The following is a 57671-nucleotide window of genomic DNA, read 5'->3' as shown; positions in this document are numbered from 1 at the left end:
CCCGATCCGGTCTCGATGACGGGGACGGTGGACTGCTCGACGACGGTGCGGATGAGCCCGGCCCCTCCCCGCGGCACCAGGGCGTCGACCAGGCCGTGGGCGCGCATGAGGGCGCGGGCCCCGTCCCGACCGGCGGCATCGATGCTGGTGACGAGATCTGCGGGCAGCCCCTGCGCCTCCAGGGCGCTGCGCAAGGCCGCGACGATGGCGGCGTTGGAGTCCTGGGCGGCACTGCCCCCGCGCAGGATGATGGCGTTGCCGGACTTGACGGCCAGGGCGGCGGTGTCGACGGTGACGTTGGGGCGGGCCTCGTAGATCATGCCGACGACGCCCAGTGGCACCCGGACCCGGCGCACACGCAGCCCGTTGGGCATGACCGAGCCGTCAACGACCTGGCCCACGGGGTCGGGTAGGGCGGCCACCTCGCGCAGGGAGTCGGCGATGGCCGACAGCCGCCCACGGTCCAGGGCCAGACGGTCGAGCAGGCCGGCCTTCATCCCGCCTTGGCGTCCGCGCTCCAGGTCGGCGGCGTTGGCCGCGAGGATCGCTTCGCCGTGCTCGGTGAGGCTGTGGGCCATGGCCTCCAGGGCGGCGTCCTTAACGGCGCGTGGGACCCTGGCCAGGCTCCGTTGCGCCACGCGGGCGGAGCGGGCGGTTGCGGTGACGAGCTCGTGGGCCTCAACGTCGTTCATGGGGACACCTTAGAAGACGAAGCCGATGGTGTCCTCAGACACCAGCGATGCGGGGCAGCTCAGCCAGATCGTCGCGGTGGATCACGGGAGCCACGTGGTCGGGGGCGGGGGCGCCCTCGGCCCGGGCCGCCAGGACCTCGCGCAGCTCGGCTGCGGCGTAGCGGCATATCCCCCGGGCCAGGACGCCCTCGGGGCCGACGACGTCGACGACGGAGCCCGACTCGAAGTCGCCGTCGAGGCCGGTCAGGCCCGGCAGCAGGAGCGACTTCTTCCCCACGGTCAGGGCCCGGGCCGCCCCGGCGTCGATGAGAACGCGCCCGTCGGGCTGGGAGGCGTGGGCCATCCACAGCCGGCGGCTGGGGCGGTGGGGACCGGTGGGCTCGAACCAGGTGCCCAGGTCGGTGGGAACCTGTTCCTGGCCCAGGAGCCCTGCGGCGTCGTCGGCCCGGGCGATGAGGGTGGTGGTGCCCGAGGCGCAGGCGATGGTGGCGGCCTGGAGCTTGGTGGTCATGCCGCCGGTTCCCACGAAGGAACCGCGCCCGGAGACACTGACCCCCGCCAGGTCCGCCGAGGAGCGCACGTGGCGGATGGGAGTGGCGCCGGGGGTTCCGGGGCGCGCGGTCCACAGGCCGTCGACGTCGGTGAGCAGCACCAGGACGTCGGCGGTCACCAGGTGGGCCACGAGGGCGGCGAGGCGGTCGTTGTCACCGAGGCTGAACTCGCTGGTGGCCACCGCGTCATTCTCGTTGATGATGGGGACGGCTCCCAGTGAGAGCAGGGAGTCGAAGGTGGCGCGCACCGTGCGGTAGTGGCTGCGGATGGCGACGTCGTGGGCGGTCAGGAGAACCTGGGCGGTCACCAGTCCGTAGGCGCTCATCGCGGTCTCCCAGCGGGCGGCGAGCCGCCCCTGTCCCACGGAGGCGGCCGCCTGCAGGAGGCTGAGCTCGTCGGGGCGCCGGCTCAGCCCCAGGGGCACCAGCCCTGAGGCGACGGCCCCGGAGGAGACCAGGACGACGTCGTGGCCGCGACTGCGCATTCCGGCGATGAGGCCGGCGAGGATATCGATGCGGTTGAGATCGAGCCCGCCGTCGGCGCGCGTCAGGGAGGAGGAGCCGACCTTGACCACGACGCGGGCCCCCTCAGGCAGGCGTTCCGGGCGCTCCTGTCCGTGGTCTAAGTCGGCACCGGTTGCTGCTGGAGTCATGGGTTCGCGCCTCAGTCCTCGTCGTCCCCGTGCCAGGAGGCGGCATCGGTCCACAGGCCCTCGGCGGCCTCGTCGCGCAGCTGCTGGCGCGCGGCCTCCTTGGCATCCATCATCTCGTGGTACTGGCTGCGCCGCTCCACGTTGGTCCGACGCCGACTGGTCTCCAGGCGCAGGTCGGTGCCTCGGGCGCCCAGCAGCTCGGGGCCGGTGGTCATCGTGGGCTCCCAGGTGAAGAGCACTCCCCCGTCGACCTCGCCGATGAGGACGGTGTCGCCGGCGTGGGCGCCGGCCTTGACAAGCTCGTCCTCGACCCCGGCCGCGGCCAGGCGGTCGGCGAGGTAGCCGACGGCCTCGTCATTGGTGAAGTCGGTCTGACGCACCCAGCGCTCGGGACGCTGCCCGCGGACCTGGTAGACCTGCCCCTCGCTGGGATGGGCCAGCAGACGCACCTGGGCGACGCTCTCCTTCTCCCGCCGCCCGACCGCCGCGGGCCGGATGACGGGGCGCGACTCACCCGAACCGTCAGTCGCACCGGGCTCGCCGTCACGCTGGGACGTGGCCGGAGCGGCCTTCCGGGCCCGCTCGACCTCCCCGGCCAGGGCGAAGGACAGGGGGCGCAGCCCCGTGTGCGCGACCGCGGAGATGATGTGGACAGGCAGTCCCCGGGCCTCGATGTCGGCGCGCACGAACTCGGCGAGCTCGGCGGCGTCGGGGACATCGACCTTGTTGAGCACCACGATGCGGGGGCGCTCCATGAGGGGGACCCGGCCGGTGAGGGAGGGGTCGTCCTCCTGCTCGCCGAGGCGCTCGGAGTAGGCCGCGAGCTCGGCCTCAATGGTGTCCAGGTCGGAGAGGGGGTCGCGGCCCGGCTCGAGGGTGGCGCAGTCCAGGACGTGGACGATGACGGCGCAGCGCTCGATGTGCCGCAGGAAGTCAAGTCCCAGACCTTTGCCCTGGGAGGCGCCGGGGATGAGTCCGGGGACGTCGGCGATGGTGTAGCGCACGTCGCCGGCCTCGACGACCCCGAGGTTGGGGACGAGGGTCGTGAAGGGGTAGTCGGCGATCTTGGGGCGGGCGGCGCTCATGGCGGCGATGAGGGAGGACTTGCCGGCGCTGGGGTAGCCCACCAGGGCGACGTCGGCAATGGTCTTGAGCTCCAAGGTGATGTCCTGGGCCTGACCGGGCTCTCCCAGGAGGTGGAAGCCGGGGGCCTTGCGCTTGGAGGAGGCCAGGGAGAAGTTGCCGCGTCCGCCGGTGCCACCCTGGGCGACGACGACGCTGGTGCCCTCCCCCACGAGGTCGGCGATGACCTGACCGCGCGAGTCCTTGACGACGGTGCCCTCGGGAACGGGCAGGACGAGGTTCTTGCCGTCGGTACCGCGGCGCCAGTCCCCCATGCCGGGGGTGCCGTTGCCGGCCCGCTGGTGCGGGGAGCGGTGGTAGCTCAGCAGGGTCGTCACCCGGGGGTCGACCGTCAGGACGACGTCACCGCCATGACCGCCGTCGCCGCCGTCGGGCCCGGCCAGGGGCTTGAACTTCTCACGGTGCACGGAGGTGCAACCGTTGCCGCCGTCGCCGCCGGCCACGTGGAGGACCACTCGGTCAATGAAGCTGGGCATGGGGTCTCCTGTGAGTCCGGGATAGCGCGAGAGGGCGGACGGCAGGTGCCGTCCGCCCTCTCGCGACGTGGTGATGTGCTCGGGGCTCAGGCCTCGGGGAGCACGACGTTGACGACCCGGCGACCGCGGAAGGTGCCGAACTCGACGTTACCGGCGGCGGTGGCGAACAGGGTGTCGTCGTTGCCGCGGCCGACGTTACGGCCCGGGTGGAAGTGGGTACCGCGCTGGCGGACGATGATCTCGCCGGCCTTGACGAACTGGCCGCCGAAGCGCTTGACGCCGAGGCGCTGCGCGTTGGAGTCGCGGCCGTTACGGGAGGAACCAAGACCCTTCTTGTGTGCCATGGTTGAAGGCTTCTTTCTTCTCGAGCGTGTGCGTTCAGGATGCCCGCGTACTGGCTGACGCCGGGGCGGTCACTTGATGGCGGTGACCTTGACGGCCGTCAGCTGAGCGCGGTGGCCCTGGCGCTTGCGGAAGCCGGTCTTGTTCTTGAACTTGAGGATGTTGATCTTGGGGCCCTTCTCGTCGCCGATGATCTCGGCGGTGACGGAGGACTTGGCCAGATCGGCGGCAGAGGTGGTCACCTTGTCGCCGTCCACCAGCATGACGGGGGCGAGGGTGACCTCGTCGCCGATCTCACCAGCAAGCTTGTCGACAACCACGACGTCGCCGACGGAGACCTTCTCCTGACGGCCGCCGGCCTTGACGATCGCGTAGACCACTTGAATGCTCATCTCTGTAGATTCTTCGAAAGGCTCTCACTCGCTGCAAGACCGGGATCGGCCTCGCCGGGAGGGCCCTGTCTGGGCAATGGCGCAAGAAGCACCGGCAGATAACTCTAGGCGATCATGTCGCCAGCACCAACCTCCGATCCGCCCCGCCCCCTGTGTTCTTGGGCACGGAGACGTCGTCAGGCCGACTCCTCCGAGGTGTCTGAAGAATTCTCCGGTGAGGGCGCGGCGCTCTTGGCCGTGGCCCGCCGTCGTGTCCTCCTCGCCGGCTTGTCCTCAGCCGGCTCCGACGGCGCCTCGCCGGGCTGCGGCTCAGCGGGGTCCTCGGATGTCGCGGCAGCCTTCTTCTCGGCCTTCTTGCCGGTCTTCCTCCCCGACTTCTTGTCCGCCTTGTCGCCCTTCTTCTCACTGGACTTCTTCGCCGGCTTCTTGTCAGCCGCCTTCCTCGACCGGCTCTTGACCGGCTTGTCCTCGACCGGGGCATCCGACGCATCCTGGCCATCGGCGGGCTGCCTGTTCTCCGCGGTCTGCGTTGCAGCGTCGGCGGTGTCACTCACGCCGGCCTCCGGGGCCTCAACGGCCCCCTGATCCTCATGAGACTCCTGCCCCTCCTGCTGGCTGTCCTTGTGAGCCTGCTCGGCGGCGGCCGCGATCTGAGCCAGGGCTCCGCGCACTGCCGCCCGGGCCTCATCGTCGGCTCCGGGTTCTGGCGATGCGGCGACGTCGCGCCCTGCCGATGCCTTGCCGCGACCGGAGCCCTTGGAACTCTTGGAGCCCTTGGTCTCCTGAGAGTCCTGCTTAGTCTCCTTCTTACCCCCGCCGGCAGCCTGCTCCTCACGGTTCTTACGTCCGCGCGAGCGCCCGCCCCCGCGCGAGGCTGAGGCCGACATGTCGACCTGCTGGTTCTCCACGGGCTCGTCGTGAACGATGAAGCCCCGGCCCTTGCAGTGCTCGCAGGTGGTGGAGAAGGCCTCGACCAGGCCCTGCCCCACCCGTTTGCGGGTCATCTGGACCAGTCCCAGCGAGGTGACCTCGGTGACCTGGTGGCGTGTCCGGTCGCGCCCCAGGCACTCCACGAGCCGGCGCAGCACGAGGTCCCGGTTGGACTCCAGGACCATGTCGACGAAGTCGATGACGACCATGCCGCCGATGTCGCGCAGGCGCAGCTGGCGGACGATCTCCTCGGCGGCCTCCAGGTTGTTGCGGGTGACGGTCTCCTCCAGCGTGCCCCCCGCGCCGGTGAAGCGCCCGGTGTTGACGTCGATGACGGTCATCGCCTCGGTGCGGTCGATGACCAGGGTGCCGCCGCTGGGAAGCCAGACCTTGCGGTCGAAGCCCTTGGCGAGCTGCTCGTCGACGCGGTGGGCGGCGAAGACGTCCTCGGGCCCGACCCAGTGCTCGAGGCGCTCGGACAGATCCGGGCTGACCTCGTCGATGTACTGCGAGATCGTGGACCAGGTGTTGTCCCCGGAGACGACGAGCTTGCGGAAGTCCTCGTTGAAGACGTCGCGGATGACCCTCACGGCGAGCTCGGGCTCACCCTTGAGCAGGACGGGGGCCTTGCCGCTGCCCTTCATGACGGAGGACGCCTTCTTGTCGATGGCCTCCCACTGGGCCACGAGGCGCTCGACGTCGGCGGTCAGCTGCTCCTGGGTGGCCCCCTCCGCGGCGGTACGCACGATGACTCCGGCCGAGTCGGGCACGATCCGCTTGAGGATCTTCTTCAGGCGGCTGCGCTCGGTATCCGGCAGCTTGCGCGAGATACCTGTCATGGTGCCGCCGGGGACCAGGACCAGGTATCGGCCCGCCAGGGTGATCTGGCTGGTGAGCCGGGCGCCCTTGTGGCCGATGGGGTCCTTGGTGACCTGGACCAGGACGGTGTCGCCGCTGGAGAGGGCGTCCTCGATACGGCGGGGCCTGCCCTCCAAGCCGGCTGCGTCCCAGTTGACCTCGCCGGCGTAGAGGACGGCGTTACGCCCCTTGCCCAGATCCACGAAGGCGGCCTCCATGGAGGGCAGGACGTTCTGAACCCGGCCGACGTAGACATTGCCGACCATGGAGGTCTGGGTGTGCCGGGAGACGTAGTGCTCCACGAGGAGCCCGTCCTCCAGGACGGCGATCTGGTTCAGACCGTCGGACTCGCGCACGATCATCTGCCGGTCCACGGACTCGCGACGGGCCAGGAACTCGGCCTCGGTGACGATGGGACGACGGCGCCCGGCCGCCCTGCCCTCGCGGCGGCGCTGACGTTTGGCCTCCAGGCGGGTGGACCCCTTGAGGGCGGTCACCTCGTCACGCAGGTCACCACTGTCCGAGCGGGTACGGGAGCGACGTCGCCGGCGGCGCGATCCGGACACGGTACTCGTGGCGGCCTCCGCGACGGCATCGGAGGAGGTCTCACGCGAGGTAGCCTCATCGGCGCTGTCATCCTCCGCGGCCTGCGACTCATCATCGGCGTCGGCGCGCGTCGGGTCCTCACCCCGCGAGCGCGAGCGCCGACCGCGCCCACCACGGCGCCGCTTGCGGCGGGCCCCGCCCTCGCGGGCATCCTCCGAAGAATCGGCCCGGGCCTCATCGGTCCCGTCAGCACTGTCAGTGCCATCGGCCTCTGAGACCTCAGCGGACTCGGCGTCGGCCTCGTCGTGGGAGGAGTCCTCGCGGCGCTCCTGCGGGGTCCCGGTACCGGCGGCAGCCCGCCGACGCCGACGGCCGCGACCACCACTGCGGTCGGCACGGGAGGACTCGGACCCAGCATCCTCGTCATGTCCCTGGGCACCGGTCCGCGCGTCGGCGCCCCCCTCATCCGCCTCGTCCTTGGCTCCCTGGTGACGCGAGGCAGTCGGCGCCTCCTGGGGAGCGGCGCTTGCCGCGGTGACCCGACGACGCCGACGGGCCCGGCTGGGGTCGGGGGCCTGGAACAGGAGCGAGGCGGCAGGAAGCCGGGGGACCTGGAGGTCCTCCTCCTCATCGAGGTCCGCGCCGGCGGGCTCGTCGCCCTCGTGGGGCTGATCGGCTTCCTCGTCGTCGGTCTCGTCGATCTCAGCCGCCCCCTCGACCTGGTCCTCGAGATCCTCCTGCGCGGCTTCGCCGCTCGATGCATCCTCGGTCACGCCCGGCTCGTCAGGCTCGTCGGTCTCGACGGCGACACGGGCCTCGGCGGCGGGAGCCTCCTCGGGAGCGGCGGAGGCCGCGACAACCTTCCGGCGCCGACGCGGCGGGACCGGCTCAGCCACAGGAGCTGCCGGGGCCTGCTGCACACCGGGTTCCTCAAGGCCGGAGGTGGTGACGGTCTCCGAACTCCCCGCCGAACCGGGCTGCTCGGCAACGGGGGCCTGTGCGGGGGCGGCCGCCGCCGCGGTGACCCTGCGGCGGCGGCGCGGAGCCGGGGAGCTCACCGCCTCACCGTCGCCGTGCTCGAAGGATTCTGTTGATTCTGATGTGGTGCGACGTGCCATGGGGCTTGCACTCTCCGGGGCCGACGCCGTCGCCGTACCCTCGACGCGTCAGCGCGGTTGTGCCCCCTAGCGGGAGCAGCGAAAAAGTCTTGAGCGCACCCGCGAGGGCGCACGCCTCACCTGACGTCCACTCAGACCGGGCTCGCAGCGGCGCATCTCAGGCGGCGCAAGGTCCTCGGACAGGGACGGTCGTAAGGCGCGGCTTCAGGTACTGGTACGAGGCACCCGACGCCGACTCGAAGTATCCCACACAAACGCCGAGATGCGCTTGTGCGACTCATGGCGCCCTCGATCTGCGTTCACGTTGCCCTCATCACGCCCCCAGCAGGCACCCACGAGAAAAGAACCGGTCGGACCGCATACTGCGACACCTTCACACGCCACACGTTTCACGACATGACGTCATGGTTGCCTTATAATACTCCTATTGACCTGTAGGACGATCTACAGAGCAACCTATCGATCTCATCACCATCTCCGAAAGGTGGCGCGGATGGCCATCTCTCCTATGGCGCTGGACTCTCTGGATCTGGCGCGCTGGCAGTTCGGTATCACCACTGTCTACCACTTCATCCTGGTTCCGCTGACCATCGGGCTGTCCCCTCTGGTGGCTCTCATGGAGACGCTGTGGCGCAGGACCGGTAACAAGCAGTGGCTCGTGGCTACCAAGTTCTTCGGCAAGATCCTGCTGATTAACTTCGCGCTCGGCGTGGCCACCGGCATCGTTCAGGAGTTCCAGTTCGGCATGAACTGGTCGGAGTACTCCAGGTTCGTCGGCAACATCTTCGGTGCCCCCCTCGCCTTCGAGGCCCTGCTGGCCTTCTTCATGGAGTCCGTCTTCCTGGGCCTGTGGATCTTCGGATGGGACCGTCTGTCTCCCAGGCTGCACAACTTGTGCATGTGGGCTGTGGCCGCCGGTACGAACTTCTCCGCCTTCTTCATCCTCACCGCCAACTCCTGGATGCAGCACCCGGTGGGCGCCGTCGTCAATCCCAAGACGGGGCGCGCCGAGCTCGATGGCGTGAGCGGCTTCCTCAAGCTCCTGTCCAACGAGCTGGTGTGGGCCACCGTGCTGCACGTCATCTCCTCGGCTCTGCTGGTGGCCGCGGCCGTCGTCATGGGCGTGTCCGTGTGGTGGATGGTCAAGGCCGCCCAGGCCAAGCAGGACTTCGAGGCGCGTGAGCTGTGGCGGCGGGTCGCCCGTTTCGGGGCCATCACCATGGTGGCCGCGGGTCTGGTCACCGCCGGCACGGGCCACATGCAGGGTCAGCTGGTCGCCGAGTACCAGCCGGCCAAGATGGCCGCTGCCGAGGGTCTGTGCCACACCGAGGCCGGAGCCCCCTTCACCGTGGCCGCCTTCGGGGACTGCAAGAACGAGGACGGCATGGTCCGGTTCATCTCGGTTCCCGGTGTCTACTCCTTTATGGCCACCAACAACTTCAACGCCAAGCTCACTGGACTCAAGGAGGCCGGCGACACCTACGCCAAGCAGTACGGCACCACCGATGCGCGCGGCAACGCAGTCGACTACAGCCCCAACATCATGGTCAACTTCTGGTCCTTCCGCCTCATGATCGGGCTGGGCATGGCCTCCATGGGCCTGGGGGCCCTGGCACTGTGGCTGACCCGCTCCAACAGGCTCATCTCCCGCCCGGTTCTGGGCAAGGCGGCACTGGCAACCATGTGGCTGCCCTTCATCGCCTGCTCCTTCGGGTGGATCTTCCGTGAGATGGGCCGTCAGCCCTGGGTCATCGTCCCCAACCTGTCCGATCCGGTCTCCCAGGTCTACATGCTCACCGCCGACGGCGTCTCCTCCGTGGTCTCCTCGGGCACGGTGCTGGCCTCCATGGTCATCTTCACCCTGCTGTATGCCGCACTCGGAGTGGTCTGGTTCGTGCTGCTGCGCCGCTACATCCGTGAAGGGGTGCGCACCCCGGTGCCGGACAAGACCGGCACGTCTGAGCAGACCGATCAGGACGGCAAGGAGACGGACTCCAGCGACGACTCCAATGACTCCTCCGAGGCCGCCCCGGCCCTGTCCTTCGCCTACTGAGCCGAGGAAGGTAGAAAACCCATGACACTGAGCATCCTCTGGTTCATCCTCATCGCCGTCCTGTGGATCGGCTACCTCACCCTGGAGGGCTTCGACTTCGGCGTCGGCATGATTCTGAAGATCCTGGGCCGCGACGAGCGCGAGCGGCGCGCGACACTGGCCACGATCGGCCCCCACTGGGACGGCAACGAGGTATGGCTGCTGACTGCCGGCGGCGCAACCTTCGCCGCCTTCCCCGAGTGGTACTCCACCCTGTTCTCCGGGGCCTACATCGTCCTGTTCATCATTCTGCTGTGCCTCATCGTGCGCGTGTGCGCCATCGAGTGGCGCCCCAAGGTCAACTCCCAGACCTGGCGCGACCGCTGGGACTGGGTCCACACGATCAGCGCCTGGCTGCCCTCCATCCTGTGGGGCGTGGCCTTCGCGAACCTGGTTCAGGGCATGCACATCGAGGTCGTCCAGATCTCCAACGGCGCCGTCGTCCCGGCCGCCCAGGTGCCGGCCGACTCCCTGGTGCCCGGTGCCGCCCACCAGATCACCGGGGGCCTGCTCACCATGGTGACTCCCTTCACTCTGCTGGGCGGTACCGTCACCTGCCTGCTCTTCCTCAACCACGGTGCGCTCTTCGTGGCGCTCAAGACCACCGGGGATCTGTCGCACCGCGCGCTGCGGATGTCGCGCCGGCTCGCCCCGGCGGCCACCGCGGTCACCGCCGCCTGGGCTCTGTGGGCGCAGCTGGCCTACTCGGGCAGCGCCCTGTCCTGGATTCCGCTGGTCATCGCCGCCGCCGGACTGATCGGCTCCCTGCTCATGGGACGCTCCGGGAACGAGGGACGGGCCTTCGCCCTGCACTTCGTTGGGATCGCCTTCGCCGTCGTCTTCATCTTCGCCGCGATGGCCCCCAACGTCATGCGCTCCTCGGTGGACCCGGCCTACTCGCTGACGATCCAGCAGGCCGCGAGCGCCGACACGACACTGCTCATCATGAGCGTCGCCGCGGCGGTGTTCGTCCCCGGGGTCCTGGCCTACACGATCTGGAGCTACAAGGTCTTCGCCTCGCGCATCAACGTTGAGAGCATCAATCCCGACGAGGGCGGGCTGCACCCCACGCTGGTGCGCGACTCGACGCAGCCCGAGGCGCACTTCGGGTACTGACGGACAGCGCGACGCATCGGCCGGGGGTCTCCGGGCCCTTGGACCTACTCCCCTATCCTTGAGCAGGTGAAGCCCCTCGATCCCCGGCTGATGCGTTACGCACGCTCCGCCCGCCGATACATCGCCGCCACCGCCGTCACCGGAATGGTGACCGCCGTGCTGGTGGTGGTTCAGGCCTTCCTCATCTCCGGTGCGGTCTCCTCGGTCATCTCCGAGGGGGCCGCACCGTCTGCCGTCAGGGCACTGGCGGTGGCTCTGGGCGGGGTGCTGGCGGCCAGGGCCCTGGTGGTCCTGCTCCAGGAGGTTCATGCCCACCGGTCCGCCACGGAAACCATCGTTGAGCTGCGTCGTCTGGTTCTGGAGCACGCTGCCCGACTAGGCCCCCGCTGGCAGGCGATTCACGGGACGCAGACGGCCACTCTTCTGACTCGCGCGCTGGACGACCTCGAGCCCTACTTCACCCGCTACCTTCCCCAGCTGGTGCTGGCCTCGACGGTGACACCGGCCACGGTGCTGGTGCTCCTCACCCAGGACTGGTCGGCCGCGGTGGCCGTGGTGTGCACCTTGCCCCTCATTCCGATCTTCATGATCCTCATCGGCAGGATGACTCAGTCCGTCTCCCAGGAGCGTCTCAAGACCATGCAGGTCCTGGGCGATCAGGTGCTCGATCTCATCTCGGGCCTGCCCACGCTCAAGGCCTTCGGGCGCGAGCGGGGACCGGTCGAGCAGGTGCGCTCCTTGAGCCGCTCCTACCGGCGCACCACCATGTCGACCTTGCGGGTCGCCTTCCTGTCGGGGGCGGTCCTGGAGTTCATCACGACGCTGTCGGTGGCGATCATCGCCGTCCAGATCGGGTTCCGGCTCGTGGCCGGACGCATGGACCTGTTCACCGGTCTGCTCGTCCTCATGGTCGCCCCTGAGGTCTATCAGCCGCTGCGGCAGGTGGGTTTCCAGTTCCACGCCTCGGCCAACGGGGTGGCGGCGGCGAACGCCGTCTTCGAGGTTCTTCAGACCCCGGTGCCCGAGCACGGCGACCTGCCGGCCCCCGACCTGCGCTCGTCGACGATCGAGCTCGATGAGGTGTCCGTCGCCTCCCGGGGCGCGTGGGCCCCCGCCGGGCTCAGTGCCTCGATCCGGCCGGGCAGCCTGGTGGCGTTGACCGGCCCGTCAGGTGCGGGCAAGACGACGACGACGCAGGTCCTCCTCGGCCTGCTGCCTCCCGACCGGGGGCGGGTGAGGATCGTGCCGGACGGCGGCGCCCCCAGCGGCGTCGTCGACCTCGCCCAGATCGATCCGGCCACCTGGTGGGAGCAGATCGCCTGGGTGCCCCAGCGCCCCACCATCACCCCGGGCACGGTGCTGGACAACGTCCTGGGTCATGCCGAGCCGGGAGCCGCGGCGGCAGAGGACGTGCCCGACGTACTGGTCGAGGCGGCCCGGGCCACGGGCTTCGATAAGGTCGTCGACGGCCTGCCGCAGGGCTGGTGGACCCCGGTGGGCAGTGCAGGTGTGGGACTGTCCGTGGGACAGCGCCAGCGTCTGACCCTGACCCGTGCCCTGTGCTCGACGGCGCCCCTGGTGGTCATGGATGAGCCGACCGCACACCTGGACGCGGCCAGTGAGGCCCACGTCCTGGACGCAGTCCGTGCGCTGCACGCCTCGGGGCGCACGGTGGTGGTCATTGCGCACCGTCCTGCGCTCATGGCCCTGGCCGAGCAGACCATCGCCGTGACGAGCCAACCGGTACCGCCGGCGGACCTCGCACCTGACCGGGTACCTGACCGGGCATCTGCCCATGAGGCGGCGACGGCGCAGGAGGAGGCCCTGTGAGCACGGCAAGCACATTGATCCCTGAGCCCCCTGAGACCCACGTGAACCCCGCACATCCGACTGCCTCCGCCCTCTCCCCCGCGCTGTCCGCTGATGAGCGACGCTCCCTGCGCCGGGCGGTGGGCCTGCTGAACCTGGACCGCTCACGCTTCATCCTGGCCGTAGTCGCCGGGACGGCGGGTATGGCCTCGGCAGTGTCCCTGTCCGGGGTGGCGGCCTGGCTCATTGCGCGGGCCTCACAGATGCCCGACGTCGTCGCGCTGGGGGTTGCGCCGGTGGCGGTGCGGCTCTTCGGCATCTCACGCTCCGTGCTGCGCTACTGCGAGCGGCTCGTCTCCCATGACACCGCCCTGAGAGGCATGGGCGCTCTGCGCACCCGCCTCTACGAGTCCCTGGCCTCAGCCCGCACCGACACGGTTGCGGGCCTGCGCCGCGGCGACGTCCTGGCGCGAGTGGGCAGCGACATCGACGCGGTCGGGGATCTCGTGGTGCGCGCCTATCTGCCGGCGGCTGTCGCCGCCGTCCTGGGCGCAGCCACATGTCTCGGCGTCGGCGTGGTCTACTGGCCGGCGGGCCTCATCCTGCTGGCCTGTCTGCTGCTGTCGGGACTGGTGGGCCCCTTGGCCACCATCCGTTCGGCGAGAATCGCCGAGCAGGCCCGTCAGAGGCAGGCCACTGAGCTGTCCGCGGAGGTGCTGGCGGTCCTGGAGGGGGCCCCCGAGCTGTCCGTCTCCGGGCGGCTGGCCGGCTCGATGCGCCAGGTCGTCTCCCGGGAGGAGAGCCTGACCCGTCTGCGGGACCGGGCCGCGGTACCGGCCGCGATCGCGGCGGCCGTGGACGTGGCCGCCATGGGCCTGGCGGTCCTGGGAAACCTGGTGGTGGGGGTGAGCGCCGTGTCCTCCGGGCAGCTGGCCCCGGTCTGGCTGGCAGTGATCGTCCTGGTTCCACTGGCCGCCTTCGAGGCCACCTCAGCGCTCGGCCCGGCCAGCGTGCAGCTGGTCAGATCGGCCGGCGCCGCCTGCCGCATCGTGGAGCTCATCGAGGCCGCTGAAGCCAGTGCCGCCAGCGGCTCCGCGACGTCCTCCGCGCCTCTGGAGCTGCCCGAGCCCTCTGCCCAGGGCCCGTACCTCAAGGCACGGGGTCTGGCGGTGGGCTGGCCGGGCGGCCCGGTGGTGGCCGAGGACATCGACCTGGATCTGCGGGTCGGTCACCGAGTGGCGATCGTGGGGCCGTCGGGGATCGGCAAGTCGACACTGCTGGCCACGCTGGCGGGGCTGCTGGAGCCTCGGGGCGGCACGCTGACGCTCGACGGCGTCCCCCCGTGGCAGGCGGACCACTCAGAGGTGGCGGCCCGGGTGTGCCTGACCGCGGAGGACGCGCACGTCTTCCACACCAGCGTCCTGGAGAACCTGCGCGTGGCGCGCGGGGACGTCACCCCCGCCGAGGCCGGCGAGCTGCTGAGGCGGGCCGGCCTGGGGAGGTGGCTCGAGGCTCTTCCCGAGGGAGTTGAGACCATCATCGGCACCGATGCCACCACACTGTCAGGTGGGGAGCGGCGTCGGCTCCTGCTCGCCCGGGCCCTGGCGGCTCCGGCTCCCCTGATGCTGCTGGACGAGCCCGGTGAGCATCTCGATGCCCTCACCGCGGACCGGCTCGTGACCGACCTGCTGACAGCGGGCGACCAGGGCCGCGGCACTCTCCTGGTCACCCATCGTCTCAGCGCCCTGGAGCACGCCGATGAGGTCCTCGTCATGGGACGCCGGCCGCAGGCCATCGGCGAGCAGGCCCCGGCGACTATCCTGCACCGAGGCAGCCACCGCGAGCTCCAGGACGTCTCCGAGACCTACCGGTGGTCGCTCTCCCAGGAGGATCAGGACAGGCAGCAGGACCACGTATCCGGTACGAGCTGAACGAGCTGAGCACGATGACGACACCCCACCCGCAGCACGCAGCAGACACTATCGGCGAGAGTCTTGGCTTCCCCGGTGTGCCCGAGGACGCCCCGGAGGAGCTCGACGGCACCCCGGCGCGACGTGAGGAGGCGCTGGCGACCTCTTCGGAGGAGAACGCCGCGGCGGGGCGTCTGGCCTACGCCGTCCACGCCGACCAGCTGGTCTCCACCCGTGGCCGCCGGGTGTCGGCCCTTCAGCCGAGCCTGGACGAGGCGACTGTCGCCCTCATCCAGGCGGCCCTGAGCCTCACCAGCTCCCTGCGGGTCCCCGACGCGCTGCGCCGTCTGGTGGAGTCGGCCTGCTCCATCACGGGTGCCTCGTGGGGAACCATCGCCGTGCTCAACCACGCGGACATGGATGTTGACCCGGCCGGCCCCCTCTCGCCCGATTCCTCCGGCGCGAGCTCGGGCACCGGTCTGTGCAGCGGAGTGCCCACGGCGACCCTCGATGAGCTCGCCCAGATGGCCGGCGCCCCCGATACCGCCAGCACTTCGCACGCCTCCTCTGAGTCCCTGCTCAGCGGGCTCGAGGGCACCGGGATGGTCATCGACAACGACCTGGGCAGGGCATCGGCCTTCACCGGTGCCATCGAGGGTGAGGAGACCGGCAGTCTGCTCTCGGCCCCGCTGCGCCTTCACGGCCAGGTCTACGGACATCTCTACCTGTGTGACAAGCCGGGGGGCTTCACCCGCTCGGACGCCGACGCCGTCCTGACCCTGGCCCAGGCCGCAGCCGTCGCCGTGGAGAACGCCCGCCTGTACCGCGAGGCCCGTGACCGCGAGCAGTGGATGGTGGTCTCCCAGGAGCTGACGACGCTGCTGCTCTCGGGCGCCGAGGAGGATGACGCACTGACGCTCATCGCCCACCGTGTCCGCCAGGTCGCTCACGCCGACACCGCCGCCCTCATCCTGCCCAGCATCGGGGAGCGCTGGATCTGCGAGATCGCCGACGGCGAGCACGCCCGGGAGCTGATCGGCACCTTCTTCCCGCCCGAGGGTCGGGCCCTGACCACCCTGGCCCATCAGACCGGCCTGGTCGTGGACTCCCTGGAGGACGCCTGGGGCGACGGCGACCTGATGGTCCCCCAGCTGGCCCAGTTCGGGCCGGCCCTCTACGCCCCCATGATCCACCGGGGGCGGGGCGTGGGGGTGATGCTGCTGCTGCGCTCCCCCGGCGCGGCACCCTTCACCGCCCAGGACCTGGAGATCGCCGAGCTCGTGGCGGGACAGGCAACCATGGCCTTCGAGCTGGCCGACGCCCAGCACGCCGAGGAGATGGCCACGCTGCTCGATGAGCGGGCCCGGATCGGCCGGGATCTGCACGACCTGGCCATCCAGCAGCTCTTCGCCACCGGGATGCAGATCTCCGCGGCCCGGGAACGGCTGGCCTCCAGCGCGCAGGCGGACCTGGATGCGGTGTGCTCCGTGCTGAGCACCGCCCTGGAGGCGGTGGACGACTCCGTGGGCCAGATCCGCTCCATCGTGCGTTCCCTGCGCGATCGCGATGAGGAGGTCGGGGTGATCGAGCGGCTGCGGCGCGAGGCATCCCTGGCCCGCAACGCCCTGGGCTACGCCCCCTCGCTGCTGCTGAGCGTCGACGGCCGGGGTCTGGCCCAGGTGGACCGCGACGAGGAGGACCGGCTCATCGCCTCGGTCGACGCCGCCGTGGCACCGGATATTGCCGACGACATGGTCGCCGTCGTGCGTGAGGGACTGAGCAACGTGGCCCGTCATGCCCACGCCTCCTCGGTGACGGTGGACGTCAAGATCGAGGGGGTGCAGCCGGGCTCGGAGCAGTGCTGCGGCCCGGGCGACGACGAGGGTCACGCCTCGGGAGACGCCGAGCCCTTCCGGGGCAGCCCGGTGGTGGAGATCGTCTGCCGTGACGACGGCGTCGGGGTGAATCCCTCAGTGACGCGCCGTTCGGGGACGGCCAACATGGCCGAGCGGGCCCGCCGCCACGGCGGCAGCTTCGTCATCGGTCCACGGGCCCGCTCCGACGGCGAGCGGCGCGGCACCTGCTTCACCTGGCGAGTGCCCTTGGACGGGGGCTGCCGGGTGCGCTGAGTCCGCGTGCGCCCCTCAGTGGCGGGCTCAGCGCACAGAAGGACCCGTCAGCTGTTGCGCCAGCCTGAGGCTCGCTGACCGGCGACCCAGGCGGCGACCTGGGTGCGTCGCTGCAGACCCATCTTGGCCAGCAGGGAGGTGATGTGGTTCTTGACCGTCTTCTCGGCGACTCCGAGCCGCTCACCGATCTCCCGGTTGGACAGGCCGTCGCCGATGAGGTCGAGGACCTTGCGCTCGGCGTTGGTCAGGTCGGCGGTGGGGTCGTCGTGGTCCGCCCGGCGGCGCGTCACGGTGCGCTCGTCGAGCAGGACGCGCCCGGAGGCGACGGCCCGCACGACGTCGCTGATCTCGGCGCCGTGGACCGTCTTGAGCAGGTAGGCCCGGGCACCCGCCGCCAGGGCCTCGGCCAGGGCCTCGTCGTCGTCGAAGGACGTCAGCACGATCGGCAGGGCCTGGGGCACGGAGTCCCTCAGCTCCTGCATGAGCTCGATGCCGGTGCCGTCGGGCAGCTGGAGGTCCACGAGGATGACATCGGGGCGGACCAGCTCGGCCCGACGCACCGCCTCAGCCCGAGATCCCGCCTCGGCGACGACGTCGAGCCCATCAGCGCGGTCAATGATCTCGGCGATGCCGCGACGGACGATCTCGTGGTCGTCCACGATCATGACGCGGACGATCTCCGACGATGGGGTGTGTGCCATACTCATGACATTACCAGGGTATGGAAACCTACGTCACAACCCTGGCAGCACTGTGGCGATGCTGCGGTGATGCTGTCGTGGAGGCTCCCTGCGAGCACTGGCGGCGCCTACCGGTGCCGGCGCGGACGGGTCTGGCAACGGGGACAGTAGGTGTGAGAACGCCCTCCCAGGGTCTCACGCACCATGGTGGCCTTGCAGCGGCGGCACTCCAGTCCCTGGCGCCCGTAGGCGCCCAGCTCGCGGGCGAAGAACCCGGCGGCACCCTCGACATCGACGTAGAGGGCATCGAAGCTCGTGCCACCGACCTCAAGGGCCCGGCGCATGACCTCAGCGGTGGACTCGAGGATCCGGGCCACCACCCGCGGGCCGAGACCGGTTCCCGGGCGCAGGCCGTGCACCCCGGCCTCCCACAGGCCCTCGTCGGCGTAGATGTTGCCAATGCCCGAGACGAGTCCCTGGTCGAGCAGCTGGGTCTTGATGGCGCGCCTCGAGGCGCGTACCCGGGCGACAACGCCGGCGGGGCCGGTCAGCTCCAGGGCCGGGTCGAGCAGGTCCCGGGCGATATGGGTGGCGTCGGCGGGCAGCAGCGGCCGCGGGTCACCCATCCCGCCGGGAGCGTCGTCAGCGGTGGGGGTCAGGTCGACGACGTGCAGACCGCCGAGCATGCGCTGGTCGACCAGGTCGAGCACCGCCGCTCCGGCGCCGTCGGCGCCGTTGTCGCCGCCGAGGCCGGCGCTGAGGTGGAGGCGCACTCGCAGGTGGCGAGCAGAGGTGGAGATGTCCCGCACGTAGCGGGGCTGCTCGGTAGCACTCAGGTCCGCTGGGCGCCCGCCGGGCAGAGTGTCCGGATCGGCCAGGAAGGCCGCGGCACGATGGGACTCCGGGGCAGCGTCAGGAGCGGTCGCGGCGGTGGTGCCGCGCACGAGCAGCTGGCCGCTCATGCCCAGGTGGGCCGACAGGGCGCGTCCGTCATCCAGGGGCAGCCACAGGAACTTCCCGCGGCGGACGGCCGCGGTCAGGGTGCGCCCGGTGAGCTGGTCGACGAAGGCCTGCGCTCCCCCGTCCTGGCGGCGCAGCGGACGCGGATCGAGGACCTCGACGCGGGTGACGGTGCGTCCGGCCACGTGCCGGGCGAGACCGGCGCGCACCACCTCGACCTCGGGCAGCTCTGGCATCAGCTCGTCTGGGAGTCCTGCCCGGTGAGCAGGTCGGCGCGCAGGGCCTCGTTGACTCCGGGCAGGTTGAGGCCGCCGTCGCCCCGGGCGGCCAGGATGGCGGCGTAGGCGGCCTCGGCGGCGTCATGCTCGGCGACCTTCTTCGAGCTGCCGGTGCCCTGCCCCAGGACCTCGCCGTCAACGATGGCACTGGCGGTGAAGACCCGCTGGTGATCGGGGCCGGTTCCGGTGACCTCGTAGGCGGGGTTGCCGAGCTGGTGGACGGCGGTGAGCTCCTGGAGGCTCGTCTTCCAGTCCAGGCCCGCGCCGCGGGTGCGGGCAGAGTCCAGGAAGCGGGAGACGAGCCGGGTGACGACAGTGCGGGTCTCCTCCAGACCGTGGGTGAGGTAGGTGGCGCCGATGAGGGCCTCGACCGTGTCGGACAGGATGGAGTCCTTGTCCCGCCCGCCCGAGAGCGCCTCGCCCTTACCGAGCTTGATGAACTCCCCCAGTCCCAGGTCACGGGCGACGGCGGCCAGGGCCGGCTCGGAGACGGTGGCGGCGCGCATCTTGGCGAGCTGGCCCTCGGGGACCTCCGGGTGGGTGCGGTAGAGGTACTCGGTGACGATGATGCCCAGGACGGAGTCGCCCAGGAACTCCAGGCGCTCGTTGGTGGGCAGGCCGCCGTTCTCGTGGGCGTAGGAGCGGTGGGTCAGGGCCAGGTCGAGCAGGTCGGCATCGATGCTCGGCCCCCAGCGGTAGACGAGGGCCTCGGTGTCGGTGCGCGCGGGCGGGGCGCTGCGGCGCTTGGCCATCAGGCCTGTTCCTCCCCGCTCGTGGGCGCGTCCTGCTCGCCCTCCTGACCGGTCTCGGTCTCCAGCAGGCCGGCCAGGGCGGACCAGCGCGGGTCAAGGACCTCGTGGTGGTGGTCGGCGGGCAGGTCCTCGAGCCGCTTGCCGCAGTCGGGGCACAGTCCGGGGCAGTCGGGGCGGCACAGGGGTTGAAAGGGCAGCGTGGGCACCAGGGCGTCGCGCAGTGCCGGCTCGAGGTCCAGGGTGGTCTCCCCCACCGCCAGGAGGTCCTCTGCCTCCTCATCGCCTTCGGCCCGCTGGGCCTCGATGACCTCGGGGAAGAGGTAGAGCTCGTCGATCCGCACGCTGCGGTCATCATCGAGGTCGCGCAGGCAGCGCACGCACTCGCCGTGGACGTGCAGGTCGGCGTCGGCCTGCGCCAGGACGCCGTCGTCCATGGAGGTCAGGGTGACGTCGAGGGCGAGGTCACTGCCCTCGGGCACGCCGATGACCTCCGTGCCCAGGTCGGCGGGGGCCGGTGTGCGGATCTGCAGGTTCTTGACCGAGCCGGTGGCACGGGGCAGGTCAACGATGTCGACGACGAGTCCTGACATGGGTTCCTCCACAGCGGGTTGACCGCGCCGCATCCAGCGATGACCGAGGGGCCCCTGCGGCATGATGTCCGCGTGATACCCAGGTCATGTACCAGGTGATGTGCATGGTGCTGGGCGGCTGGTGGGCGGGGTGATGGACGAGGTGTCTGGCGCGAGCGTACCCGGTGGGGCTGCGGCGCCTCTGGTTCAGTGGGCGGAGGGGTCCACGGACCAGCCCGAGCGGCGGCGCACGGGCTCCTGGATCTCCACCGGCTGGCCCGCGCCGTCGCCCAGGCGGCCGGCCAGGACCTCGCGGCCGGCGCGGATCTGCTCGGCGACCTTGGCGACCTCGGCCTCCAGGGAGGCCAGGGTGCGGTCGGAGTACTCATCGGCCCCGTGACGCAGGGAGGCGGCCTTGTCCTCCGCCGCGGCCACGATGCTGTCGGCCCGGTCATTGGCCATGCGCACGATGTTCTCCCCGGCCACGAGCCGCTCGGACTCCTCCTGGGCGTACTGGACGAGCCGTTCGGACTCGGCCCGTCCCTCAGCCAGGACGGCGTCGGCATCGGCGACGATCTTCTCGGCACGGCGAACGGCGCTCGGGACCGCGTCACGAGCCCGGTCGATGAGGTGCAGGGCGTTCTCCCGGTTGACGATCGCCGAGGCGCTCATCGGCATGGATCGGGCGCTGCTGATGAGCTCGTCGAGCTCATCGAGGATGCGCAGCAGGTCTTCTCCGGCATCGCGGCTGGTCGTCACGGTAGGTCCTCTCGAGTGTGGTCGGCGCCGACGAAGCGGCTTGGCGGGGTCCCGGGCGGGACGAGTCCTGAGTCGACGCCGTCGTGGGCTACAGACCCGGGGGCCTGAGCCAGCCGGACCGCCAGGGCGTGGGCCACAGCGGGCGGGACGAGGGCGGAGACGTCCCGGCCATAGCCGGCGACGTCCTTGACGAGGGAGGAGGAGATGTGCGCGTAGGCGGCGGACGCGGGGAGGAAGACCGTTTCGGGCGCCCCCAGGTCGCGGTTGAGCAGGGCCATGGGCAGCTCGGCGTCCAGGTCGCTGCCGCTGCGCAGGCCCTTGATGATGGCGTTCGCGCCGTGCTGAGTGCAGTAGTCGGCCAGGAGCCCGGGGACGATGTCCACCTCGACGCCGGGCAGGTGGGAGGTGGCCTCCCTGGCCAGGCGGAGGCGTTCGTGGGCGTCGAGCAGGTGGCGTCCGGCCTTGGCGGCGTTGTGGGCGATCCCGATGACGACGACGTCGAAGAGCGTGGTCGCGCGGGCGGCGATGTCGACGTGCCCCAGGGTGAGGGGATCGAAGCTTCCGGGGTAGACGGCCAGGCTCATACGGTCACGCTACTGGCTGGGCCCGCCGCGGTGCGGGACGCGCGCCGCACCACCCGCGCCAGCACGCCATCGCGGCGCCCCGGGATCCTGGGGCGCCGCTGCTATATTTCCCTTGTGTCCACACGCGTGACCCTCAGTGACGTGGCCGAGGCCGTCGGAGTCTCAGCGCAGACCGTCTCCCGCGTACTCAACAACCACCCGTCGGTCCGTCCCGAGACACGTCAGAAGGTTCTGGCGGCCGTTCAGGCGCTGGGTTATGAGCCGAACCTCGCCGCCCGCTCGCTGGCCTCGGGATCCTCCGGGGCCGTGGGCATCCTGCTGACGGCCGGGCTGTCGCACGGGATGGCCTCCACCTTCTCCGCGATCGCCAGGGCGGTGCGCGAGCGGGGAGACACCTTCGTCCTGGCCACTGCCGAGGGCGGCGACCCGGAGTCCGTGCGACAGGCGCTGGCTCACCTGCACGGTCACCGCGTGGCGACCATCGTGGTCCTGGCCCAGCGCGCCGACGTCCTGACCATCCTCTCGTCCCAGCGCCACCGCGGTCCGATCGTGGCCATCATCTCGGGGCAGCACGAGTTCTCCGAGCTGGCCACCGTCTCCATCGACCAGGCCCTGGGAGCCAGGCTGGCCACGGAGCATCTTCTTGCTCAGGGGCGCAGCCGCCTGCTGCATGTCACCGGGGACCTGTCCTGGCAGGACGCCTCGGAGCGGCTGGCCGCCTACCAGTCGGTGTGCGCGCAGGCCGGGATCCTCGGTCGCTGGGTGGGCACGGACGCCTGGACGGGAGAGGCCGGGGCCAAGGTCGCCAGGCGCCTGCTCGACAGCGGTCTGCCCGACGCCGTCTTCGCCGCCAACGACGACATCGCCCTGGGGCTGTGCCATGAGCTGCTCGCCGCCGGCGTGAGGATCCCCGACGACGTCGCCGTGGTCGGCTTCGATGACATCCCGCTGGCACGTTGGGCGACCCCGTCCCTGTCCAGCGTCACGCAGGACTTCGACGCCCTGGGACGGGCCGCACTGAGCCTGTCCGACGAGATCGTCGAGGGTGCCCCCGCCCGCAGTGTCTGCCTGGAGCCAACGCTCGTCGTCAGGGCCTCATCGACCACGGCCTAGCATGGACGATCACCTTCCCGGACGAGCCCACTGGGCCCACTGAGCCTGCGGAGCTCTGCGCGCCCGGCTCGTACTGAGTGGGCGCACAGAGCTCCGAGGTAAGAGGCGACCGTCAGGAGGCGCTGACGGGCCTGGGCGTGCGCAGCGTGTAGACCCCGTAGGCGGCCACCACCACGAAGCACCCGGCTACCGTGATGTAGGACACCGCAGGAGACGTCTTGTCCATGATGTAGCTCTGCACCAGTGGCATGGTGGCTCCGCCGATGATGGCCATGACCAGGCCGGCGGCCCCGAACTTAGTGTCCTCCCCCAGCCCAAGGAGGGCTTCGCCGTAGATGGTGGGGAACAGCAGGGAGATGCACGCCGACAGGGAGACGATGGCCAGCACCCCCAGAATGTTGACACTCACCATGGCGAACAGGGACAGGCCGACCCCGAGGGTGCACATGAACAGAAGCAGCTTTCGTGCGTCATACCGCCCCATGAGACCCACCATGAGGAACCGGAAGACCAGGAAGACGATGAGACTCGCCTGCAACCAGTATCCGGCGATCTTGTCCGACACCCCCAGGGCATCTGTGACGTAGTGCAGGGTGTAGGTCCAGATACAGGTCTGGGCGGAGACGTTGAAGTACTGCGCCACCACCCCGAAGCTGTAGCGCTTGTTGCGCAGCAGGCGCGCGAGCCTGCCCGGCCCGCCGTTGTCACCCGCAGCCGATTCCACCGGCCTCTCCACGACCTTGACCCGGCCGATCATGACGGCCAGCAGGATGTAGAGGAGCCCGAGGGCGACATAGGGGCCCATGACCGCCTTGAGCTCTGCGCTCTGGGTGGCCAGCAGCACCTCGTGGCTCATGGCCTTGCGCTGCTCGGCGGTGGCCGGGTTCACCTTGGGCAGGATGAGTAGGGCCGCCAGCAGCACCCCCAGATTGGAGCCGATGGGGTTGAAGGCCTGCGCGAAGTTGAGGCGCCGAGTGGCATTGCGCTCCGGCCCCATGGACATGACGAAGGGGTTGGCGCTGGTCTCCAGAATGGACAGGCCGGCAGCCAGGGTGAACAGGGCGGTCAGGAACACCGAGTAGGTCATGACGTAGGCCGCGGGGATGAACAGGAGCCCGCCGGTTCCCGCCAGCACCAGCCCGATGAGGACGCCGCCCTTGTAGCCCAGGCGGCTGTTGATGAAGGCCGCCGGGATCGCCAGGCAGAAGTAGGCCCCGTAGTAGGCGGACTGCACCAAGGAGGACTGGAAGTTGTTCATGGAGAACACTGAGCGGAAGACCTTGACCAGAGGATCAGTCATGTTTCCGGCCAGGCCCCAGGCGGCGAAGCAGGAGACCAGCAGACAGAAGGGCAGCACCATGCCGGGATACAAGAACCCCCGTTTGGCCGTCCCCTCCCGGACAGGGGCCTCCTCAGCCACGGACTCACGGATCGCAGTCATCACAGCACGCCCTTCTTGAGAATGAGATTGCCGTACAGGGCAGTCTCCCCGGTGAGGACAACGGCGTAGACGCTGGGGGTGTAGTCGTAGAAGGCCATGCGCTCAATCGTCTTGACGCTCACCGGTCCGGCATCCTTCTCGGCCTCGTTCCAGATCTGCTCGTAGACGTCCCACACCGGAGGCCGAGGGTCATCGCCCACCGTCTCCATGAGGGCCACCTGGTAGCTGCTGTAGCGGTCCAGGGGCATGAGCGTGAGGATGGACCGCAGCAGGTCGGGAATCCCCAAGCCGTCGGCCCGCACCGTGGTGGGGTGGAGGTGGTGCCCGGGGAAGTTCGCATCGGCCAGGAGAATCTCATCCCCATGGCCCATCTCGAGCAGGATCTTGACGAGTTCGGGTGACAGGTTGGCGGGAATGTTGCGGAGCATCGTTGCTCCTTTCGTGTGGTGGGTGTTCAGTTCAATGTGTGGTTGCGCTCGACGTGCCTGGTGGTCAGTCGGCGGTGGCGTTGCCCAGCCGTTCCCGCATGGCGTCGAAGGCGCCGGGATCGGCGATGGTCCCGGAGGCCTCGACCTCCACGGAGCCGATGCTGCGGCGCAGCACCTCACCGCGAGCACTCGGGCCGAGGACCTCGGCGGCCTCGAGCTGGGCGAGGATGTTGCCCAGGGCACTGGCCTCCGGCGTGCCCACGATGACCCGACGGTGGCAGGCCGCCGCCGTCATGGCGGGCAGGAGGCTGTTGCGGGCCCCGCCTCCCACCAGGTGGATCGGTGCCGCCGGGTCCAGCTGGTCGCCGACGACGTCCTGCAGCCCCTGGGCGTAGGCGGCGTGGGCGCAGGCGAGCGACTCGAGGATGAGCCGGACCGTCTGCGCCGGCCCCTCGGGAGCCACCTTGTAGTGACTGCGGCACCATTGGGCGATCTTCTCCGGCATGTCGCCGGGACTGGCGAAGAGCTCGTCGTCGGGGTCGATGACGACGCCGAGGGAGGCGCAGTCTCCCGCCGCCTCGACCAGCGCACCGGTGTCGGGCTCGTTCCAGGCTCGCTGGCACTCCTGGAGCAGCCAGAAGCCGGTGAGGTTGCGCAGCAGCCGGATGCCTCCGTCAGTGCGCACCTCGTTGGTCAGTCCGGCCCGCAGCGCCGCTGCGTCCAGGACGGGGCTGGGAACCGCCGCCCCGATGAGGCTCCAGGATCCTGAGGAGATGAACAGGCGCACCTCGTCCGCGGCCAGACCGAGCGCATGGACGGCGCAGGCGGTGTCGTGCCCGCCGGGACGCACGATGGTGATCCCCTCCGGGGTCGTCCCGGCCACCGTGGCGTCGTCGACGAGCGGGGGCATCCAACCCTCGGGAATCCCGGTGGCCTGGAGCACGCGAGCGGACCACTCTCGCGCCCCGGGTGAGGCGAGCCCGGTGGTCGAGGCGATCGCCCGCCCCGCCTGCGCGGGGGCTCCGAGCAGGTGGGCCACGAGGTCGGGCAGGGGCAGGAAGCGATCCACGCGATCGATGAGGTCGGGCTCCTGCCTCAGGTCCGCGTAGAGCTGGTAGACCGTGTTGATCTGCTGGGGCAGGATGCCGGTCTCCCGCCAGGCGGCCTCCACAGGGAGGGCCCGGTCCAGGTCCGCGGCCCAGCGGGCCATGCGCCGGTCCCGGTAGGCACGCGGGGCGCGCAGCAGCTCTCCGTGGGCGTCGAGCAGGCCGTAGTCGACCCCCCAGGTGTCGATGCCGATGGAGTCGGGGGCCCGCCCCAGGCTCTGCGTCGCCATGGCGATGCTCCGACGAACACCATCCATGATGCGCTCGAGGTCCCAGGTGAGGGTGCCGTGGTCGTCCACCGCCTGGTGGTGGAGGCGGAAGACCTCCTCGGTGCTGATGACCCCCTGCCGGTAGGTCCCCAGGACCGCTCGCACAGAGCTGGAGCCGAGGTCGAGGGCAAGGGCGTGGTGCTCGCCGGTGCTCGTCATGGCGGCACTCCGTCAGCGGTAGAGAGGACCGAAGGTGGCGCAGGCCCGGAAGTCGGCGCTCTCGGGCTCGGCGGTACCGAAGGGCACCCAGGCCTTGGGGCGCAGGATCCTCTCGCGCTCGACGTTGTGCATGTAGACGGGGATGCGCAGCATCGAGGCCAGGGTGATGAGGTCGGCGCCGAAGTGTCCGTAGCCGGTGGCCGTGTGGTTGGCGCCCCAGTTGGCCATCCAGTCGTAGACGGAGGTGAAGGCGCCCTGGCCGGTCAGGCGCGGGACGAAGAAGGTCGTCGGCCAGGTCGGGTCGGTGCGGTTGACGATCTGGTCGCGCACGTCGTCGGGCAGCTCCACGGTCCAGCCCTCGGAGATCTGGAGGACCGGCCCCTGGCCGGCCACGAAGTTCAGGCGGGTCGCGGTGACGGGCATGCCGCCGGCGGTGGTGAAGTGCGTGGAGAAGCCACCTCCCGGGAAGTACTCGCGGGTGGCGGCATGGAAGGTGGAGGCCTTCAGATCCGCCTCGATGTCCGCCTCGGTGATCTCCCACCAGTGCTTGATGATGGGGTTGCCCTCGGCGTCCTTCTCCTCACCGGTGGCGTTGAGGGTGGTGGCCCCGGAGTTGCGCAGGTCGATGAAGCCGTTCTCGGCGCGCCCCTCGAGCTTGTAACCGGTGACCCGCTCAACGGCCTCGGGGCTCCAGTAGGTGCGCACGTCACTGAAGAGCTGGGGACGGTGGGTCAGGACGGAGTTGAAGAGCATGGCCACGGCGTTGCCGGCGTCGCCCTCCGTGGCGAAGACCTTCTCGGGCCGCTTGCCGTTCCAGTCGAAGGTGGTGTTGAGGAAGGTCTCGAGGATGTCGCCGTTGGGCTTGTAGTCCGTCCACTGACGCTGCCCCTGGAAGCCCGCCGCGATGGCGTCGTGGCCCTCGGCCTCTTCGACGAAGCCCAGCTCGGCCAGGGCGGGGTTGCCCTCCATGAGGTCGCGTCCGATGAGGAGCATCTTGATGCAGTAGTCGAACTGCTCGTCGTACTCCTCCTGGGTGAAGCGGTTGGCCTCCGGGTTGCGGTTCTCCCCGATGGTGAGGTGCTCCCGGGCCCAGGCCAGGGCGGTCTCGTACTCCTGGTGGTCGTAGATGCCGTGCGCGATACGGCGGTCGATCTCGATCATGTCGATGTACTCGGCGCGCATGCCCAGGTAGTCGACGAAGAACTGCTCGGGGACGCGGCAGCCGGCGATCCCCATGGAGACGGTCCCGATCGAGAGGTAGCTGCGCCCCTTCATGAGGCCGACCCCCAGGGCGGCGCGCACGTAGCGCAGGATGTTCTCGACGACGTCGTCGGTCAGGCCCGAGTCGTCGGCGTCCTGCACGTCGTGGCCGTAGATGCCGAAACAGGGGATGCCCAGCATGTTGTAGGCGGCGGCCGCGGCGGCCAGGGTCACGGCCCCGGGGCGCTCAGTGCCGTTGAAGCCCCAGATGGCGTGCGGGATGGAGGGGTCGAGGTCGAGGACCTCGGTGATGTAGTTCCAGGAGGCGGTGACGGTCAGGTCGGCACACACGTTCTCGGTGCGGAACTGCTCCTTGCAGCGGTTGGCCTCGGCCACGCCCCCGATCGCGGTCTCGGAGACGACGCAGCGCACTGGGCTGCCGTCGGGGTAGGTCAGGCGCGAGGAGATGAGCTCGGCGACATCCTTGGCCAGCTGAGCGGTCTTGTCCTCGAGGGACTCCCTCACGCCACGACGACGTCCGTCAATGAGGGGACGGATTCCGATGGCGGGGTAGGACGCAGCGGACATGGCAAGTTTCCTTTCACTGGGCGACGATGACCAGGACCCACATCGATGTGAGCGCAAACATAGGATGCCCCTGACCGAACGGTCATGTCAAGCATGAAAGCAGAAACGCGAAATCGTAGACATGAGAGCGCCAACATGAGACGATGCCTCGGTACCACTTCTGACGCAACGGGGCGCGCAGCGGTACGCCCCGGGGAAAGAGCCCATCATGCTTCTCAACGACGCTCGACAGCAGATCGCCGATGCCTGCTCCCACTTGTCCGACGACGGCCTGGTCGTCGGCACCGCCGGCAACTTGTCCGTTCGGGAGGGGGACCTGGTCGCCATCACCCCCTCGGGGCTGCCCTACCAGGAGATGCGCCCCGACCTGGTCGCCGTGGTCGAGTACGCCACCGGCAAGCAGGTCGAGGGGCCGCTCAAGCCCGCCAGCGAGCTGGACCTGCACCTGACCGCACTGCGGGCGACCGGACAGATGTCGGTCGTGCACACCCACTCCTATGCGGCCACCACCGTGGCCAGCCTCGAGGGCGTGAGCGCGCTCCCGGCCGTGCACTACTACATCTGCATGTTCGGCGGCAGCGACGTGCGGGTGGCCGACTACGCCATCTACGGCTCCTCCGAGCTGGCTGCCAATGTCGCCAAGGCCCTCAAGGGACGCACCGCGGCTCTCATGAGCAACCACGGATCCGTGGTGACCGGCCCGGACCTGGCCTCCACCTACGTCCTGGCCCAGGAGCTGGAGTGGGTCTGCGAGCTCTATCTGCGCACGCTCGCCGTCGGCACCCCCAAGATCCTCACCGACGAGCAGATCGAGGCGGTCGCGTGCAAGATCCGTGACACCGGCTACGGTCAGCACGCCCCGGCCGAGGAGGGCTGAGCGCCGCGGCCACAGGGGACACAGTCTGCGGGCCGGGTAGGATCTTCCCCATGACGAGGATCGTGGCCGGAACCGTGGGCGGACGCAGGATCGAGGTGCCCCGGTCCGGGACGCGCCCCACCTCCGAGCGCGTCCGCGAGGCTCTTTTCGCCCGCCTGGACCACTACGGGGTGCTCGACGGCGCCCGGGTGCTGGATCTGTGCGCAGGTTCCGGCGCCCTGGGCCTGGAGGCTGCGAGCCGGGGAGCCGACGAGGTCACGCTCGTGGACTCCTCGCGCGGTGCGTCGCAGACCTGCCAACACAACATCCACTCACTGGGCCTGAGTGGGGTATCGGCGGTGACCGCGAAGGCGGCCGCCTTCCTGGCAGGCCCGGCGGGCGCTCCGGCGGACCTGGTGCTGATCGATCCTCCCTACGAGCTGAGCGAGGAGGAGCTCACCGCGATCCTCACTGCCCTGATCCGCAACGAGGATCCGTGGCTGGCGCCGCGCGCCGTCGTCGTCGTCGAGCGTTCGACGCGCTCACCGGAACCCACCTGGCCGGCGGGGCTGGAGCGCTTCGCAGACAAGCGGTACGGCGAGACCACGGTCTGGTTCGCCGAGCCGGCCTGAGCCGGGGACGCTCCTCGGCCCTCACCCTGGTGCCTCAGGCTCTTTCGAGGAAGGCCTGGGACTCCTCATCGAGGCGCTCGACGATCGCTGCGGCCAGGGCCCGGTGGTCGCTCAGCTGAGGATCGGCGGCCACGATCCGCTCGGCCTGACGCCTCGCGGTGGCGATGAGGCGGGCATCGCGGGTCACGCGCAGCAGGTCCAGCCCGGAGGTGCGCCCCGACTGCGAGGCCCCCAGGACGTCACCCTCGCTGCGCAGCTCGAGGTCGGCCTCGGCCAGCGCGAATCCGTCCGTGGTGGAGGCGAAGGCCTTGAGCCGGTGGAAGGCGATGGAGCCGACCTCCGCACCGGTGACCGCCACGCACAGGGACGGCCTGCTGCCACGCCCGACCCGCCCGCGCAGCTGGTGGAGCTGGGACAGTCCGAAGCGCTCGGCGTCCAGGATGACCATCATCGAGGCCTCGGGTACGTCCACCCCCACCTCGATGACGGTGGTGGACACCAGGACCGGGGTGTTGCCCGAGGCGAAGTCGGCCATGGCGGCCGCCTTGTCCTCACCACTCATGCGTCCAGTGAGGACCCCGACGCCGATGCCCCCCAGAGCGGGCTCGCCGGCCAGTCGCTGCCTCCAGTCCTCGACGGCGGCCAGCGGGCGGTCGGGATGCGAGCCGTCCCCCTCCTCCGCGAGCGCCTCCTGCTTCGGCCCGTCGTCGGTCCCAACAGCCGCCGCACCGTCCATCGGCGTCTGCCGGGGCTCGTCGTCGACCTCGATCCGTGGGCACACGACGTAGACCCGTCCCCCGGAGGCGACCTCCTTGGCGGCACGCCGCCAGATGCCCTCCACCCAGGAGGTGCGCGACCACGGGACGAGGTGGGTGGGTACGGCGCTGCGCCCGGCGGGCAGCTCGTCCAGGACGGAGGTGGCCAGGTCTCCGAAGACCGTCATGGCGATGGTGCGCGGGATCGGGGTGGCGGTCATGACCAGGAGGTGGGGCGTGTGGGTCTGTCCAGTGGCCGGGTCGGTCAGACCGCCGCGCTCGCGCAGGGCGTCACGCTGGGCGACGCCGAAACGGTGCTGCTCATCGACGACGACCAGGCCGAGAAAGGGGATCTGCACCGTGTCGGACAGCAGGGCGTGGGTACCCACGACGATCGCCGGCTCACCGGCGGCCAGCTCAGTGAGGATCCGACGGCGCTGAGCGGCGGGGGTGGAGCCGGTCAGCAGGTGGACGCGGGTGGCGCGCTCGGCGCCGCCAAGCATCCCGAGGCGGGCCATGGGCCCCAGGACCGCCTCCAGTGAGGAGTGGTGCTGAGCGGCGAGGACCTCGGTGGGGGCCAGGAGGGCGGTCTGCCCGCCGCCTCCGACCACCTGGAGCATGGCGCGCAGGGCCACGAGGGTCTTACCACTTCCCACGTCGCCCTGAAGAAGACGCTGCATGGGAACGGTGCGGGCCAGGTCGGCGGAGATCTCCTCACCGACCCGCTTCTGCCCGGCGGTCAGGTCGTAGGGCAGGCGGGCGTCGAGGTCCGCTCTCAGGGAGCCCTCCGCCTCCGGTACGGGCCAGGCGACCGCGGTGCGTGTCGCCTCATGATGGGCTCGACGCTGGGCCAGGGCGACCTGCAGGATGAGGGCCTCCTCGTGGCGCAGCCGTTTCCGGGCGACCTTCCACTGCCCGGAGTCCTCGGGCCGGTGCACCCAGCGGTAGGCGGTGTAGGCGTCGACCAGCTCCGCCTCGCGCCGCAGCTCCTCGGGGAGGGGGTCGGCGACGTCGCCCGGCTCCAGCTGGTCCAGGACGCTGCGCACCGCCTTGGCCACCAGCCAGGACGGGAGGGCCTCCGTGCCGGGGTAGATGGGCATGGGTCGGGCCAGCAGGGCCTCGCGCTCGTCCTCATCGAGCTCGTCGAGGACGTACAGGCGCGGGTTGGACAGCTGCTTGCGTCCACGGTGGAGTCCCACCTTGCCGCTGAGCAGGACGGTGGTTCCGGGGGCCAGCTGGGCGGCTCGGGCGCGCATCTGGCCGGCCGCACCGAACTGGACGAGGTCCATGGTGGAGGCGCCGTCGGTGACGGTGGCCTCCATAAGAGCCGGGACCCGTCCGGAGCGGGTGCGCCGGGAGGAGGCGCGCACGACCTGGGCCTGGATGGTGGCTTGCTCGCCCTCGACGAGGGTGCGCATGTCGGTCAGCTCCCCCCAGGTGTCGTAGCGCCGGGGCAGCAGGCGCAGCAGGTCCGCCCCGGTCTCCACCCCCTGCTTGGCGAGCTGTGCGGCCGTGCGCTTGCCCACGAGCCGGGTCACGGGACGCTCGAGCAGGCCGACGCTGCCGGGACGGGGCGTGCGGGTTGAGCGATCAGACGAGCCGGACACGGCCCCACCCTATGACGAAGGAGCCTGGGAGCCCTTCATGACCCGAGGCGCTCGCATATGCGGGCGCCTCGAGACTGGCAGCGCGCAGAGAGGGCTACTCAATGGCGATGAGGACGTCGGGGTGCTCCTGGCCACCGGCATGGACAGCGACCTCCACATCCTCGCCGACCACGTGCCCCCGGGCCCCCACCGCCGCGCTGGCGGCCAGGGCACCGACGTCCCGGCCGGCATTGCGACCGGTGATGACGGTGAGCAGCTCATCGGAGGGCCGCAGCGCCGAGGCCACGGCGCGAGCCACGGCCTCACCGTCGGCCTGGGCTCCGTTGAGGGCGATGGTGCGCAACCCCGCGGCGGCGCTCCAGGCGCGGCGGGCCAGCTCGGCCAGCTCTGCCTCCTCGCCCCTGCCGGCAAGGGCCACCGCGGCGGCCAGGACCCGGGCCTCGTCGTCGGTGTCGCACACGAGAAGCTGAATGCCCTCGGCCTCATAGCGCTCCGAGGCCACCCCGGCGCGGGCGGTCTCTCGAGCGGCGCCCGTCTTGCGGGTGGTACCCACCGGAGGGCGGACGGTGGAGACGGCGGAGCGGGCCGCCAGGAAGCGGGCGGCATCGTGGGCCGCCTCGGTGCAGGCGGCGTCACAGGGCAGCACGATGACCTGGGAGGACCCCAGGTCCGCGGCGGCGCGGGCGATCCCCTCCCGATCCGGGTTGAGGACGACGGCGGCGTCGGAGCGGGCGAGCTGCTCGATGAGCCCGGGAGCCCGGGTACAGGCGATGACGCCGACGCCGGACTGCCGTGAGCGCACGGCCAGATGCGGGGCCTGCGCCGGTGCGGGACGGGGGGCGGCCGCCTGGGAGGGGTGCATGCGCACCGACTGCGCCTTGCGCTCGGCCCGGCGCGCGGCCAGGCGCTCGAAGGAGACCACGTGCCCCGTGGGGTCGGAGTCGAACGCCTCCCACGGGGAGGGCGGCTCGTCCGTGGGGCTTACCAGGGCTGTGGGGTGGAGGTGGTGGATGCAGATCTGCCGGGCGCGGCCCGCATGCGGCAGTGCGGCACGCGGGGTGTCGGTGTGGACGTGGACCTGGTAGAGGCCCACCCCCAGGGCGTCCGGGGTGCCGACGACGCCCACGGAGTCGCCGATGCGCTCCAGGTCCCGACGCAGCTGACCGGCCTGGACCGCGGTCGCCTCCAGCAGGTACATCACCTCGAACTCGCCGGTGGACATGCCCAGGGGCTCGGGACCGACGCTGTGCGGAACCCCGCCGGCGGCCAGGTCGGTGAGCATCTGACGGGCGACGGCGGTGTAGGGGGCGTGCTCGTCGGCGTCCTCGTGGCCCTGGCGCAGCTCTGGGGCCTCAGTCGTCCCGCGGCCGGCGTCCTGCATCGCGTCGATGGTGTCCGACAGGCAGGTCAGCAGCAGCATGAAGGCCGCTCCCCCGGCATCCACCGGACCGTGTCCGAGGCCGGAGGTCTCCACAACGGACTCCTGGGCGCCGAAGGCGGCGGCGGAGGCGATGAGGCTCAGGGTGGCGGGCGAGCTCGCCGTCGCCTCCTCCAGGGCGGAGCGGGCCGCCGTGGCCGCGTCCCGGGCGACTGACAGCAGGGTCCCCGAGACCGGGCGTGAGACCGCGGCCCAGGTGGTGTCCGCCATGGCCTCGTAGACGTGGACAAGCTCGACGGGACGCAGGCCGGTGGGGTCGGGGGCCTCGGCGCAGACGTCTGCGAAGGCGGCCAGGGCCTGGGAGATCAGAAGACCCGAGTTCCCTCGGGCTCCCCGGACGGCGCCGTCGGCTGCAGCGCGGGCCACCTGGGCGGCATCAGCGGCCCGGCCCAGTCGGTGGAGGGCGTCGGAGGCCGAGCGCAGGGTGAGCAGGACGTTGGTTCCGGTATCCGCGTCCGGCACGGGGAAGACATTGAGGACATCGACGAGGTCCCGGGTCTGATCGGCAACGATCTCCGCCAGCGCGATCCAGCGCCGCACTGCGGCCCCCTGCAGCACATGGGCCCCTGAGACAGGGGTAACGGGGCGATGTCCTTGAGACTGCGCCATCTTCGCCTCCCCTGGGTCCCGGCTACGACCAGCACACCATGTGTGTCACGCTGTGAACACCTTCTGTTCCATTGCATGATCTGCATATGTGCAGGCGTTCAGCGAGCCTGGTTCATGGCTGGGCCGAGCCTTTGGTTTGATATGTGGTTTTAGAGTACCGTCCCAGACACATTCCTCCCACCGGAGCGAGGCGCACGGACAAGGACCGTGCTCTGGGCGACGCAGAGCCGAAAGGGCACTCAGGCCACCGGCACGCTGGTCAGGCCGCTACCACCACACCCACCTGAGACACACGTTCTTCGATCAGTGAGATGCAGCACACTATCGACTCACTCTACCCTTACTCCTCGGGTTCCATACAGAGCAGCATGTGCCCGAACGCACGCTAAGGCGGCTTGGGGCGCCGCACACGGGTCCGCTATTGTGTTCGGGTTGCCCGGCGCCCGCGCCTGGGCGGTAAGACCTGGCGCCAGGCATCAGCCTGAGCGTTGAAGCATTGAAGATCAGGAGTGAGACCGTGGCTGCTGTGTGCGACGTTTGCGGCAAGGGCCCCATCTTCGGCAAGAGCGTCTCGCACTCCCACGTGCGGACCAACCGCCGGTGGAACCCCAACATCCAGCGTGTGCGTGCTCTCGTCAATGGCGCCCCCAAGCGCCTCAACGTGTGCACGTCCTGCCTCAAGGCCGGGAAGGTGACGCGCAACATCTGAGCGCATCATCTCGAGTCCTTCGAGCACGAGGCCGCCGCTGCGCAAGCAGTCGGCGGCCTTTGTCGTGCCCCATGTCCTTCAACGGGTGACGCCCCGTCAGGCGTGAGAGAAGTGGTCCCATCCACTGTGCTCCTGCGCGGGTTCTCCTGCCAGCAGGACACCCGGTCGGTACCCCAGCGCGCGGGCCGATGAGGACTGCGGGCTCAGGACCCGGCCGATCACCCGGGCGCCGGCGGGCAGGCGATCAAGGGCGTGTGCCGGGACGGTGGCAAGCAGTCCGTGGTCCTCTCCCCCGGTGAGCAGCCAGCTGCGGGCCAGGGCGTGAGTGGCCGATCCGTCACAGCCGCTCACGAGCGCAGCCACCGGCTCGAGGAAGGACGCGTCCGGCAGGTCGCCAGGATCGTCGAGGTCGATGACGACGCCGCTGGCACGGGCGATCCGACCGGCATCCCGCAGCAGCCCGTCGGAGACGTCCAGCATGGAGGTGGCGCCGGCCAGTGCCAGGTCGCGGCCCGCAGCCAGGGGCGGGGCGGGGGCGCGGAAGGCCTCGATGCAGGCCCAAGCCTGCGGGTGCTCCTGACCTGAATGAACCACGGCTCCCGAACCTAATGCGCAGTCAGAGCCCGCACTGAGCAGGGCGAGTCCCGCCGCGCTACGCCCCAGGGTTCCGACGTGCACCACGGCGTCGCCGGGCCGGGCTCCGCTTCGCAGAACCGGGGCTCTGCCCTCGAGGTCGCCCAGGACCGTGACAGACACGATCAGCGAGTCACCGCCACTGAGGTCACCGCCCACGACGCCCGCCCCGCAGGGCTCACAGCCCTGGGCCAGTCCTCGGGCGAAGTCCCGTACCCAGCCGACCGGGGTGGACGCAGGCATGACCAGGCCGACGACGAGCGCGACAGGCCTGGCCCCCATGGCGGCGGCGTCGGCCAGGTTCTGGGCCGCGGCCCTGGCCCCGACATCGCGGCCCGTGGACCAGTCGGTGCGGAAGTGGCGCCCTTCGACCAGGACGTCGGTGCTCACGGCCGTTCGCGAGTCGGGGAAGGACAGGACCGCGCAGTCGTCCCCCGTGCCGACGGGGGTCTGCGGGCCGCGGGGCAGGAGGGGGGTGATGACGGCGAGGAGCTCCTCCTCGCTGAAGTCACCGACCCGTGCGCCCTGCCCCGCAGCCACTGCTCCGGCCGGGGCCGGCTCAGCGGTTGACATCGGTGGAGCGGGCCACGGCCAGCTCGATGAGCTCGGAGACCAGCTCGGTATAGCCCAGGCCGGAGACCTGCCACATGTAGGGGTACATGGAGAAGGGGGTGAATCCGGGCATCGTGTTGATCTCGTTGACGACTGCCTCACCGGCATCAGTGAGGAAGAAGTCGACCCGGGCCAGTCCCTCGCAGCCGAGCGCCTCGAAGGCCCGGGCGGCGGTGTCCATGAGGAGATCGCGCGCCTCGGGGCCGATGCGCGCCGGGCACACCATGGCCACGGCGTCGTGCGCAAGGTACTTGGTCTCGTAGTCGTAGAACTCGCCTGCGCCCTGGGAGGCGTCCATGGCGATCTCGCCGGGCTCAGCCACCCGGGGGGCGTCGTCGCCGCGGCCCTGAAGGACGGCGACCTCGACCTCGCGTCCCACGATGCCGCTCTCCACGAGGACCTTGGGGTCGACCGCGCGGGCCGCCTCGATGGCCCCGGCCAGGTCCTCGGGGCGGTCGACCTTGCTGATGCCCAGGGAGGAGCCGGCGCGGGCGGGCTTGACGAACAGGGGGTAGGTCAGGGACCGGCAGGCCTCCAGGATCGCCTCGGGGTCGCGCTTCCAGGCATGGGGGCCGACGACGACGTGCGGCGCCGTGGCGATGCCCGCGGCCCCCAGGAGCACCTTGGTGACCTGCTTGTCCATGCCCGCGGCACTGGCCAGCACCCCGCAGCCGACGTAGGGAATGCCCATCATCTCCAGCATGCCCTGGATGGTCCCGTCCTCGCCGTAGGGCCCGTGCAGCAGCGGCAGGACGACGTCGACCCGCCCCAGGATCTCAGGCCCCGTGGGGCCGAGCACCGTGAGCTCGCCGCCTCCCAGGGGTGCGGTGAGCCTCCCGCGTCCCAGGCCCTCGGCGGTAATGGTCACCGGGGGGCGGTTATCGCTGAGCTCGAGGGCGGCCGGATCATCCTCGACGAGCAGCCACTGGCCCTCGGGGGTGATGCCCACCGGAAGGACCTCGTAGCGGTCGCGGTCGATGGCTGACAGGACACCGGCGGCGGTGGCGCAGGAGATCGTGTGCTCACCGCTGCGTCCGCCGAAGACGACGGCAACACGCAGGGTGGACTTGTCAGAACTGGGCACGGAGGGGCCGGTTTCCTGGAGGGCTGTCATAGGTCCCACGCTACCGCGCTGCGCCCGACATGCTGATAATGCACAACGAACCCGGGATAAAGCAGGCCTCCACACCCCTGGGAGGCTAGGCCTGCGACGGTGCCGCGTGCACGCCCTCGGACTTGCGGGGACGAGCCAACAGCGCGTCAGTGACCTGCGCAACGCTGGCGGCGCCCTCGACGACGGTGACGACCCCGGCGGTGATGGGCATGTCCACGCCGTGGGCCCGGGCCAGGTCCAGGACGGCACGGGCCGACTTGGCGCCCTCGGCCACGCCCCGGGAGGCCGCAGCGGCCTCGGCCACGCTCATCCCCTCGCCGAGGTGGCGGCCGAAGGTCTGGTTGCGGCTCAAGGGCGAGGAGCAGGTGGCCACCAGATCCCCCATGCCGGCCAGCCCGGAGAAGGTCTCCGGGCGAGCCCCGAGCTTGAGGCCCAGCCGGGTGATCTCCACCAGGCCCCGGGTAATGATCGTGGCCTTGGAGTTGTCCCCCAGGCCCCGGCCCGCGGCCGCGCCGACGGCCAGGGCGATGACGTTCTTGACCGCCCCGCACAGCTCGACGCCCAGGACGTCGGTGTTGGTGTAGGGACGGAAGGTGCCGGTGGCGCACAGTGAGGCGATCCGGGCGGCGACCTGCTCGTCGTCGGCGGCCACGACGGTGGCGGTGGGCTGGCCCGCAGCGATCTCGTCGGCGAGGTTGGGGCCGGAGACGACCACGACGCGGGAGGAGTCGATACCCAGGGCCTCGGCCAGGACCTCGCTCATGCGCAGCCCGGTACCCAGCTCGATGCCCTTCATGAGGGAGACGGCCACGGCGTCGTCGGCCAGAGCGCCCCTGAGGGGCTCCAGGACCCCCCGGGCCTCCTGGGAGGGCACGGCCACGACGACGACGCTCGCCCCCGTGACGGCCTGGGCCAGATCGGTGGTCGCCTTCAGGCCCTGCGGCAGGCGGTGACCGGGGACGTAGCGCTCGTTGGTGCCGGCGTTGATCTCCTCGGCCACCTCCCGGCGCCGGGCCCAGATCGTCGTGGGAGTGCCGGCCTGGGCCAGGAGGCCGGCGAAGGTGGTGCCCCAGGCTCCTGAGCCGATGACGGCCGCGGCCGGGCGCAGCGGCGCACTCGTTGCGGGATCGACGCCGCTCACTGGTCCTCCTCCTGAGTATCCGCCTCGGGCAGCGGGTCGGGGCGGCGCACACCGATCTTCCCCTTGCCGGGGTCGCCGTCGTAGTGCATGTCGAAGGGGCGGGGGCCTTCTCCCCGCGAAGCTCCTCAACCAGGGCAGTGATGGCCCGCATGATCTCGGCGGTGCAGGCGCGCACGGCCTCGCGGTCCTGGGTGTCCTGCCCGAAGCGGGACAGGTCCATGAGCTCACCGATGGTGACGCGCACGTCCTTACGGGGGAAGGGGTGGAAGGAACGCCCGTAGGTGTCCAGGATCTCGTGGGCCCCCCACTGCCCCATGGGCAGGACGGGGGCGCCACTGGTCATGGCCAGCCGGGCCGCCCCGGTCTTGGCCACCATCGGCCACTTGAGGGGGTCTCGGGAGAGCGTGCCCTCGGGGAAGATCATGATGGCGCCGCCGTCGGCCAGGACCTCACTGGCGGCCTTGAGGGCCGTGGCCGCGTTCTGGGTGCCCCGCTGAACCGGGATCTGGCCGCCGGCCCGCAGGATGGAGCCGAGCACCGGCACCTTGAACAGGGTGGACTTGGCCAGCGAGTAGACGGGGACATCAGCATCGACCAGGGCTCGCATGGCCGTGAGCGAGTCGAGGTCGGTCAGGTGGTTCGCCACGGCGATGAAGCCGCCCTCGCGGGGGATGTTCTCCAGACCGCTCACCGACTGCCGGGAGACCATCTTGAGGAACGGGATGATCGCCCCGCGCGCGGCGAAGCGGTAGAACGGGGTCATGGGACGTGTTGCAGGCACGGGTGAACTCTATCGGCTTCAGCGCGGTGAACACGGCCGTCCGAGCCGAGCCCGCGGCCCGCACGGCCCTGGCCTCGCGAATCCTCGGGCAGGGACCGGCCCGCCTCAGGCCAGGCGGGTGACGGCGGCGTTGAGGGACTCCAGCTTGGACATGAAGTGCTCGTAGCCGCGATCGATGAGGTTGACGCCCTCGACCCGGCTGGTGCCCTCGGCGGTCAGGGCCGCGATGAGGTGGGAGAAGCCACCGCGCAGGTCGGGCACGACGATGTCGGCACCGGTCAGCGGCGTGGGCCCGGAGATGACCGCGGAGTGGTAGAAGTTGCGCTGGCCGAAGCGGCACTCGGTACCGCCCAGGCACTCGCGGTAGACCTGGATGGTGGCCCCCATCTTGCACAGGGCGCCGGTGAAGCCGAAGCGGTTCTCGTAGACGGTCTCGTGGACGATGGACAGGCCCTGGGCCTGGGTAAGCGCAACGACGAGGGGCTGCTGCCAGTCGGTCATGAAGCCGGGGTGGACGTTGGTCTCCACCACGATCGACTTCAGGTCACCGCCGGGGTGGTAGAAGCGGATGCCCTCATCGGTGACGTCGAAGGCGCCCCCCACCTTGCGGAAGGTGTTGAGGAAGGTGGTCATGTGGCTCTGGTGGGCTCCACGCACGAACACGTCCCCGCGAGTGGCCAGGGCGGCCGAGGCCCAGGAGGCGGCCTCGATGCGGTCCGGCAGGGCCGAGTGGGTGTAGCCGCACAGCTCGTCGACGCCCTCGACGTGGATGGTGCGGTCGGTGTCCACCGAGATGATGGCGCCCATCTTCTGCAGGACGTCGACCAGGTCCATGATCTCGGGCTCGACGGCGGCATTGCGCAGCTCGGTCAGTCCGTGCGCGCGCACAGCGGTGAGCAGGGTCTGCTCGGTGGCTCCGACCGAGGGGTAGGGAAGCTCGATGACGGTGCCCTTGAGACCGTGTGGCGCGGTGAGCCGGATGCCCTGGGCCTGCTTGTCGACCGCGGCGCCGAACTGGCGCAGGATCTCCAGGTGGAAGTCGATGGGGCGGTCACCGATACGGCACCCGCCCAGATCGGGGATGAAGGCCTCCCCCAGGCGGTGCAGGAGCGGACCACAGAAGAGGATCGGGATGCGCGAGGAGCCGGCGTGCGCGTCAATGTCGGCCATGTGGGCCGACTCGACCTTGGACGGGTCCAGCTGGAGGATGCCTTCGCGCTGGTCGTAGTCGATGCTCACTCCGTGCAGGCTCAGCAGCCCCGAGACCACGTCGACGTCACGAATGAGCGGGACGTTGCGCAGCACTGAGGGAGTCGACCCCAGCAGCGCCGCCACCATCGCCTTGGGAACCAGGTTCTTGGCTCCGCGGACGGTGATCTCACCAGTCAGCGGGCGACCACCCTCGACCTGGAGCAGACCGTCGACCATGCACACCTCCATGCGTCATCTGGGCGTGCCGCGCGCGTGAGCCGCTCACCCATCCCCGCGCAGGCGCGCGAGGCCGTCCCAGCATAAGCGCACCGAAGGGGCTCCCAGGACCTTTTTCAGGGCCGTATCAGGTGGCCTTCGACTCACAGAAAGTGCCGATTAATCCCACCCAACGCCGTGCCAATACCGATGAAACTGGCAGGACGAGCTTGTCCGTGCTCCCGTTGCCGGCTCTCCCGGTCCCACTCAGGGCCGGGGCATATCCGCGGCCCGCGCCGAGACGACCTCCTGGGCCGGCAGGTGCTTGGCCGGCAGGGTGCGCGGCTTGAAGGCCGGGCGGGCCTCCTCGTAGGCACGGATGGCGTCCTCCTGGGTGAGGGTCAGGGAGATGTCGTCGAGCCCCTCCATGAGAATCCAGCGGACGTAGTCATCGATGGAGAAGGCACACCGGAAGGAACCGGCCTCGACCGTGCGGTTCTCAAGGTCCACCGTCACCTCGGTGCCCGGCTCAGTCTCGAGGATCTTCCACAGCTGCTCGCAGTCCTCCTGGGAGACCACGCCGGCCACCAGCCCCTGCTTGCCGGCGTTGCCGCGGAAGATGTCGGCGAAGCGGGGGGCCAGGACGACCTTGAAGCCGTAGTCCTTGAGCGCCCACACGGCATGCTCCCGCGAGGAGCCCGTGCCGAAGTCGGGACCGGCGACGAGCACCGATGCCCGCTTGTAGGCCTCCTGGTTGAGGATGAAGTCGGGCTCACCGGCCCGCCAGGAGGCGAACAGGGCGTCGTCGAAGCCCGTGCGGGTGATGCGCTTGAGATACACCGCCGGGATGATCTGGTCGGTGTCGACGGCGCTGCGCCGCAACGGGGCGCCGATGCCGGTGTGTCGGATGAACTTGTCCACGGTCGTTGAGCTCCTTGCCTCTACTCGGCCCCTACCGGGCCTGTCCTCGCCTGTATGCCTTCATCTCCTGCGCGCCGGCCCCTACTGGACGGTTGCCTCAGGCGCGGCGGAGACCGGCGCAATCGCCGGGACCGTCGGGATATCGCCCGAGTCCTGCGTGGCCTCGGGACGCGGCGGCAGGTCTCCCGGGGCCGACAGCGCCCCGCGCACGGCGGTGGCCGCGGCGACGACGGGCGAGACGAGGTGGGTTCGTCCACCCTTTCCTTGACGCCCCTCGAAGTTGCGGTTGGAGGTGGAGGCCGCCCGCTCCCCGGAGGAGAGCTTGTCGGGGTTCATGGCCAGGCACATGGAGCAACCGGCGTTGCGCCACTCGGCACCGAAGCTCGTGAAGACCCGGTCCAGGCCCTCGGCCTCGGCCTGCAGACGCACTCGGGCCGAGGCCGGCACCACGAGCATGCGCAGCCCCTCGGCCTTCTTGCGCCCGCGCACCACCTCGGCGGCGGCCCGCAGGTCCTCGATACGGCCGTTGGTGCACGAGCCGATGAAGACGGTGTCGACCTTGATGTCGCGCAGAGGCGTTCCCGGGACGAGGTCCATGTACTCCAGGGCCCGTTCGGCGGCCAGCCGCTCGGTGGCGTCGGCGATGTCCTCGGGGTCGGGGACCCGCGCGGACAGCGGCAGGCCCTGTCCGGGATTGGTTCCCCAGGTGACGAAGGGCTCGATGTCCTCGGCCTGCAGCACCACCTCGGTGTCGAAGACGGCGTCGGGATCGGTGCGCAGGCTGGACCAGTACTCCACGGCGGCGTCCCAGTCCTCGCCGACGGGGGCGTGAGGACGGCCCTTGAGGTAGTCGAAGGTGGTCTGATCCGGGGCGATCATGCCGGCCCGGGCCCCACCCTCGATGCTCATGTTGCAGATCGTCATCCGGGCCTCCATCGAGAGCTGCTCGATGGCCCGCCCGCGGTACTCAATGACGTGCCCCTGGGCGCCGTTGGTGCCGATCTTGGCGATGATGGCCAGGATGATATCCTTGGCCCCGCTGCCCGAGGGCAGGTCCCCGTCAATGGTGACGCTCATCGTCTTGAAGGGGGCGATGGGCAGGGTCTGGGTGGCCAGGACGTGCTCGACCTGGGAGGTACCGATACCGAAGGCGAGGGCCCCGAAGGCGCCGTGAGTGGAGGTGTGGGAGTCGCCGCAGACCACGGTCATGCCGGGCTGGGTCAGGCCCAGCTGCGGACCGACGGCGTGGACGATCCCCTGGTCGGCGTCTCCCAGGGAGTGCAGCCGTACCCCGAACTCGGCACAGTTGGCGCGCAGGGTCTCGATCTGAGCGCGGCTGGTGACGTCGGCGATCGGCAGGTCGATGTCCACAGTGGGGGTGTTGTGGTCCTCGGTGGCGATCGTCAGGTCGGGACGACGCACCGGGCGCCCGGCCAGTCGCAGCCCCTCGAAGGCCTGGGGGCTGGTGACCTCGTGGACCAGGTGAAGGTCGATGTACAGCAGGTCGGGGGCGCCATCGCTACCCTTGGACACCACATGATCGCGCCAGACCTTCTCGGCGAGAGTCATTCCCATCGACTTCATCCTCTCAGCAACAGTGTTCCCGATCCGCCCGCACTCAGCAGCGCCCGACGACGCCACTGACTCGCGCAGACCGCACGAGGCGGCCGCGCCGCATCCGAGGCCATGGCCTTGGCCTGCAGGATGCTGACACTGCGCCGCTTCCCTGGCGGACCCTAACTTGAAATCTCATACCTTGAAATGCCAGTATCAGATTATGGACAGCCCCTCAGAGAACTCCCCGGAGAACGACAGCAGCGGTGTCGGCGTCATCGACAAGGCGGCCCTGGTGATGAGCGCACTGGAGTCGGGGCCGGCAACCCTGGCCCAGCTGGTGTCCACCACGCACCTGGCCCGCCCCACGGCTCACCGCATCGCGGTCGCCCTGGAGTTCCACCGCCTGGTCACCCGTGACTCCCAGGGACGCTTCATTCTGGGCCCCAGGCTCACCGAGCTGGCCAGCGCCGCAGGAGAGGACCATCTTCTGTCCGCCGCCGGGCCGGTGCTGGCGGCTCTGCGCGACAAGACCCACGAGTCGGCGCAGCTCTACCGCCGCCAGGGGGACGTGCGGATCTGCGTGGCCAATGCCGAGCGCCCGATCGGGCTGCGTGACTCCATTCCCGTGGGCGCCACCATGTCCATGCAGGGCGGCTCGGCGGCCCAGGTGCTTCTCGCCTGGGAGGAGCCTGACCGCCTGCACCGGGGCCTGGTGGGGGCCCGCTTCACCGCCACCATGCTCTCAGCGGTCCGACGTCGGGGGTGGGCTCAGTCAGTTGGGGAGCGCGAGCCCGGGGTCGCCTCCGTCTCGGCGCCGGTACGCGGTCCCGGAGGCAAGGTCGTGGCCGCGATCTCGATCTCAGGACCCATCGAGCGGATGGGACGTCAGCCCGGCCGGGTTCACGGACACGTGGTCATGGCCGCGGCACGTCGGCTCTCCGAGGTGCTCACCGACACCAGTTCCGTCTGACGGACGCCGCACCTCATTCCCATCCTCGCGGCGACTGCGGCACCCACCGCCCCTCAGGCCCTCAGGCACCCGCAAGATCGATGGCGCGCCGGTAGGTATCGACGTGCATCTGCGCCACAGTGCCCCACTCGGGCAAGGGGGCATTCTCATAGTTGTGGGTCTTGATGCGCTCAAGGAGCTCATCGTCCCCCAGGAGGCTCGCGAGCTCACGGGCCAGACCAGCGTCATCGTCGGCAAGAAGGCCATCGACACCGTCGGTGATGAAGTCGCGCACCCCGCTGGAGCGCATAGCGACGACGGCCAGCCCCGCACTGCGGGCCTCCAGGGTGGAGATGCCGAAGGACTCGGCGGGCGAGGTCTGCAGGTAGATGTCTGCGCGCGTGAAGGCCTGGGCGAGCTCAGTGCGCTCGACGCGCCCCACCAGCTCAATGCGGTCGGCCAGGCCGGACTCGGCGACCTCCCGGGTGAGTCGCTCACGCAGCGGGCCGTCCCCGTAGATCTTGAGGATCGCATCGGTGCCGGGGGTGCTCCTGATCGCCTGAGCGAAGGCGCGCACGACCTGCAGGGGGCGCTTGCGCTCGACCCACCGCAGGGAGGCCACGACCGTGACCGGCCGGTGAGGCCGTCGTTCCTGGGGGCCGGGGCGCTCCAGGTGCCAGTCCTCGACGGTGATGCCATTGGGTAGAACGGTGACGGGGTCGCCAGCACCGGCGCGGCGGACCTGGGCGGCGAGCATGGAGGACACGGCCGTCAGGTCGGCGCCGCCACGCTGCCACAGGCGCACGGGGCTGACGGGCCCCAGCGCTCCGGCCACGCGCGCCCAGGGTCCCAGGACGCAGTGGAAGGTGACGGCCAGCGGGAGCCGCGCTCGTCGGGCGGCGGCGATGCCGGACCAGGCGAAGGGCGAGACGACGCCGACGTGGGCATGAACGACGTCGGGGCGCAGGCGGGACAGGAGGTCGTCGAGCTCGCGGCCGGCTCGAGGATGAACGGGCAGCTCGCTGGGAAGGTGCGCGGTGGTGCGGTAGACGGGGAAACCATCGACCCTTTCGACGCTGCGGCCACGACCGTCACCGACTGGCGTGGCGGTGACGACGGCGGGCTCATGGCCGGCCAGCTTCAAGTTGCGGGCGAGATCCCGCACCTGAGTCTCGATGCCGCCCAGCCTGGGCGAATAGCAGTCGGAGACGATGAGGACGCGCATGGCTTCAAGTCTGCCACGTCCTGCTTGGCGTATGTCCCTGACGGAACCCTCACACCGCGCAGGCCCTCGTCGGCCGGTGACGTCAGCAGGCCGCCTCGGCGCTGCGCAGTTCGGCGATGGCCTTCTCGAAGTCCTCCAGGGAGTCGAAGGAGGAGTAGACCGAGGCGAAGCGCAGGTAGGCGATCTGATCCAGCTCACGCAGGGGGCCCAGGATCGCCAGCCCGACGTCGTGGGAGTCGACGAGCGCCTGGCCTCCGGCGCGGATGGCCTCCTCAACCTGGTGCGCCAGGAGCGCGAGCTGATCGTCGGAGACGGGGCGTCCCTGGCAGGCGCGCTTGACCCCGACCACGACCTTGTCCCGGCGGAAGGGCTCGACGACGCCGGAGCGCTTGCGGACCGACAGGCTGGCGGTCTCCAATGTGGTGAATCGACGCCCGCACTGCTGACACTCACGACGACGACGGATGGAGGTGCCGTCCTCAGCGGTCCGGGAGTCGACAACGCGCGAGCCGTCATGACGGCAGAAGGGGCAGTGCACGCCTACAACCTCCGAACTCACTGGACTACGTGTCAGTCCATCGGAGAGTAAACGCCCGGCGGGCCGCCCCGCAAGCCCGCCTCAAGGTGCGATCCGTGCACGAGTTCTCACGCCGCAGGGATCTCCAGCGTCTGCCCGGCACGGATGGTCGTTCCCTTCAGGTCGTTGAGCTCGGCGATCCGGGCCACCATCCCCGGGACGTCCGCGGTCCCGCTCGCCTCGGCGATGTCCCACAGGGACTGACCGGGACGAACCACCGTGGTGGTGGTATCCGCCTGCACCTGCGCAACCGCCGTGGTGGGAGCCGCCCAGGCCATGCCCGCCAGGGCCCCGATGGCCAGTCCGCTGCATGCGAGCACGAGGGCCGCGGCGATGACCGCAAGACCGCCACGAAGAAGCCGCAGTCCACCTGGGGAGCGCACCTCCGTCTCCACCACCTCCCGCGGGCGGGACGGGACGGGCTCCCCCTTGCCGGGACGTTGAGCGGCGTCGCTTCTCCGACCCTCCTCCTGCAGGGCGCTACGTCGCAGCCCAGCGGCACGCACCGCCGGGTGCTGCGGGGCCAGCCTCTCCAGCTCCGAGCGACGACCCCGCAGCGCGGCAGGCGCCGCGGGGCGACGCATTGGCAGCGCTGCCGGCAGCGCCGGGACACGAGCGGATGCGACCCCGGGGCGCTGCGCGCCCTCGACGCTACGCCGAACAGGAGCCTCGGGGACGAAGTCGTCAGTGACCAGCCTCAACCGAGGCCGACGGGAGGACTGCCCGCCAGCCCGGCCACTGGCCGGCCCGGCGACGGGCTCATCACTCCGAGCCCGAGAAGCCTGACGGGACGGGAGCGGGATGGCGATGGCACTCACGGCAACCTCCTGAACACATGTTCGACGAACGCTTGTTCGATACATTAGCGCCTGAGAGGCAACACGTCCAGCACATCTTCGAACATGTGTTTGAATCGTGGTCGCGTCGCCGGTAGGCTGGTCATGTCCAAGACGATCACGGACCACCGACATCTATTCCGCGCCCTTGACGCCCCCGGGCCTGAGGGCCGTCCGGCAGGGAGGGCCAGGACTATGAGCACCACAGCACGCCAGGGCGACTCATCGACCCCGATGCCGCACGGCGGAGCCGGCGGTGCTGAGCAGATCAGCGCAGCAGCGGTCGCGGAGGTCATCAACGACCTCGACAAGCGCGCCCGCGCGGTCTATGAGGCCGTCCGCGCGGCCATCGCCACCCACGGCTACCCGCCCTCACTGCGTGAGATCGGCGAGCAGGTGGGCCTGACCAGCCCCTCCTCCGTCAAGCACCAGCTGGACAAGCTCGAGCGCCTGGGCCTGGTGCGCCGAGACCCGAATCGGCCTCGGGCGATGGAGGTCGTCTGCGCCGACAGCGCACCGAACGGCCGCGCGGCCACCCCCGGCAGCGCTCACGTCTCCTCTCTTGACTCCCCCAGCGTCCCCGGCGTCGAGGACGGGGAGGCGGTCGCCGTTCCGCTGGTGGGACGCATCGCCGCCGGGGCCCCGATCCTGGCCGAGCAGGAGGTCACCGATGTCATGGCCCTGCCCCGCCGCCTGACCGGCGAGGGCGAGCTCTTCATGCTGGAGGTGCACGGGGACTCGATGATCGAAGCCGCTATCTGCGACGGCGACTGGGTGGTGGTGCGCTCCCAGCCCGACGCGGCCAACGGCGAGATCGTGGCAGCCATGATCGAGGACGTCGACGGCGCCTCGGCCACGGTCAAGGTGCTCTCGCGACGCGACGGCCACCAGTGGCTGCTTCCCCGCAACTCCAGCTACGCCCCGATCGACGGAGACCAGGCCACGATCATGGGCAAGGTGGTCACGGTGCTGCGCGCCCTGTAGGCACGCCAGGCCCGCATGACGGAAGGCCCGCCCCGTTGACCGGGGCGGGCCTTCCGTGTTTCAGACCGGTGGCTCAGTAGCCCAGGCCGCGTGCGACCTCGCGCAGGTGGTCGGCGGAGGCGGTCAGGCGCTCCTTCTCCTCGGGGGTCAGGGGCAGCTCGAGGCGGCGCCCGGCGCCCTCACGTCCCACGATCGTGGGGACGGCCATGCACACGTCGGAGATGCCGTGCCAGTTGTCCAGCAGCGGGGAGATGGTGAGCACCCGCTGCTCGTCGTTGAGGACGGCGCCGATGATGCGCTGGACGGCCAGGCCGACGGCGTAGTTGGTGGCGCCCTTGCCCTCGATGATGCGGTAGGCGGAGCGGACCACGTCGTGGGCGATGCGCTCACGCTTGGACTCGTCGAACACGCCGCCGTCAAGGGTGGTGCCCCACTGGGTGATCGGCACACCGCCGATCTCGGTGGAGGACCACAGGGGCACCTCGGAGTCGCCGTGCTCGCCGGCGATGTAGCCGTGGATGTTCTGGACGGCCGTGCCGGTCTCCAGGGAGATGAGGTACCGCATCCGGGCGGTGTCCAGCACCGTGCCGGAGCCGAAGACCTGGTTCTCGGGCAGACCGGTGATCTTCTTGGCGCAGTAGGTCACCACGTCCACCGGGTTGGCCACGAGGACGAAGATGGCGTTGGGAGCGACCTCGACCAGCTTGGGGAGGATCTTCTCCATGATGCCGACGGTGGCGCCGGCCAGCTCGAGGCGGGACTGGCCGGGCTTCTGCTTGGCGCCGGCGGTGATGGCGATGACGTCCGCATCGCGGCAGATCTCGGGGTCGTCGGAGCCGGAGACGGAGCCGGCGGAGGTGAACTGGATTCCCTGGGCGATGTCGAGAGCCTCGGCCTCGACCTTCTCCTTGACGATGTCCTGCAGCACGACCTCGCGGGCAACGCCCTTGGTCACGCAGGCGTAGGCGAGGGTGGAGCCGACGGCCCCGGCACCGATGACAGCGACTTTGGAGGGGCGGCCGGAACGGTTGGTGGGGTAGGAGCCTTCAGCGGTAGTGGTGATGTGGTCTGACACGTTCTTCTCCTCAATGGGATCTGCTGGGCAGGACCGCAGGGGCGCGAGCACCCGCTCGCCTCAAGCCTACGTGCATATCCTCCCGAGGGGCACATACCCAAAGGCCCAGCCGACGGGTTCACTCCTCCACCGGGGCATCAGTCCGCACAGCCAGGCGCCTCAGAGCGGCACGGACCACATCGGGCTTCGTCGTCGGCCACAGGGCGGGCATGGAGCGGGTGAGGAAGCCCCCATAGCGCGCCGTGCGCAGACGCGAGTCCAGGACGGCGACGACGCCGCGGTCCTGGCTGCGGCGGATGAGGCGCCCCGCCCCCTGGGCCAGGAGCAGGGCCGCGTGGGTGGCCGATACGCTCATGAAGCCATTGCCGCCGGAGGCCACGACGGCGTCGGTGCGGGCCTGGGCGACCGGGTCGTCGGGCCGGGGGAAGGGGATGCGGTCGATGACGACGAGGCGGCAGGTGCGCCCGGGCACGTCCACGCCCTGCCACAGCGAGAGGGTGCCCACCAGGCAGGCCGCCTCGTCCTCGGCGAAGGCCCGCACCAGGGTGGGCAGCTGGTCGTCGCCCTGGGCGTAGACGGGCAGGTCGGTGGCTCCGCGCAGCACCTCGGCGGCCTCCTGGGCGGCGCGCCGGGAGGAGAACAGACCCAGCATGCCGCCTTCGGAGGCCTCGACCAGGGCGAGCATCTCATCCAGGGCCGCCTCGGAGATGCCGGAGCCGGGGCGGGGCAGGTGGGCGGCCACATAGAGGATGCCCTGACGGGGGTAGTCGAAGGGGGAGCCGACGTCGAGGCCTCTCCAGGGCTGCTCGGCCAGGGTCAGTCCCAGGGAGCGGGCCATGGGATCGAAGCTGTCCCCCAGGGCGAGGGTCGCCGACGTCATGACGCTGGCGCGGCCGTTGAGCAGGTGGCCGGCCACCGATCCGGCGACCTCGATGGGGGCCAGGAGGAGGCGTGGGGGCTCGGCGCCCATGCGGGGACGCTCGATCCAGGCCACGTCGCGTCCCTGGGCCACCGAGTCCGAGGTCATGCGGTCCAGGGCGTCGACCAGGTCCGCGACAGCGGTGCGGGCGACCGCCAGGCCCCCGGCGGCCTCGCTGGAGCGATCGCGCCCCAGGGCGCGGGCCTGGTCGCGCACGTCGGAGGCGACCTGGCGGGCGGCGCCGTCCAGGAGCACGAGCGCGTCGTGCAGGGCGGTGGGCAGGGGCGCCTCCAGGCGGCCGTCGGGCAGCTCAGCCAGCGCGAGCTGGAGGGTCTGGCCCGCGGACTCCAGCTCGCTGACCAGCACGGAGGCGTGCTTGCGGGCGGTGGCGGCGGTGCGCGCCACGGCGGCCGCCGACAGGGCGATGGTGCCCTGGGAGCGGATGCGGTCGGCCAGCTCGTGGGCCTCGTCGACGATGAGGACCTGGTGGTCGGGCAGGACCCCGGGGTTGCCGGCCACGACCACGCCGAGCATGGCGTGGTTGGTCACCACGAGATCGGCCCGGGAGGCGGCGGCGCGCGCCAGCTCGGGGAAGCACTCGGACTTCAGGGGGCAGGACTGTCCCAGGCACTCGGCCCGGGAGACGGAGACCTGGGCCCAGGCGCGTTGGGAGACGCCGGGGACAAGATCGTCGCGGTCACCGGTGTCCGTCCGGGCCGCCCACTCGCGCAGGCGGACCACCTGCTCGCCCAGGCTCGCGTCGCTCCCGTGCCCGGCGGCCGGCTGGGCGATGGCGTCCCCGACGCCGAAGAGCGCGGCCTCGTCCTCTTCCGGCGGGTAGCCGCCGTCCAGGCGGTGGCGGCACAGGTAGTTCTGCCAGCCCTTGAGCAGGGCCACCTCGGGGCGGGTGCCGGTGACCTGCTCGACGGCGTCGGCGGCCAGGGGCGCGTCCTTGGTGAGGATCTGCCGTTGCAGGGCCAGGGTGGCGGTGGAGACCACGACCCGGGCACCGGCCTGCACGGCATGGGCCATGGCGGGCACCAGGTAGCCCAATGACTTTCCCGTCCCGGTGCCGGCCTGCACCAGGAGGTGGGTGCCGTCGGCCAGGGTCTGGGCGACCTCCCGGGCCATGGTGGTCTGCCCCTGGCGGGGGCTGCCGCCCATGGTGCGCACCGCGGTGTCCAGGACGTCCAGGACCCTGCGGTCGCCGGCGCCGTCAGTGTCAGGCCGGTCCGTGCGGCTCGGCTCGCTCGGGGTCACGGCGCATCTGAGTCGACGGTGACGCCTGCGGAGGCGCCCTCGATCTCGGCCGCCAGGGCGGCGCCGACGCGCGCAACGACGTGAGTGCCCGCCTCGACGTAGTCGACCGTGTCGATCTCCCCCTCGGCGTGGACCCGGGAGACGAGGTCCCCACGGGAGTAGGGCACCACGACGTCGATGCTCACCTGCGGGTGGGGCAGCATCTGCTCAATGCGGGCGCGCAGCTCCTCGATCCCCTCCCCGGTGCGGGCCGAGACCGCGACCGCCCCGGGCAGACCGGTGCGCAGCGCAGCCAGGGTGACGGCGTCGGCGAGGTCGGTCTTGTTGAGGACGATGAGCTCGGGCACGTCCAGGGCGCCGGGGATCTCGGACAGGACGGTGCGCACGGCGGCCACCTGGCTGAGGGGGTCGGGGTGGGCGGCGTCGACGACGTGCAGCACGAGGTCGGCCCCGGCGACCTCCTCCAGGGTGGAGCGGAAGGCCTCAATGAGCTCGTGGGGCAGGTTGCGCACGAAACCGACGGTGTCGGTGAGGGTATAAGTGCGCCCTTCGGAGGTCTCGGCCCGCCGGACGGTGGGGTCGAGGGTGGCGAACAGTGCGTCCTCGACCATGATGCCGGCCGCGGTGAGGCGGTTCATGAGGGAGGACTTTCCGGCGTTGGTGTAGCCGGCGATCGCCACCGAGGGGATGGCACCGCGTCGGCGCGAGCCCCGTTTGGTCTCACGCGAGGGCGCCATGGCCTGGATCTCGCGGCGCAGGCGGGCCATGCGCTGGCGGATGCGGCGCCGGTCGAGCTCGATCTTGGTCTCTCCGGGGCCGCGTGAGCCGATGCCCTGACCGGCGGCCACGCGGCCTCCGGCCTGTCGGGACATGGACTCGCCCCATCCGCGCAGGCGCGGCAGGAGGTACTCGAGCTGGGCGAGCTCGACCTGGGCCTTGCCCTCACGGGACTTGGCGTGCTGGGCGAAGATGTCCAGGATGAGGGCGGTACGGTCAACGACCTTGACGCCGACGACGTCCTCCAGGGCTCGGCGCTGGGAGGGGGCGAGCTCACCGTCGACGATGACCGTGTCGGCGCCGGCCGCGGCCACGACGTCGGCCAGCTCACGCGCCTTACCGCTGCCCAGGTAGGTGGCGGGATCGGGGTGGTCGCGCTTCTGGATGAGGGCGTCGAGGACCTCGCTACCGGCGGTCTGGGCCAGGGCGGCCAGCTCTCGCAGGGAGGTGTCGGCGTCCTGGGCGTCGCGCACCTGGTCGCTGCCGCCCGGTGCGCCGGCGGCCGGGCCGTGGGGCCGGGGCAGCTCCAGGCCGACCAGGACGACCTTCTCCAGGCGGACCTGGCGGTACTCGACCTCGCTGACGTCCTCCAGCTCGGTGGACAGTCCGGCCACACGGCGGCGGGCGGCGCGGGCCTCCCGCTCCAGGGCGCCGTCGTCGAGGCCGTCCGCGTAGCCACCGGCGTGCTCGTGCTGGGCGGCGGTGGAGGCCAGAGCGGTTCCGGTCCGGGACAGGACCCGGGCCACAACGTCATGGACGTCGTGAACGTCCTGAACGTCACGGACGTCACGGCCCTCATGGGCGTCACGGGTGTCTGCTGCGTCCTCGGGGGTGGAAGGGGTGCTGGGGGTCGTGGAGTGGTGATGGGTCACAAATTGTCCTTCGTCGTATGCCTGCGCCCCTCCGATGGGGCGCGATGGTTCTGGCGGGGAGCGGCGCCGGCCGCCGTTTCAGCGCATACGAAGGATCCACATGGGGGCGATGGTACTGCCCGCGGGCGCGTGGGGCCACCCGCCGACTCGGGCGGCGCGTCGGGCCAGCAGCGGGGTGCGGAGAAGCCCCACGGCGAGCAAGATGAGTGTCGGCCACAGCCGGTCCGTCTCGACACCGGATGCCGTGGGGGCGACGAAGACCACGGCCAGCGTGGTGCGGCGGCGGTAGGCCTTCAGTTCCCGCGCCGGATGGGCCCCGCAGACAAGCGCGACGACCGGCCAGCCGATACCGCCTGCGGTGAGCGCCCAGCCGATCTGGGTCGGGGTCATGTCCAGGACATCGTGGGCGCTGGGAGCAACCAGGTAGTCCTGGGTCAGGAAAAAGGCGCACATCCACATCAGGGTGGCGATGCCCGCGCGCCGGCCGACCGCCAGGCACAGGGTCCCTGCAGGCAGGACGCGGGAGCAGGACCAGAGCACCAGTGCGGTCCCGCCGGCGACTCCGGGCCAGAACCAGGGGCTGGAGACGCGAAGCGCCCCGATGATCGCCACACCTGTGGCCATGGCCCGGGCGGCCAGGCACCGCAGGATCTCCCCGAGGACGTAGACCTCGATGTTCGGGGCGAGGGCTCCGACGACGGCGCCGGAGGCGCCTCCCGTTGGCTTCTCCGATGTGCTACCGGACCTTCCGACACGGGGTCGGATGGTAGCGGAGACATCGTCATCACATCAGGCTACCCGCCTCGATACAACCGCTGTACGGCGTTCCAGCCACCGCCGCACCACCATGAAGACAGTTCCGGCAAGCGCAGCGTGCACAAGGCTGATCCCGGCCACCTCGGGCGTGGCGAACTCGATCCCGACCCCGGAGTCGATCCAGCCAAGACCACCCAGAAGCACGCGGTTGATGGTGAGAAACGTGAAATGGAAGGCGATCGCAGAGGTGAGCGCACCCGGTAGTGGGATCCGTCGGGCCGCAACCAGTGTGAGGCCGAAGACGAACAGCAAAACTATGTAGAAAAAGGGGTCGTTACCGCTCGGCGCCAGAGAGAAGCCCGTCGTTCCACCCCCTAGAACGAGCGTTGACGTCATTCGAATCAGATTGCTGAACGCCGTACTGAGGCAGAAGAGAACCGTGATCGTCATGGTGGCCGCGAGCGGGCCCCAACTTTCCCGTAGAGTCGACCACCCGTAGCCGCGCAGCGCGATCTCCTCCGGCAACGCCTCGTACAGTAGCAGGACGACCGCGTTGACTGCGAGGAAGGTTGCGAGCGCCACCGGTTCGAGGTGATCGAACCGGGCCCAGCCGATCAAGAACACGGGTGTCCACACAACAGCCCCGGTCACGACAGCGACGGCCACCCCGGTCGCGGCCGCGGCGGGCCAGTGACGTGATAGGCCCATCCCGGCGAGAGTCCTGCGGTCAAGGAGACGACGACAAGCCACGATCGCGGGAACAACGAACAATGTGACCAGAACTGCCTGAGACACGCGAATGAATGCAGGTCCGGTCTCAGTCCTGGATCCGACAGCCTGTGCGATCGCTATCGAAAGAGTCACCCCCAACGTCAAGATTGCCCAGCCGCTGAGCGCCTTTGCGAGAGCCCTGTATCGGCTCATGACAACATCCCTCTCCTACCGTCCGCACCCCTATGGAGACGCGATCGTATTATCAAAATGCCGCGTCTCGCAAAATCGGCACTCCTCGCCTGGCAAGGGGCAGCGGACTGATGACCGCCTTGGTTTCCTCCCTCTGTCGACGAGCAGAGCCCGGGTAGCCTGGTGGGCGTGAGCGAGCACTACTTCACCGCCTCCCCCGCCGTCGAGGCCGAGGAGCGCACTCACCGGTTCTCGATCCGCGGCGTCGAGCACACGGTGGTCACGGCCTCGGGCGTCTTCAGCGCCGACCGCCTCGACAAGGGCACACAGGTCCTCCTCGACCACGTCGCCGATCCGCCCGAGACCGGTTCCTTTCTCGACCTGGGATGCGGCTGGGGCCCGATCACGCTGGCCCTGGCCGACGCCGCTCCTGGGGCCACGGTCCTGGCGGTCGATGTCAATGAGCGCTCGTTGGCCCTGACCGCTCGCAACGCCGCTGCCGCAGGCCTGGACAACGTGCGGACCGCCCCGGCCGACGCGCTGCTGGCCGAGCTGCGCCAGAGCTCGACACCGGTGGATCTCATCTGGTCCAACCCACCGGTGCGCATCGGCAAGGAGGCCCTGCACGAGCTGCTGCTCACCTGGCTGGCGCTGCTGTCCGAGGACGGGGAGGCTTGGCTGGTGGTGCTCAAGAACCTGGGAGCCGACTCCCTGGCGACCTGGCTGAGTAACCAGGGCTGGGACGTGAATCGAATGGCCTCCTCGAAGGGCTTCAGAGTCCTGCGAGTGCGCCGCCGGCACGGCTGACACGCCGCCGGGCCGTGCCCGGACGGGGCCCGCCCGACTACCGGCGTCGTCGCCTCGCCAGGCGCAGGTCGATGACGGCGACCCCGGCGGCAACGGCGATGGTGGCCACGACGGCCAGCAGGCCGGCTTGGGCGGCGGCCTCCCAGCCCGAGGAGTGCGAGACGCGGAAGGTCAGGCCCGTGATGACGGCGATGCCGATGGAGGCGCCGATGCGCTCACCGGTCTGGAGGATGCCGCCCGCGGCCCCGGCGTACTCCAGGGGGACGTCGGCCAGGGAGAGGGTCTGGTTCGGGGAGACCACGAGACCCTGCCCCACTCCGAGCACCAGCAGCGTGAGGGTCAGCCACCAGGGACTCCACCCCGCACGCGCATGCATGTGCATGATGCCGATGCTCCCCAGCAGCCCAGCCATGCCCAGCACCATGCCACCGAGCACCATAACCCGCCCCACCCGGATCACCCTGCGGCCGGCGACGGCGGCGGTGATCGATCCCGCCAGGGCGGCCGGGACTCCGATGAGGCCGCTGGCCAGCGCGGTGGATCCCAGGCCGGCCTGGACGTACTGGGCCACGATGATCCACACGCTGGTGTAGCCCAGGAAGTACACGGCGATGGCCAGGCTGCCGTAGGCGAAGGAGGGGATGGCCAGCAGGCTGAGGTCGACCATGGGGGCGCCGCCCCTGGACCGGTAGCGCTTCTCCCAGGCCACCCAGGCGCCGATGACGCCGATTCCGGCGGCCTCCAGACCCCAGATCCAGGTGCCGGCCGAGGCCTCCATGAAGGGGATCATGATGAGCAGCGTGCCGACGGCGAGCATCCCCATCCCCACCGGGTCGAGATCGACCCCGCCGCGCTGGGCGGCCCCGGTGGCGCCGGCGCTCCCGGCGGCGTCGCCATCGGAGCTGCCCGCCTGTTCCGTCTGACCTGTGTCGCTTTCCCGGCGCCAGGCGGAGGCCGGCAGGTAGCGACGCGCGGCCCAGACGCCGGCCAGGGTGAGGGGGACGTTGATGAGGAAGGAGGCGCGCCAGCCCCAGTCGTCTCCGAGCCAGCCGATGAACCCGCCGCTGAGCACTGGCCCCAGCGCTACCGAGACCCCGATGACGGCGCCGAAGAGCCCGAAGGCGCGTCCTCGGGCCTCACCGGTGTAGTACTGCTGGATCATGCCGGTCACCTGCGGGTTGAGCAGCCCTGAGCCGATTCCCATGACGACCCGGGCCAGGTTGAGGGTGACGACGTCGGGGGCCAGGCCGGAGGCGAGGGAGCCGGCCCCGAACAGGAGCATGCCGATGACGAAGAGCCGCCCCCGCCCCATGACGTCGCCGGCGCGGCCGGCCGGGACGAGGGCCACCCCGAAGACGAGGGCGTAGCCGGAGACGATGAGCTGAAGCCCGGCGGTGCCGGCGCTCAGGCTGTGGGAGACCGCCGGCAGGATGACATTGACCGAGGAGACGGCCAGCAGCGTGACGAAGGCGGGGATGAGAAGTGTCGGCAGAAGCCGCTCATGGTTCGGACGCGGCGTCTGGGCTGGGTCGCGGGGGTGAGGCGTGGGCACGTCGTGAGGCTACCGCGTGCCGGACCGCTCACAGCTGTGAGGCCGCGGCATGCTCGACGTCCTGCTGGACCCGGCTGGGAGGCTCCCCGGGGGCGGGCGTGGACCAGGCTCCGGAGCGGATGTCCAGGAGGATGCCGATCAGCAGGGCGATCCCAATCACCAGGGCGATGAGCACCAGCAGGATCCAGCCGGTGGAGTCGCTCCACAGGCCGGTGCGCTCCAGCAGCCTGCTGGGGCCCTTCCAGCCGGTGGCCATGATGGCGGAGACAGATCCGAGAATCCCGGCTGTACTCACGCACCACCGGTAGGTGGCCCTGAGCCGTCCCGGCGCCAGGGCATCGATCAGTGTCACGATCACCAGGGCGATGACGAGGGGATAGAGCAGGAACGTCACCGGCCCCGCGATCTTGAGGATGGCATCCAGTCCGAGGTTGGCCAGCGCGAAGGCGACGATCGTGCAGGCGACGAGCTGCCGGTTGAAGGAGACGGCCGGCCAGGCGGTGTAGGCGTATCCGGCCCAGGAGGCCAGCAGCCCCACGGCGGTGGTCAGGCAGGCCAGGATGACGATGGCGGCGAAGATGACGACGCCCGAGGCCCCCAGCGTCGAGGAGGCCGCGTTGCTCAGCAGCTCGGTGCCCTCCTCGGCGTCGGCGGTGATCCGCCCGCGGGTGTGGGTTCCCAGGACGGCCAGGCCGATGTACACCAGCCCCAGGAGCGCGGCGGCGATACCCCCGGACAGGATCGTGCTGCGCACCAGGGCGCGGGAAGAGGACAGGCCTCGTTCGCGCAGGGAGGAGATGACCACGACGCCGAAGACGGTGGCCGCCAGGACGTCCATGGTGAGGTAGCCCCGAGTCAACCCGGTGGTCAGGGGGTGACTCACATAGTCCCCGACGGCCTCGCGCTCCACGCTGGGGAACATCAGGATGGCGGCCCCGCACAGCAGGGCCAGCAGGGCCAACAGGGCGGGAGTGAGCCAGCGCCCGACGCGGTCGGCCAGGCGGCTCGGGCTGAGGGCGATGCTGAAGGACACGCCCATGAACACCGTCACATGCGCCAGCAGGGCCAGGCGGGAGTGGTGAACCCCCAGCAGCTCGAGCACCGGAAGGGTCGCCAGCTTGTAGGCGACCGTGGCGGCACGGGCGATACCGGTCAGAGGACCGATCACCAGATAGACCGCCAGCGGCATGACGGCGCCGAATCGTGGTCCCACTCTGCGAGCCAGTCCCAAGATCCCCTCACCGGATGCGGAGACGGCGACCACGGTGATGAGCGGCATGAGCACCCCGGTGGCGAGGAAGCCCCCCATGGCCGGAATGAAGGACCTGCCCGAGGCGGCGCCCAGCAGAGGCGGGAAGATGAGGTTGCCCGCCCCGAAGAACAGGGCGAAGAGCATCAGGCCGGTCGGCAGGACGGCGCCGACGGCGGAGCGTGTGGATGGCTGGCTCATAGTGGTGGTCGGTTTCTCTTCTCGGATGTGGCGTCGGTGCGACGTCCGGGAGCAGTGCGGATGGCGGCGGGGCTGAGGGGCCTCAGGCGACGGTGATCCGCCCGGTGATCGTGGCCGGGCCGGTCAGCAGCACGCTGCCGTCCTCGCCCAGGGGGTCGGCGCCCACGTGGACCCCGATCTCTCCGCCGGGAACGAGCAGTCGGTAGTCCTCGGGAGCGCCCGGACCAGTCCAGGCGTGCAGGGCAACGGCGACGGCGCAGCACCCCGCTCCGTAGGAGAGGGACTCCCCCACGCCGCGCTCCAGGACGCGCATG

Annotated in this window: 47 protein-coding genes and 1 pseudogene (2 of these 48 running past the window's edge); 12 read left to right on the top strand and 36 right to left on the bottom strand. The window is 70.4% G+C overall.

The genetic code is table 11. The features are described 5' to 3' along the window. From HMPREF9058_RS03835 to HMPREF9058_RS03810, 6 genes are all read right to left on the bottom strand, one after another. On the bottom strand, window positions 1–692 hold the 5' portion of the coding sequence (locus tag HMPREF9058_RS03835) for a glutamate-5-semialdehyde dehydrogenase (protein WP_009405690.1). The gene continues 604 nt to the left of window position 1, outside the view; only the first 692 of its 1296 coding nucleotides appear in the window; it begins with the start codon at window positions 690–692; the stop codon falls past the left edge of the window. A gap of 34 nt (window positions 693–726) precedes the next feature. After that, window positions 727–1896 carry a glutamate 5-kinase gene (gene proB, locus HMPREF9058_RS03830; protein WP_009406344.1) on the bottom strand — a complete coding sequence of 390 codons (1170 nt, stop codon included), beginning with the start codon at window positions 1894–1896 and terminating at the stop codon, window positions 727–729. Between the two features lie 11 nt (window positions 1897–1907). Further along, window positions 1908–3515 (bottom strand): GTPase ObgE, encoded by a 1608-nt coding sequence (gene obgE / locus HMPREF9058_RS03825; RefSeq protein ID WP_009406508.1) that lies wholly within the window; start codon window positions 3513–3515, stop codon window positions 1908–1910. An 86-nt stretch (window positions 3516–3601) separates the two neighbouring features. After that, window positions 3602–3859, bottom strand: coding sequence for a 50S ribosomal protein L27 (rpmA, locus tag HMPREF9058_RS03820; protein WP_003785909.1), 258 nt, complete (start codon window positions 3857–3859; stop codon window positions 3602–3604). 69 nt (window positions 3860–3928) lie between these two features. Then, a complete protein-coding gene (gene rplU / locus HMPREF9058_RS03815) occupies window positions 3929–4249 on the bottom strand; it encodes a 50S ribosomal protein L21 (protein WP_004565174.1) in 321 nt (106 codons plus the stop codon). 176 nt (window positions 4250–4425) lie between these two features. Further along, window positions 4426–7701 (bottom strand): Rne/Rng family ribonuclease, encoded by a 3276-nt coding sequence (locus tag HMPREF9058_RS03810; RefSeq protein ID WP_009747442.1) that lies wholly within the window; start codon window positions 7699–7701, stop codon window positions 4426–4428. A gap of 493 nt (window positions 7702–8194) precedes the next feature. On the opposite strand from HMPREF9058_RS03810, the gene HMPREF9058_RS03805 reads away from it, so the two are divergent. The 5 genes from HMPREF9058_RS03805 (at window position 8195) to HMPREF9058_RS03785 (ending at window position 16757) form a co-directional block, all read left to right on the top strand. Beyond that, complete coding sequence (locus HMPREF9058_RS03805; RefSeq protein ID WP_009406402.1) at window positions 8195–9754, top strand: cytochrome ubiquinol oxidase subunit I; 1560 nt, start codon at window positions 8195–8197, stop codon at window positions 9752–9754. Window positions 9755–9775: 21 nt separating this feature from the next. Continuing rightward, a complete protein-coding gene (gene cydB, locus HMPREF9058_RS03800) occupies window positions 9776–10909 on the top strand; it encodes a cytochrome d ubiquinol oxidase subunit II (RefSeq protein ID WP_009406283.1) in 1134 nt (377 codons plus the stop codon). Window positions 10910–10975: 66 nt separating this feature from the next. Next, window positions 10976–12739 carry a thiol reductant ABC exporter subunit CydD gene (gene cydD, locus HMPREF9058_RS03795; RefSeq protein WP_009405799.1) on the top strand — a complete coding sequence of 588 codons (1764 nt, stop codon included), beginning with the start codon at window positions 10976–10978 and terminating at the stop codon, window positions 12737–12739. After that, window positions 12736–14649: a thiol reductant ABC exporter subunit CydC gene (gene cydC / locus HMPREF9058_RS03790; RefSeq protein WP_009406448.1), complete on the top strand. Its 1914-nt coding sequence runs from the start codon at window positions 12736–12738 to the stop codon at window positions 14647–14649. Before cydD ends, cydC begins: the two co-directional genes overlap by 4 nt. Before the next feature lie 14 nt (window positions 14650–14663). Next, a complete protein-coding gene (locus HMPREF9058_RS03785) occupies window positions 14664–16757 on the top strand; it encodes a GAF domain-containing sensor histidine kinase (protein ID WP_009406032.1) in 2094 nt (697 codons plus the stop codon). Between the two features lie 47 nt (window positions 16758–16804). On the opposite strand, the gene HMPREF9058_RS03780 is transcribed toward HMPREF9058_RS03785, so the two are convergent. From HMPREF9058_RS03780 to coaD, 6 genes are all read right to left on the bottom strand, one after another. Next, entirely contained in the window at window positions 16805–17464 is a 660-nt protein-coding gene (locus tag HMPREF9058_RS03780; protein WP_020991587.1) for a response regulator transcription factor, read from the bottom strand. Window positions 17465–17565: 101 nt separating this feature from the next. Next, window positions 17566–18633, bottom strand: a complete 1068-nt coding sequence (gene mutM, locus HMPREF9058_RS03775; RefSeq protein ID WP_009747237.1) for a bifunctional DNA-formamidopyrimidine glycosylase/DNA-(apurinic or apyrimidinic site) lyase — start codon at window positions 18631–18633, stop codon at window positions 17566–17568. Then, window positions 18633–19427, bottom strand: coding sequence for a ribonuclease III (rnc, locus tag HMPREF9058_RS03770; RefSeq protein WP_009405637.1), 795 nt, complete (start codon window positions 19425–19427; stop codon window positions 18633–18635). The genes mutM and rnc overlap by 1 nt, the downstream gene beginning before the upstream one ends. Next, window positions 19427–20017 carry a DUF177 domain-containing protein gene (locus tag HMPREF9058_RS03765; protein WP_009406318.1) on the bottom strand — a complete coding sequence of 197 codons (591 nt, stop codon included), beginning with the start codon at window positions 20015–20017 and terminating at the stop codon, window positions 19427–19429. The genes rnc and HMPREF9058_RS03765 overlap by 1 nt, the downstream gene beginning before the upstream one ends. A 186-nt stretch (window positions 20018–20203) precedes the next feature. Then, window positions 20204–20755 (bottom strand): hypothetical protein, encoded by a 552-nt coding sequence (locus HMPREF9058_RS03760; protein ID WP_009406330.1) that lies wholly within the window; start codon window positions 20753–20755, stop codon window positions 20204–20206. Beyond that, a complete protein-coding gene (gene coaD / locus HMPREF9058_RS03755; RefSeq protein WP_009405762.1) occupies window positions 20752–21339 on the bottom strand; it encodes a pantetheine-phosphate adenylyltransferase in 588 nt (195 codons plus the stop codon). The genes HMPREF9058_RS03760 and coaD overlap by 4 nt, the downstream gene beginning before the upstream one ends. A 114-nt stretch (window positions 21340–21453) precedes the next feature. Here coaD and HMPREF9058_RS03750 point away from each other — a divergent pair, with 114 nt between their 5' ends. Next, complete coding sequence (locus HMPREF9058_RS03750) at window positions 21454–22452, top strand: LacI family DNA-binding transcriptional regulator (RefSeq protein ID WP_083816345.1); 999 nt, start codon at window positions 21454–21456, stop codon at window positions 22450–22452. A 112-nt stretch (window positions 22453–22564) separates the two neighbouring features. Here HMPREF9058_RS03750 and fucP read toward each other — a convergent pair whose 3' ends face one another. The 4 genes from fucP to HMPREF9058_RS03730 all read right to left on the bottom strand — a co-directional run bounded on the left by fucP (window position 22565) and on the right by HMPREF9058_RS03730 (window position 27643). Beyond that, a complete protein-coding gene (fucP, locus tag HMPREF9058_RS03745) occupies window positions 22565–23893 on the bottom strand; it encodes an L-fucose:H+ symporter permease (protein WP_043537616.1) in 1329 nt (442 codons plus the stop codon). Beyond that, window positions 23893–24321, bottom strand: coding sequence for an RbsD/FucU family protein (locus tag HMPREF9058_RS03740; RefSeq protein WP_003781586.1), 429 nt, complete (start codon window positions 24319–24321; stop codon window positions 23893–23895). Before HMPREF9058_RS03740 ends, fucP begins: the two co-directional genes overlap by 1 nt. 64 nt (window positions 24322–24385) lie before the next feature. Beyond that, entirely contained in the window at window positions 24386–25855 is a 1470-nt protein-coding gene (locus HMPREF9058_RS03735) for a rhamnulokinase family protein (protein ID WP_009747530.1), read from the bottom strand. 12 nt (window positions 25856–25867) lie between these two features. Then, window positions 25868–27643 (bottom strand): L-fucose isomerase, encoded by a 1776-nt coding sequence (locus tag HMPREF9058_RS03730; protein WP_004565190.1) that lies wholly within the window; start codon window positions 27641–27643, stop codon window positions 25868–25870. A gap of 208 nt (window positions 27644–27851) precedes the next feature. On the opposite strand from HMPREF9058_RS03730, the gene HMPREF9058_RS03725 reads away from it, so the two are divergent. Further along, complete coding sequence (locus HMPREF9058_RS03725) at window positions 27852–28520, top strand: class II aldolase/adducin family protein (protein ID WP_009406088.1); 669 nt, start codon at window positions 27852–27854, stop codon at window positions 28518–28520. Between the two features lie 50 nt (window positions 28521–28570). Continuing rightward, window positions 28571–29131 (top strand): 16S rRNA (guanine(966)-N(2))-methyltransferase RsmD, encoded by a 561-nt coding sequence (gene rsmD, locus HMPREF9058_RS03720; RefSeq protein WP_009405828.1) that lies wholly within the window; start codon window positions 28571–28573, stop codon window positions 29129–29131. A 34-nt stretch (window positions 29132–29165) separates the two neighbouring features. On the opposite strand, the gene HMPREF9058_RS03715 is transcribed toward rsmD, so the two are convergent. Together HMPREF9058_RS03715 and HMPREF9058_RS03710 are read right to left on the bottom strand one after the other, a co-directional pair. After that, on the bottom strand, window positions 29166–31424 hold the full coding sequence (locus HMPREF9058_RS03715) for an ATP-dependent DNA helicase RecG (RefSeq protein ID WP_043537769.1): 2259 nt from the start codon (window positions 31422–31424) through the stop codon (window positions 29166–29168). Window positions 31425–31587: 163 nt separating this feature from the next. Continuing rightward, on the bottom strand, window positions 31588–33540 hold the full coding sequence (locus HMPREF9058_RS03710; protein ID WP_043537615.1) for a DAK2 domain-containing protein: 1953 nt from the start codon (window positions 33538–33540) through the stop codon (window positions 31588–31590). 517 nt (window positions 33541–34057) lie between these two features. Between HMPREF9058_RS03710 and rpmB the strand changes: the two genes are divergently transcribed. Beyond that, the gene (rpmB, locus tag HMPREF9058_RS03705) at window positions 34058–34249 is read left to right on the top strand and encodes a 50S ribosomal protein L28 (protein ID WP_003785965.1); all 192 of its coding nucleotides are present in this window, start codon (window positions 34058–34060) and stop codon (window positions 34247–34249) included. 96 nt (window positions 34250–34345) lie between these two features. Here rpmB and HMPREF9058_RS03700 read toward each other — a convergent pair whose 3' ends face one another. The 7 genes and pseudogenes from HMPREF9058_RS03700 to leuC form a co-directional block, all read right to left on the bottom strand. Further along, complete coding sequence (locus tag HMPREF9058_RS03700; protein ID WP_043537614.1) at window positions 34346–35455, bottom strand: thiamine-phosphate kinase; 1110 nt, start codon at window positions 35453–35455, stop codon at window positions 34346–34348. After that, on the bottom strand, window positions 35442–36608 hold the full coding sequence (locus HMPREF9058_RS03695) for a D-alanine--D-alanine ligase family protein (protein ID WP_043537613.1): 1167 nt from the start codon (window positions 36606–36608) through the stop codon (window positions 35442–35444). The genes HMPREF9058_RS03700 and HMPREF9058_RS03695 overlap by 14 nt, the downstream gene beginning before the upstream one ends. Before the next feature lie 85 nt (window positions 36609–36693). Next, on the bottom strand, window positions 36694–37749 hold the full coding sequence (locus tag HMPREF9058_RS03690) for an NAD(P)H-dependent glycerol-3-phosphate dehydrogenase (protein ID WP_009406191.1): 1056 nt from the start codon (window positions 37747–37749) through the stop codon (window positions 36694–36696). Beyond that, window positions 37746–38512, bottom strand: a pseudogene (locus HMPREF9058_RS03685) (lysophospholipid acyltransferase family protein). The gene HMPREF9058_RS03690 and the pseudogene HMPREF9058_RS03685 overlap by 4 nt, the downstream one beginning before the upstream one ends. 123 nt (window positions 38513–38635) lie before the next feature. Beyond that, window positions 38636–39958 (bottom strand): UDP-N-acetylglucosamine 1-carboxyvinyltransferase, encoded by a 1323-nt coding sequence (gene murA / locus HMPREF9058_RS03680; protein ID WP_009747258.1) that lies wholly within the window; start codon window positions 39956–39958, stop codon window positions 38636–38638. A 246-nt stretch (window positions 39959–40204) separates the two neighbouring features. Next, on the bottom strand, window positions 40205–40858 hold the full coding sequence (gene leuD / locus HMPREF9058_RS03675; protein ID WP_004565201.1) for a 3-isopropylmalate dehydratase small subunit: 654 nt from the start codon (window positions 40856–40858) through the stop codon (window positions 40205–40207). A gap of 81 nt (window positions 40859–40939) precedes the next feature. Continuing rightward, on the bottom strand, window positions 40940–42433 hold the full coding sequence (gene leuC / locus HMPREF9058_RS03670) for a 3-isopropylmalate dehydratase large subunit (protein ID WP_009405579.1): 1494 nt from the start codon (window positions 42431–42433) through the stop codon (window positions 40940–40942). Window positions 42434–42635: 202 nt separating this feature from the next. Here leuC and HMPREF9058_RS03665 point away from each other — a divergent pair, with 202 nt between their 5' ends. Then, complete coding sequence (locus HMPREF9058_RS03665; protein WP_009406266.1) at window positions 42636–43385, top strand: IclR family transcriptional regulator; 750 nt, start codon at window positions 42636–42638, stop codon at window positions 43383–43385. A gap of 61 nt (window positions 43386–43446) precedes the next feature. Here the strand turns inward: HMPREF9058_RS03665 and HMPREF9058_RS03660 are convergent, their stop codons facing one another. The 3 genes from HMPREF9058_RS03660 to HMPREF9058_RS13355 form a co-directional block, all read right to left on the bottom strand. Continuing rightward, window positions 43447–44589, bottom strand: coding sequence for a glycosyltransferase family 4 protein (locus HMPREF9058_RS03660; RefSeq protein ID WP_009747447.1), 1143 nt, complete (start codon window positions 44587–44589; stop codon window positions 43447–43449). Window positions 44590–44671: 82 nt separating this feature from the next. After that, window positions 44672–45127 (bottom strand): transcriptional regulator NrdR, encoded by a 456-nt coding sequence (gene nrdR, locus HMPREF9058_RS03655; protein WP_009406065.1) that lies wholly within the window; start codon window positions 45125–45127, stop codon window positions 44672–44674. 107 nt (window positions 45128–45234) lie between these two features. Beyond that, window positions 45235–45984: a LysM peptidoglycan-binding domain-containing protein gene (locus HMPREF9058_RS13355; protein WP_139018933.1), complete on the bottom strand. Its 750-nt coding sequence runs from the start codon at window positions 45982–45984 to the stop codon at window positions 45235–45237. Between the two features lie 213 nt (window positions 45985–46197). Here HMPREF9058_RS13355 and lexA point away from each other — a divergent pair, with 213 nt between their 5' ends. Continuing rightward, a complete protein-coding gene (lexA, locus tag HMPREF9058_RS03645) occupies window positions 46198–46986 on the top strand; it encodes a transcriptional repressor LexA (RefSeq protein WP_009405929.1) in 789 nt (262 codons plus the stop codon). Window positions 46987–47059: 73 nt separating this feature from the next. On the opposite strand, the gene HMPREF9058_RS03640 is transcribed toward lexA, so the two are convergent. The 5 genes from HMPREF9058_RS03640 to HMPREF9058_RS03620 form a co-directional block, all read right to left on the bottom strand. Then, a complete protein-coding gene (locus HMPREF9058_RS03640; RefSeq protein ID WP_004565208.1) occupies window positions 47060–48061 on the bottom strand; it encodes an L-lactate dehydrogenase in 1002 nt (333 codons plus the stop codon). Window positions 48062–48179: 118 nt separating this feature from the next. Beyond that, complete coding sequence (locus HMPREF9058_RS03635) at window positions 48180–50144, bottom strand: ATP-dependent DNA helicase (RefSeq protein ID WP_175284689.1); 1965 nt, start codon at window positions 50142–50144, stop codon at window positions 48180–48182. Between the two features lie 92 nt (window positions 50145–50236). Then, window positions 50237–51889, bottom strand: a complete 1653-nt coding sequence (hflX, locus tag HMPREF9058_RS03630) for a GTPase HflX (protein ID WP_009406504.1) — start codon at window positions 51887–51889, stop codon at window positions 50237–50239. Window positions 51890–51967: 78 nt separating this feature from the next. Then, a complete protein-coding gene (locus HMPREF9058_RS03625) occupies window positions 51968–52501 on the bottom strand; it encodes a hypothetical protein (protein WP_009405603.1) in 534 nt (177 codons plus the stop codon). 177 nt (window positions 52502–52678) lie between these two features. Beyond that, entirely contained in the window at window positions 52679–53569 is an 891-nt protein-coding gene (locus HMPREF9058_RS03620) for a hypothetical protein (RefSeq protein ID WP_043537611.1), read from the bottom strand. Between the two features lie 168 nt (window positions 53570–53737). On the opposite strand from HMPREF9058_RS03620, the gene HMPREF9058_RS03615 reads away from it, so the two are divergent. After that, window positions 53738–54355: a class I SAM-dependent methyltransferase gene (locus tag HMPREF9058_RS03615; protein WP_043537768.1), complete on the top strand. Its 618-nt coding sequence runs from the start codon at window positions 53738–53740 to the stop codon at window positions 54353–54355. 37 nt (window positions 54356–54392) lie between these two features. Here HMPREF9058_RS03615 and HMPREF9058_RS03610 read toward each other — a convergent pair whose 3' ends face one another. The 3 genes from HMPREF9058_RS03610 to HMPREF9058_RS03600 all read right to left on the bottom strand — a co-directional run. Continuing rightward, window positions 54393–55907 (bottom strand): MFS transporter, encoded by a 1515-nt coding sequence (locus HMPREF9058_RS03610; RefSeq protein WP_009747625.1) that lies wholly within the window; start codon window positions 55905–55907, stop codon window positions 54393–54395. A 28-nt stretch (window positions 55908–55935) separates the two neighbouring features. After that, window positions 55936–57357, bottom strand: a complete 1422-nt coding sequence (gene brnQ, locus HMPREF9058_RS03605; protein WP_009406157.1) for a branched-chain amino acid transport system II carrier protein — start codon at window positions 57355–57357, stop codon at window positions 55936–55938. Window positions 57358–57439: 82 nt separating this feature from the next. After that, a protein-coding gene (locus HMPREF9058_RS03600) for a diaminopimelate epimerase (protein ID WP_009406237.1) crosses the window boundary here: on the bottom strand, window positions 57440–57671 show its 3' portion. It continues 719 nt past the right edge of the window; only the last 232 of its 951 coding nucleotides appear in the window; the start codon falls outside the window, past its right edge — the gene reads right to left on this strand; its stop codon occupies window positions 57440–57442.

The sequence above is a fragment of the Actinomyces sp. oral taxon 175 str. F0384 genome (assembly GCF_000223355.1).
Taxonomy (GTDB): domain Bacteria; phylum Actinomycetota; class Actinomycetes; order Actinomycetales; family Actinomycetaceae; genus Actinomyces; species Actinomyces oris.
Note: the sequence above shows the minus strand (reverse complement) of the source record. Positions and strands in the feature narration are given on the sequence as shown.

What these genes read in the sequence shown, in the direction of transcription:
- rplU (WP_004565174.1), bottom strand. Translation starts at nt 4,249, where the DNA reads ATGAGCATTCAAGTGGTCTACGCGATCGTCAAGGCCGGCGGCCGTCAG.
- cydB (WP_009406283.1), top strand. Translation starts at nt 9,776, where the DNA reads ATGACACTGAGCATCCTCTGGTTCATCCTCATCGCCGTCCTGTGGATC.
- leuC (WP_009405579.1), bottom strand. Translation starts at nt 42,433, where the DNA reads ATGGGAATGACTCTCGCCGAGAAGGTCTGGCGCGATCATGTGGTGTCC.
- coaD (WP_009405762.1), bottom strand. Translation starts at nt 21,339, where the DNA reads ATGAGCCTGGCCGTCTACCCCGGAAGCTTCGATCCCCTCACCCTGGGG.
- fucP (WP_043537616.1), bottom strand. Translation starts at nt 23,893, where the DNA reads ATGACTGCGATCCGTGAGTCCGTGGCTGAGGAGGCCCCTGTCCGGGAG.
- HMPREF9058_RS03620 (WP_043537611.1), bottom strand. Translation starts at nt 53,569, where the DNA reads ATGAGCCGATACAGGGCTCTCGCAAAGGCGCTCAGCGGCTGGGCAATC.
- HMPREF9058_RS03695 (WP_043537613.1), bottom strand. Translation starts at nt 36,608, where the DNA reads ATGACAGCCCTCCAGGAAACCGGCCCCTCCGTGCCCAGTTCTGACAAG.
- lexA (WP_009405929.1), top strand. Translation starts at nt 46,198, where the DNA reads ATGAGCACCACAGCACGCCAGGGCGACTCATCGACCCCGATGCCGCAC.
- HMPREF9058_RS03700 (WP_043537614.1), bottom strand. Translation starts at nt 35,455, where the DNA reads ATGTCAACCGCTGAGCCGGCCCCGGCCGGAGCAGTGGCTGCGGGGCAG.
- HMPREF9058_RS03725 (WP_009406088.1), top strand. Translation starts at nt 27,852, where the DNA reads ATGCTTCTCAACGACGCTCGACAGCAGATCGCCGATGCCTGCTCCCAC.
- rpmA (WP_003785909.1), bottom strand. Translation starts at nt 3,859, where the DNA reads ATGGCACACAAGAAGGGTCTTGGTTCCTCCCGTAACGGCCGCGACTCC.
- murA (WP_009747258.1), bottom strand. Translation starts at nt 39,958, where the DNA reads ATGGTCGACGGTCTGCTCCAGGTCGAGGGTGGTCGCCCGCTGACTGGT.
- rsmD (WP_009405828.1), top strand. Translation starts at nt 28,571, where the DNA reads ATGACGAGGATCGTGGCCGGAACCGTGGGCGGACGCAGGATCGAGGTG.
- proB (WP_009406344.1), bottom strand. Translation starts at nt 1,896, where the DNA reads ATGACTCCAGCAGCAACCGGTGCCGACTTAGACCACGGACAGGAGCGC.
- obgE (WP_009406508.1), bottom strand. Translation starts at nt 3,515, where the DNA reads ATGCCCAGCTTCATTGACCGAGTGGTCCTCCACGTGGCCGGCGGCGAC.
- brnQ (WP_009406157.1), bottom strand. Translation starts at nt 57,357, where the DNA reads ATGAGCCAGCCATCCACACGCTCCGCCGTCGGCGCCGTCCTGCCGACC.
- HMPREF9058_RS03805 (WP_009406402.1), top strand. Translation starts at nt 8,195, where the DNA reads ATGGCCATCTCTCCTATGGCGCTGGACTCTCTGGATCTGGCGCGCTGG.
- HMPREF9058_RS03765 (WP_009406318.1), bottom strand. Translation starts at nt 20,017, where the DNA reads ATGTCAGGACTCGTCGTCGACATCGTTGACCTGCCCCGTGCCACCGGC.
- HMPREF9058_RS03665 (WP_009406266.1), top strand. Translation starts at nt 42,636, where the DNA reads ATGGACAGCCCCTCAGAGAACTCCCCGGAGAACGACAGCAGCGGTGTC.
- HMPREF9058_RS03735 (WP_009747530.1), bottom strand. Translation starts at nt 25,855, where the DNA reads ATGACGAGCACCGGCGAGCACCACGCCCTTGCCCTCGACCTCGGCTCC.
- HMPREF9058_RS03660 (WP_009747447.1), bottom strand. Translation starts at nt 44,589, where the DNA reads ATGCGCGTCCTCATCGTCTCCGACTGCTATTCGCCCAGGCTGGGCGGC.
- mutM (WP_009747237.1), bottom strand. Translation starts at nt 18,633, where the DNA reads ATGCCAGAGCTGCCCGAGGTCGAGGTGGTGCGCGCCGGTCTCGCCCGG.
- HMPREF9058_RS03780 (WP_020991587.1), bottom strand. Translation starts at nt 17,464, where the DNA reads ATGAGTATGGCACACACCCCATCGTCGGAGATCGTCCGCGTCATGATC.
- HMPREF9058_RS03730 (WP_004565190.1), bottom strand. Translation starts at nt 27,643, where the DNA reads ATGTCCGCTGCGTCCTACCCCGCCATCGGAATCCGTCCCCTCATTGAC.
- HMPREF9058_RS03785 (WP_009406032.1), top strand. Translation starts at nt 14,664, where the DNA reads ATGACGACACCCCACCCGCAGCACGCAGCAGACACTATCGGCGAGAGT.
- rnc (WP_009405637.1), bottom strand. Translation starts at nt 19,427, where the DNA reads ATGGCCAAGCGCCGCAGCGCCCCGCCCGCGCGCACCGACACCGAGGCC.
- HMPREF9058_RS03740 (WP_003781586.1), bottom strand. Translation starts at nt 24,321, where the DNA reads ATGCTCCGCAACATTCCCGCCAACCTGTCACCCGAACTCGTCAAGATC.
- HMPREF9058_RS03635 (WP_175284689.1), bottom strand. Translation starts at nt 50,144, where the DNA reads ATGGGCGGCAGCCCCCGCCAGGGGCAGACCACCATGGCCCGGGAGGTC.
- HMPREF9058_RS03710 (WP_043537615.1), bottom strand. Translation starts at nt 33,540, where the DNA reads ATGGCGCAGTCTCAAGGACATCGCCCCGTTACCCCTGTCTCAGGGGCC.
- HMPREF9058_RS03810 (WP_009747442.1), bottom strand. Translation starts at nt 7,701, where the DNA reads ATGGCACGTCGCACCACATCAGAATCAACAGAATCCTTCGAGCACGGC.